The organism is Haematobacter genomosp. 1 (assembly GCF_002196855.1).
GTDB lineage: Bacteria > Pseudomonadota > Alphaproteobacteria > Rhodobacterales > Rhodobacteraceae > Haematobacter.
The window spans coordinates 1-55,096 of record NZ_NIPW01000006.1; the positions used below are offsets into that span (position 1 = coordinate 1).

55 protein-coding genes and 3 tRNA genes are annotated in these 55,096 nt (G+C 65.5%); 30 read left to right on the forward strand and 28 right to left on the reverse strand.

All coding sequences use genetic code 11. The annotated features are described in order from the left end of the window. The 3 genes from CDV49_RS20400 to CDV49_RS03510 all read left to right on the forward strand — a co-directional run. On the forward strand, window positions 1-364 hold a 364-nt coding region (locus CDV49_RS20400; RefSeq protein ID WP_179209110.1), incomplete at its 5' end, for a hypothetical protein. Next, window positions 361-588: a hypothetical protein gene (locus CDV49_RS03505; RefSeq protein WP_088214205.1), complete on the forward strand. Its 228-nt coding sequence runs from the start codon at window positions 361-363 to the stop codon at window positions 586-588. The genes CDV49_RS20400 and CDV49_RS03505, both read left to right, overlap by 4 nt. Then, window positions 585-779, forward strand: coding sequence for a hypothetical protein (locus CDV49_RS03510; RefSeq protein ID WP_088214206.1), 195 nt, complete (start codon window positions 585-587; stop codon window positions 777-779). Before CDV49_RS03505 ends, CDV49_RS03510 begins: the two co-directional genes overlap by 4 nt. A gap of 62 nt (window positions 780-841) precedes the next feature. Here CDV49_RS03510 and CDV49_RS21045 read toward each other — a convergent pair whose 3' ends face one another. The 3 genes from CDV49_RS21045 to CDV49_RS03525 all read right to left on the reverse strand — a co-directional run bounded on the left by CDV49_RS21045 (window position 842) and on the right by CDV49_RS03525 (window position 2,333). Next, a complete protein-coding gene (locus tag CDV49_RS21045; protein ID WP_088214207.1) occupies window positions 842-1,258 on the reverse strand; it encodes a thermonuclease family protein in 417 nt (138 codons plus the stop codon). A 564-nt stretch (window positions 1,259-1,822) separates the two neighbouring features. Continuing rightward, window positions 1,823-1,898: transfer RNA gene (locus CDV49_RS03520), tRNA-Ala, on the reverse strand. A 111-nt stretch (window positions 1,899-2,009) separates the two neighbouring features. Then, window positions 2,010-2,333 (reverse strand): TIGR02300 family protein, encoded by a 324-nt coding sequence (locus CDV49_RS03525; RefSeq protein ID WP_088214208.1) that lies wholly within the window; start codon window positions 2,331-2,333, stop codon window positions 2,010-2,012. Between the two features lie 191 nt (window positions 2,334-2,524). On the opposite strand from CDV49_RS03525, the gene CDV49_RS03530 reads away from it, so the two are divergent. After that, the gene (locus tag CDV49_RS03530; RefSeq protein WP_088214209.1) at window positions 2,525-3,226 is read left to right on the forward strand and encodes a M48 family metallopeptidase; all 702 of its coding nucleotides are present in this window, start codon (window positions 2,525-2,527) and stop codon (window positions 3,224-3,226) included. A 33-nt stretch (window positions 3,227-3,259) separates the two neighbouring features. Continuing rightward, window positions 3,260-3,910, forward strand: coding sequence for a GntR family transcriptional regulator (locus tag CDV49_RS03535; protein WP_035707924.1), 651 nt, complete (start codon window positions 3,260-3,262; stop codon window positions 3,908-3,910). A gap of 509 nt (window positions 3,911-4,419) precedes the next feature. Here the strand turns inward: CDV49_RS03535 and lpdA are convergent. From lpdA to mdh, 9 genes are all read right to left on the reverse strand, one after another. Next, window positions 4,420-5,808, reverse strand: coding sequence for a dihydrolipoyl dehydrogenase (gene lpdA, locus CDV49_RS03545; RefSeq protein ID WP_088214211.1), 1,389 nt, complete (start codon window positions 5,806-5,808; stop codon window positions 4,420-4,422). A gap of 42 nt (window positions 5,809-5,850) precedes the next feature. Further along, window positions 5,851-6,240, reverse strand: coding sequence for an MAPEG family protein (locus CDV49_RS03550; RefSeq protein WP_088214212.1), 390 nt, complete (start codon window positions 6,238-6,240; stop codon window positions 5,851-5,853). A gap of 7 nt (window positions 6,241-6,247) precedes the next feature. Next, complete coding sequence (locus CDV49_RS03555; RefSeq protein ID WP_088214213.1) at window positions 6,248-6,493, reverse strand: hypothetical protein; 246 nt, start codon at window positions 6,491-6,493, stop codon at window positions 6,248-6,250. A gap of 57 nt (window positions 6,494-6,550) precedes the next feature. Next, on the reverse strand, window positions 6,551-8,095 hold the full coding sequence (gene odhB / locus CDV49_RS03560; RefSeq protein ID WP_088214214.1) for a 2-oxoglutarate dehydrogenase complex dihydrolipoyllysine-residue succinyltransferase: 1,545 nt from the start codon (window positions 8,093-8,095) through the stop codon (window positions 6,551-6,553). A gap of 6 nt (window positions 8,096-8,101) precedes the next feature. Then, on the reverse strand, window positions 8,102-11,071 hold the full coding sequence (locus CDV49_RS03565) for a 2-oxoglutarate dehydrogenase E1 component (protein ID WP_088214215.1): 2,970 nt from the start codon (window positions 11,069-11,071) through the stop codon (window positions 8,102-8,104). Continuing rightward, window positions 11,068-11,595 carry a DUF805 domain-containing protein gene (locus tag CDV49_RS03570; RefSeq protein ID WP_088214216.1) on the reverse strand — a complete coding sequence of 176 codons (528 nt, stop codon included), beginning with the start codon at window positions 11,593-11,595 and terminating at the stop codon, window positions 11,068-11,070. The genes CDV49_RS03565 and CDV49_RS03570 overlap by 4 nt, the downstream gene beginning before the upstream one ends. A gap of 92 nt (window positions 11,596-11,687) precedes the next feature. Next, on the reverse strand, window positions 11,688-12,572 hold the full coding sequence (gene sucD, locus CDV49_RS03575; RefSeq protein ID WP_088214217.1) for a succinate--CoA ligase subunit alpha: 885 nt from the start codon (window positions 12,570-12,572) through the stop codon (window positions 11,688-11,690). A 3-nt stretch (window positions 12,573-12,575) separates the two neighbouring features. Next, window positions 12,576-13,769 carry an ADP-forming succinate--CoA ligase subunit beta gene (gene sucC / locus CDV49_RS03580; RefSeq protein ID WP_088214218.1) on the reverse strand — a complete coding sequence of 398 codons (1,194 nt, stop codon included), beginning with the start codon at window positions 13,767-13,769 and terminating at the stop codon, window positions 12,576-12,578. Window positions 13,770-14,003: 234 nt separating this feature from the next. After that, window positions 14,004-14,966, reverse strand: a complete 963-nt coding sequence (gene mdh / locus CDV49_RS03585; protein WP_088214219.1) for a malate dehydrogenase — start codon at window positions 14,964-14,966, stop codon at window positions 14,004-14,006. 169 nt (window positions 14,967-15,135) lie between these two features. Here mdh and CDV49_RS03590 point away from each other — a divergent pair, with 169 nt between their 5' ends. From CDV49_RS03590 to CDV49_RS03625, 8 genes are all read left to right on the forward strand, one after another. After that, entirely contained in the window at window positions 15,136-15,837 is a 702-nt protein-coding gene (locus CDV49_RS03590; RefSeq protein WP_088214364.1) for a sulfite exporter TauE/SafE family protein, read from the forward strand. A 61-nt stretch (window positions 15,838-15,898) separates the two neighbouring features. Continuing rightward, window positions 15,899-16,738, forward strand: a complete 840-nt coding sequence (locus CDV49_RS03595; RefSeq protein WP_088214220.1) for an HpcH/HpaI aldolase/citrate lyase family protein — start codon at window positions 15,899-15,901, stop codon at window positions 16,736-16,738. A gap of 12 nt (window positions 16,739-16,750) precedes the next feature. After that, window positions 16,751-16,954: a DUF1737 domain-containing protein gene (locus tag CDV49_RS03600; protein WP_088214221.1), complete on the forward strand. Its 204-nt coding sequence runs from the start codon at window positions 16,751-16,753 to the stop codon at window positions 16,952-16,954. Between the two features lie 233 nt (window positions 16,955-17,187). Further along, a complete protein-coding gene (gene sdhC, locus CDV49_RS03605; RefSeq protein ID WP_035744652.1) occupies window positions 17,188-17,574 on the forward strand; it encodes a succinate dehydrogenase, cytochrome b556 subunit in 387 nt (128 codons plus the stop codon). A gap of 8 nt (window positions 17,575-17,582) precedes the next feature. Beyond that, complete coding sequence (locus CDV49_RS03610; protein WP_088214222.1) at window positions 17,583-17,954, forward strand: succinate dehydrogenase, hydrophobic membrane anchor protein; 372 nt, start codon at window positions 17,583-17,585, stop codon at window positions 17,952-17,954. Window positions 17,955-17,970: 16 nt separating this feature from the next. Continuing rightward, window positions 17,971-19,779, forward strand: coding sequence for a succinate dehydrogenase flavoprotein subunit (sdhA, locus tag CDV49_RS03615; protein WP_088214223.1), 1,809 nt, complete (start codon window positions 17,971-17,973; stop codon window positions 19,777-19,779). A gap of 29 nt (window positions 19,780-19,808) precedes the next feature. Then, a complete protein-coding gene (locus tag CDV49_RS03620) occupies window positions 19,809-20,093 on the forward strand; it encodes a hypothetical protein (protein ID WP_035708403.1) in 285 nt (94 codons plus the stop codon). 77 nt (window positions 20,094-20,170) lie between these two features. Continuing rightward, on the forward strand, window positions 20,171-20,953 hold the full coding sequence (locus CDV49_RS03625; RefSeq protein WP_088214224.1) for a succinate dehydrogenase iron-sulfur subunit: 783 nt from the start codon (window positions 20,171-20,173) through the stop codon (window positions 20,951-20,953). Window positions 20,954-21,252: 299 nt separating this feature from the next. Here the strand turns inward: CDV49_RS03625 and CDV49_RS03630 are convergent, their stop codons facing one another. Genes CDV49_RS03630 through CDV49_RS03640 form a run of 3 tightly spaced genes read right to left on the reverse strand, consistent with a single transcriptional unit; the run spans window position 21,253 to window position 23,212 of the window. Further along, on the reverse strand, window positions 21,253-21,729 hold the full coding sequence (locus CDV49_RS03630; protein WP_088214225.1) for a DUF2948 family protein: 477 nt from the start codon (window positions 21,727-21,729) through the stop codon (window positions 21,253-21,255). After that, the gene (gene murA / locus CDV49_RS03635) at window positions 21,726-23,018 is read right to left on the reverse strand and encodes a UDP-N-acetylglucosamine 1-carboxyvinyltransferase (RefSeq protein ID WP_088214226.1); all 1,293 of its coding nucleotides are present in this window, start codon (window positions 23,016-23,018) and stop codon (window positions 21,726-21,728) included. Before murA ends, CDV49_RS03630 begins: the two co-directional genes overlap by 4 nt. Window positions 23,019-23,026: 8 nt before the next feature. Continuing rightward, complete coding sequence (locus CDV49_RS03640; protein ID WP_088214227.1) at window positions 23,027-23,212, reverse strand: hypothetical protein; 186 nt, start codon at window positions 23,210-23,212, stop codon at window positions 23,027-23,029. 118 nt (window positions 23,213-23,330) lie between these two features. Here CDV49_RS03640 and CDV49_RS03645 point away from each other — a divergent pair. Further along, a tRNA-Thr gene (locus CDV49_RS03645) sits at window positions 23,331-23,405 on the forward strand. Here the strand turns inward: CDV49_RS03645 and CDV49_RS20075 are convergent. The 3 genes from CDV49_RS20075 to CDV49_RS03655 form a co-directional block, all read right to left on the reverse strand. Then, the gene (locus tag CDV49_RS20075) at window positions 23,395-23,577 is read right to left on the reverse strand and encodes a hypothetical protein (protein ID WP_143413113.1); all 183 of its coding nucleotides are present in this window, start codon (window positions 23,575-23,577) and stop codon (window positions 23,395-23,397) included. The genes CDV49_RS03645 and CDV49_RS20075 overlap by 11 nt on opposite strands. A 46-nt stretch (window positions 23,578-23,623) precedes the next feature. Then, window positions 23,624-23,699: transfer RNA gene (locus tag CDV49_RS03650), tRNA-Ile, on the reverse strand. Between the two features lie 73 nt (window positions 23,700-23,772). Continuing rightward, window positions 23,773-24,135 carry a hypothetical protein gene (locus tag CDV49_RS03655; protein WP_088214228.1) on the reverse strand — a complete coding sequence of 121 codons (363 nt, stop codon included), beginning with the start codon at window positions 24,133-24,135 and terminating at the stop codon, window positions 23,773-23,775. Window positions 24,136-24,273: 138 nt separating this feature from the next. On the opposite strand from CDV49_RS03655, the gene purM reads away from it, so the two are divergent. The 4 genes from purM (at window position 24,274) to CDV49_RS03675 (ending at window position 28,100) form a co-directional block, all read left to right on the forward strand. Continuing rightward, window positions 24,274-25,329 carry a phosphoribosylformylglycinamidine cyclo-ligase gene (purM, locus tag CDV49_RS03660; protein WP_088214229.1) on the forward strand — a complete coding sequence of 352 codons (1,056 nt, stop codon included), beginning with the start codon at window positions 24,274-24,276 and terminating at the stop codon, window positions 25,327-25,329. Then, window positions 25,326-25,934 carry a phosphoribosylglycinamide formyltransferase gene (purN, locus tag CDV49_RS03665; RefSeq protein ID WP_088214230.1) on the forward strand — a complete coding sequence of 203 codons (609 nt, stop codon included), beginning with the start codon at window positions 25,326-25,328 and terminating at the stop codon, window positions 25,932-25,934. Before purM ends, purN begins: the two co-directional genes overlap by 4 nt. Before the next feature lie 94 nt (window positions 25,935-26,028). Continuing rightward, window positions 26,029-27,204, forward strand: a complete 1,176-nt coding sequence (gene rnd, locus CDV49_RS03670) for a ribonuclease D (protein ID WP_256947226.1) — start codon at window positions 26,029-26,031, stop codon at window positions 27,202-27,204. Between the two features lie 287 nt (window positions 27,205-27,491). Further along, entirely contained in the window at window positions 27,492-28,100 is a 609-nt protein-coding gene (locus CDV49_RS03675) for an outer membrane protein (protein ID WP_179209111.1), read from the forward strand. Window positions 28,101-28,156: 56 nt separating this feature from the next. On the opposite strand, the gene CDV49_RS03680 is transcribed toward CDV49_RS03675, so the two are convergent. Both CDV49_RS03680 and CDV49_RS03685 read right to left on the reverse strand, forming a co-directional pair. Further along, on the reverse strand, window positions 28,157-29,227 hold the full coding sequence (locus tag CDV49_RS03680; RefSeq protein WP_306424930.1) for a pyridoxal phosphate-dependent aminotransferase: 1,071 nt from the start codon (window positions 29,225-29,227) through the stop codon (window positions 28,157-28,159). A 102-nt stretch (window positions 29,228-29,329) separates the two neighbouring features. Then, a complete protein-coding gene (locus CDV49_RS03685; RefSeq protein ID WP_035744680.1) occupies window positions 29,330-29,737 on the reverse strand; it encodes a universal stress protein in 408 nt (135 codons plus the stop codon). Between the two features lie 126 nt (window positions 29,738-29,863). On the opposite strand from CDV49_RS03685, the gene CDV49_RS03690 reads away from it, so the two are divergent. The 5 genes from CDV49_RS03690 (at window position 29,864) to adhP (ending at window position 35,781) form a co-directional block, all read left to right on the forward strand. Next, on the forward strand, window positions 29,864-30,970 hold the full coding sequence (locus CDV49_RS03690) for a Ppx/GppA phosphatase family protein (RefSeq protein WP_035707995.1): 1,107 nt from the start codon (window positions 29,864-29,866) through the stop codon (window positions 30,968-30,970). Between the two features lie 11 nt (window positions 30,971-30,981). Further along, a complete protein-coding gene (locus tag CDV49_RS03695) occupies window positions 30,982-31,791 on the forward strand; it encodes an RlmE family RNA methyltransferase (protein ID WP_088214233.1) in 810 nt (269 codons plus the stop codon). Between the two features lie 114 nt (window positions 31,792-31,905). Beyond that, on the forward strand, window positions 31,906-32,865 hold the full coding sequence (locus tag CDV49_RS03700; RefSeq protein WP_088214234.1) for a GAF domain-containing protein: 960 nt from the start codon (window positions 31,906-31,908) through the stop codon (window positions 32,863-32,865). Window positions 32,866-33,002: 137 nt separating this feature from the next. After that, a complete protein-coding gene (adh, locus tag CDV49_RS03705; protein ID WP_088214235.1) occupies window positions 33,003-34,526 on the forward strand; it encodes an aldehyde dehydrogenase in 1,524 nt (507 codons plus the stop codon). Window positions 34,527-34,755: 229 nt separating this feature from the next. Then, the gene (adhP, locus tag CDV49_RS03710; protein ID WP_088214236.1) at window positions 34,756-35,781 is read left to right on the forward strand and encodes an alcohol dehydrogenase AdhP; all 1,026 of its coding nucleotides are present in this window, start codon (window positions 34,756-34,758) and stop codon (window positions 35,779-35,781) included. A 24-nt stretch (window positions 35,782-35,805) separates the two neighbouring features. On the opposite strand, the gene CDV49_RS03715 is transcribed toward adhP, so the two are convergent. From CDV49_RS03715 to hemB, 3 genes are all read right to left on the reverse strand, one after another. Continuing rightward, window positions 35,806-36,309 carry a TIGR00645 family protein gene (locus CDV49_RS03715; RefSeq protein WP_088214237.1) on the reverse strand — a complete coding sequence of 168 codons (504 nt, stop codon included), beginning with the start codon at window positions 36,307-36,309 and terminating at the stop codon, window positions 35,806-35,808. 78 nt (window positions 36,310-36,387) lie between these two features. Next, a complete protein-coding gene (locus CDV49_RS03720) occupies window positions 36,388-36,951 on the reverse strand; it encodes a lipid-binding SYLF domain-containing protein (RefSeq protein WP_035744697.1) in 564 nt (187 codons plus the stop codon). Between the two features lie 190 nt (window positions 36,952-37,141). Then, entirely contained in the window at window positions 37,142-38,146 is a 1,005-nt protein-coding gene (gene hemB, locus CDV49_RS03725; RefSeq protein WP_088214238.1) for a porphobilinogen synthase, read from the reverse strand. Between hemB and CDV49_RS03730 the strand changes: the two genes are divergently transcribed. The 3 genes from CDV49_RS03730 to CDV49_RS03740 all read left to right on the forward strand — a co-directional run bounded on the left by CDV49_RS03730 (window position 38,145) and on the right by CDV49_RS03740 (window position 42,769). Continuing rightward, the gene (locus tag CDV49_RS03730) at window positions 38,145-38,795 is read left to right on the forward strand and encodes a component of SufBCD complex (protein WP_179209112.1); all 651 of its coding nucleotides are present in this window, start codon (window positions 38,145-38,147) and stop codon (window positions 38,793-38,795) included. The two genes, hemB and CDV49_RS03730, sit on opposite strands and share 2 nt — an antisense overlap. A gap of 41 nt (window positions 38,796-38,836) precedes the next feature. Continuing rightward, a complete protein-coding gene (gene mfd, locus CDV49_RS03735) occupies window positions 38,837-42,367 on the forward strand; it encodes a transcription-repair coupling factor (RefSeq protein ID WP_088214240.1) in 3,531 nt (1,176 codons plus the stop codon). A gap of 204 nt (window positions 42,368-42,571) precedes the next feature. Further along, window positions 42,572-42,769 carry a hypothetical protein gene (locus CDV49_RS03740; RefSeq protein WP_143413114.1) on the forward strand — a complete coding sequence of 66 codons (198 nt, stop codon included), beginning with the start codon at window positions 42,572-42,574 and terminating at the stop codon, window positions 42,767-42,769. A 158-nt stretch (window positions 42,770-42,927) separates the two neighbouring features. Here CDV49_RS03740 and CDV49_RS03745 read toward each other — a convergent pair whose 3' ends face one another. From CDV49_RS03745 to CDV49_RS03760, 4 genes are all read right to left on the reverse strand, one after another. Next, window positions 42,928-43,878, reverse strand: a complete 951-nt coding sequence (locus CDV49_RS03745) for an aldo/keto reductase (protein ID WP_088214242.1) — start codon at window positions 43,876-43,878, stop codon at window positions 42,928-42,930. A gap of 557 nt (window positions 43,879-44,435) precedes the next feature. Continuing rightward, window positions 44,436-45,947 carry an anthranilate synthase component I gene (gene trpE, locus CDV49_RS03750; RefSeq protein ID WP_088214243.1) on the reverse strand — a complete coding sequence of 504 codons (1,512 nt, stop codon included), beginning with the start codon at window positions 45,945-45,947 and terminating at the stop codon, window positions 44,436-44,438. A gap of 7 nt (window positions 45,948-45,954) precedes the next feature. After that, complete coding sequence (locus tag CDV49_RS03755) at window positions 45,955-47,802, reverse strand: SurA N-terminal domain-containing protein (protein ID WP_088214244.1); 1,848 nt, start codon at window positions 47,800-47,802, stop codon at window positions 45,955-45,957. A 59-nt stretch (window positions 47,803-47,861) separates the two neighbouring features. Continuing rightward, window positions 47,862-49,040 carry an aminotransferase gene (locus CDV49_RS03760; protein ID WP_088214245.1) on the reverse strand — a complete coding sequence of 393 codons (1,179 nt, stop codon included), beginning with the start codon at window positions 49,038-49,040 and terminating at the stop codon, window positions 47,862-47,864. Between the two features lie 520 nt (window positions 49,041-49,560). On the opposite strand from CDV49_RS03760, the gene CDV49_RS03765 reads away from it, so the two are divergent. The 4 genes from CDV49_RS03765 to polA all read left to right on the forward strand — a co-directional run bounded on the left by CDV49_RS03765 (window position 49,561) and on the right by polA (window position 53,874). Next, complete coding sequence (locus CDV49_RS03765; RefSeq protein WP_088214246.1) at window positions 49,561-49,941, forward strand: HIT domain-containing protein; 381 nt, start codon at window positions 49,561-49,563, stop codon at window positions 49,939-49,941. 124 nt (window positions 49,942-50,065) lie between these two features. Beyond that, complete coding sequence (locus CDV49_RS03770; protein WP_088214365.1) at window positions 50,066-50,563, forward strand: DUF1203 domain-containing protein; 498 nt, start codon at window positions 50,066-50,068, stop codon at window positions 50,561-50,563. A 195-nt stretch (window positions 50,564-50,758) separates the two neighbouring features. Continuing rightward, window positions 50,759-50,944, forward strand: coding sequence for a zinc-finger domain-containing protein (locus CDV49_RS03775; RefSeq protein WP_035708036.1), 186 nt, complete (start codon window positions 50,759-50,761; stop codon window positions 50,942-50,944). A gap of 128 nt (window positions 50,945-51,072) precedes the next feature. Then, window positions 51,073-53,874: a DNA polymerase I gene (polA, locus tag CDV49_RS03780; RefSeq protein ID WP_088214366.1), complete on the forward strand. Its 2,802-nt coding sequence runs from the start codon at window positions 51,073-51,075 to the stop codon at window positions 53,872-53,874. A 420-nt stretch (window positions 53,875-54,294) separates the two neighbouring features. Here the strand turns inward: polA and CDV49_RS03785 are convergent, their stop codons facing one another. Beyond that, window positions 54,295-54,951: a TerC family protein gene (locus CDV49_RS03785; protein WP_088214247.1), complete on the reverse strand. Its 657-nt coding sequence runs from the start codon at window positions 54,949-54,951 to the stop codon at window positions 54,295-54,297. Between the last annotated feature and the right edge of the window lie 145 nt (window positions 54,952-55,096).

Consider the following 55,096-nt stretch of genomic DNA (forward strand, 5'->3'; position numbering starts at 1 on the left):
GTTCTCTGGCGATGTGGACGGTGTGACGGCGGCGGTGATGACGGATCGGGACGACACGCCTGTCATGCAGTGGTTTGGGCGCTGGCTGGAGGTGACCGCCCGCATGCGCGCGCTTCCAGCCGGGTCGCCCGCTTTCGACGGGCTTCTTGATGAGCAGACCTCAATCGAGGACAGCCTGCTCACCCTCCCGGCGGAGAACGCCCGTGACTTCGTGGCGAAGGTCTATGCCTACACGAACCGTGGGGAGGGCGGGTTGCCCAGCCACAACGAGCTACCGGCGCTCTGGGCCGAGGCCCGCGCCCTGGTGTTCCACACCGGCTGCATCGTTCACGCCCAAGCCCATCCACAGGAGGACAGGACATGATTACCGACAGCGACATTGCCCATATCGACAAGATCGAACGGGCCGTCAGCTTCGCCTATACCGCCTCCGGCCTCGTCACGGCCGCCCGGCTGGCTCTGGAGAGCAACACGGGTGCCAGTCAGGGGGAAGGCGCGGAATGGGCCGTCGCCCTCACCCTGGAACTCGCGGAGGTGTTCATGGGCGCCAGCATCGATGGCATGGAACTGGCCGGGATGAAGCCATGAGCGATGAAACCCCAGAGGATTTCCGACCAGAGCGCGCAGCGCTCGCCGGGCTGGATGCCGTCGAAAGACTAATGCTGATGCACTCGCTTCGCCTGACAGTGGAAGCCAAAAGCAGGAGCTGGGAGACGCGCCGTCTCAACCAGTTCATGGCAGCTATCCAATCCTACCGCGCCACCAAGACGGCTCCGTGATTGCCCTGCCACAGACTGACGGCCCCGCCCAGCGCGGGGCTTTGTCCATTGTGGACAGCCCGCTAGGTTCCCCGCGACATATGAGGAACCGAATTGATTCGATCTGTTTTTGCATGCGCGTTGGCGCTGGTTTTCGCCATTGGAGTTTTCACCCCGGTTTCCGCCCATGGCGGCGGGTGCAGGAAGTCATCCCCACCGGGCAAATGCTGCCATATGGACAAGAAGCGCGGCGAGGTGCACTGCCATTGAGGCAGAGGCAGGGAGCCTATCGTCTCCGTGCCTTGCGCCAATCCCACGGCCCAGCCGTTCGCGACCATCCAGCGATTCACGTCGATCCCCCGCACAGCGCACACCGCGACGACGCGACCGTATTGGTCAACGTCCCTCTCGACACAGGTCACAGGAGAGCGGGCAATAAGGGCTGCCAGCGCATTCGCGGCCTCTGTCCCGCATCGCCTTCCTTGCCTCCGCGCTCGCACCGCTGCCGCCCCTCCGGGCTGTCAATACCATGCAGTCGGATGCGCTGGCCGTGAATCTCGATTGTGTCGCCGTCAATGACGCTAGCGGTCCCTGCAATGTTGGCAGGTGCTGCGTTCGCAACGGGCGCGGCAAGTAGTGCGATGAGGGCAAGGGCGTATTTCATGCCGCCACATAGGATGCTGGGTATCGCTCCCGCAAGCGACGGCGGAGGGGGGTGGTTAAGGTCGGTCGCCAGTGCGGCCCGTCACACCCGCGCCCCGCTTCTCGCGTGCACCCGCGATTCAGAAAAAGGCAGTGTGAGATGTGGGGGGGGTAGTCAGCATTCCGGCGGCAGGTCTGCATGCCACACCCGCGCCCCTCCCACGCGCAGATTTTTTCGTGCGGTTGAGACTGCGGACTTCGGACTTCGGGATAGCTATCCCGAGGTTGCTGGCATGGGCCGGAGTCTCACACGGTATCGTGAAATGTCAGATCATCTCGCGCGTGATGTGGGGTAAAGTGTGGGAGGCGTCGAAGGCAACGGCAAAAAATGCCAATATTATCAAACGTCTAGGTGGTAGATTTGGTGGAGCCAAGGGGAGTCGAACCCCTGACCTCTTGAATGCCATTCAAGCGCTCTCCCAACTGAGCTATGGCCCCACCGGAGGTCCGGGCGTCGCCGCCCGTGTGCGGTGCTTCTAGGCAGCTGCGGGGGGAAGCGCAAGGGGAAAAATCCGCCCTGCTGTCATTTCCCCCGCGCACCCCGAAGGATCAGTTGTCCTCGTCGTCCCCTGCCACGTCAGCAAGATCGTCGAGCGAGACGTTGTCGTCCTCGTCATCCTCAAGAAGATCGTCGTCGATATCGGCTTCGGGGGTGTCTTCTTCGAGAACCTCTTCATCCGCGTCGATATTGTTGTCATTGATGGTCGACTTGCTCTTATCGGCGGCCATCACGCGGCCACGCCCTGCAAGCAGGCTCTCGAGCGAGAACGTATGGCCGCATTCGGGGCAGGTCATCGGATCGCGCTGAAGGTCGTAGAAACGGCTCCCGCAGTGCGGGCAAAGGCGTTTGACGCCCCATTCGTCCTTGGGCATGGGAACCCCTTTCATGTCAGGTCGTCGAGTGAATCGGGGCCAACTGCCACAGCTGGCGAAGGCTGTCAAAGCCTTTCCATGTAAGGGCAGCGGGCACAAGGCTTCGCATATGGGAAACGCTGCAGGGGAATGCCAGAGGGCCGTTGCGGGAGGGCTTTTGCGGGGACGCGGCCAAGGCTAATCTCCGTCGCATGACATCCCTTGTGCTGCCGGGCAGCCCGCCCATCGACATATCGCTCCGCCGCTCTGCCCGTGCGCGCCGATTCTCCCTCCGGGTGTCCCGGCTGGATGGGCGTGTCACGCTCTCCCTGCCGGAGCGGGCGCGGGTTTCCGATGCAATGGCCTTTGCCCGTGATCGCGAAGGGTGGATCCGCGACGTTCTCTCCGTCCGTCCGCAGGAGGTGCGAATCGCTCCGGGCGCCGTGCTTCCGGTGGAGGGCAGGATGCGCCACGTGCGGCTGGCCCGCGTGCCAAGGATCATGGAGGATGGGGCGGGGGGGCTTCTGGTGCCGGAGGCGGCCGCGGCGCGGACGGCGGCACGGGTGGAGGCCTTCCTGAAGCGCCTGGCCCATGAGCGGCTGGAGGTGGCATGCAGCCGTCATGCGCGTGCCGCGGGTCGCGGCTATGCGAAACTGACGCTGCGTGACACGCGGTCCCGGTGGGGGTCATGCACTTCGGATGGTCGGCTCATGTTCTCCTGGCGGCTGATTCTCGCGCCGCCGGAAGTGCTGGACTATGTCGCGGCGCATGAAGTGGCGCATCTTGTCCATATGGACCATTCACCGGCGTTCTGGGCGGAGGTGGCGCGGCTGATGCCGGGCTATGCGGCCCCCCGCCGCTGGCTCCGCGATCACGGGCAGGAACTGCACCGATACATCTTTCGAGGGGATTGACGGCGGCTCCCTCCGGGTGGGATCACTGGCGCCATGCTGCCCCAGATCCGCCCCTCAGACACCACGCCCGCCGCGCATGAGCGGCTCTATCGCACTTTACGCCAGCAGGTCATGCACGGCGAGCTTGCGCCCGGCCAGTCGCTCACGCTCCGTGGTCTGGGGCGGACATTCGGCGTCTCCATGACCCCTGCGCGGGAGGCCGTGCGGCGGCTGGTGGCGGAGGGTGCGCTGACGCTCTCCTCCTCCGGGCGGGTCTCCACGCCGGAACTGTCGAACGAGCGGATCGAGGAGCTTGCGGCCATCCGTGCCCTGCTGGAGCCGGAGCTTGGCACACGCGCCCTGCCGCGCGCCCACATGGCGCTGATAGAGCGGCTCCAGACCATCAACGCCGCCAATGCGGAGGCGGTCGCCAAGCATGACGCCGTGGCCTATATCCGCACCAACCTGGAGTTCCACCGGACCCTCTATCTCCGTGCGCAGGCCCCCGCGATGCTTGCCATGGTGGAGACGGTCTGGCTGCAACTCGGCCCGACGATGCGGGCGCTCTATGGTCGGCTCCGGCGGAATGAGGCGCCGCCCTATCACCGCCATATCATCGCCGCGCTGAAGGCGGGGGACGATCCCGGACTGCGGCTCGCGATCCGCACGGATGTCACGCAGGGCTTGCGCCATCTGACGGCATGACGGGCGCGCAGGAAAGCGGGGCTGACCGGATTTTTACCCTTAACAACCCGCGGAGAAAGGTCTTCGGGCCGGCGCTGGGGCGGAACCATTCGCGGTCTTAGCAGGCTGCTGAAAAAGTCCTGACCTGTCATGCCTATGCGCCGGAATAGGAAAATCGGCCCGGAAACGCCCGGAAATCTATGGATTTCCGGCTGAATTTCGTCAGATGGCGAACGATTTCCGCTCCAACACAGGCCAAAAGCCTTTTTCAGCAGCCTGTTAGGAAAGCCAGCCGAAAACCTCCATATTTCGGATCATTCGCGGACCGATTTTTCCGATTTCCGAAGCAGAACACGAGGCCCGAGGATTTTCCGCGGCCTGTTGATCGCCGCGTGCGATGGCATGAAAAGACTCCCACGCGGCGACCGGCTTCGGCGCCGCGGCAGAGAAGGGGCGGACCTGCGGTAGCCGCCGAAGCATGAAAAAGGGCGGCGCCCGTGACGCCGCCCTTTTCACCGTGAAGCCGGTTCTTACGAGTGGATCGGGCCGTCGCCACAGGCGAGCGCCGCCTCCCGCACTGCTTCCGAATAGGTCGGGTGGGCATGGCAGGTGCGGGCCAGATCTTCTGCCGCAGCGCCGAACTCCATCGCCACACAGGCTTCATGGATGATCTCGCCCGCCGACGGGCCGATGATATGAACCCCGAGGATCCGGTCCGTTTCCTTGTCGGCGAGGATCTTGACGAAGCCTTCCGCCGCCAGCGTCGCCTTGGCCCGGCCATTGCCCATGAAGGAGAACTTGCCGACCTTGTAGGCCCGGCCCTCCTTCTTCAGTGCTTCCTCCGTCGCACCGACGGAAGCCACTTCCGGCGTGGTGTAGATCACGCCCGGAATGACCTCGTAGTTCACGTGGCCATGCTTCCCGGCGATCGTTTCCGCCACGGCCATGCCCTCATCCTCCGCCTTGTGGGCGAGCATCGGGCCCTGGATCGCATCGCCGATGGCGTAGATGCCGGGGACGGTGGTCTGCCAGTGGCCGTTCGTGACGATCTGGCCGCGCGGGGTCAGCTCGACACCCAGCGCGTCAAGGCCAAGGCCCTCCGTGTAAGGCTTGCGTCCGGTGGCGACGAGCACGACATCGGCTTCCACCGTCGCCTCGCTGTCGTCCTTGCGGAGCTTGTAGGTCACGGTCGCGCCAGCCGCGCCCTTCTCCACCTTCTGGACGGCGGCGCCCAGCACGAATTTCAGCCCCTGCTTGGCGAGGATGCGCTGGAACTGCTTTTGCACCTCCGCATCCATGCCGGGGGTGATGGCGTCGAGATACTCGATCACCGTGACTTCCGCGCCGAGCCGCTTGTAGACCGAACCAAGCTCCAGACCGATCACCCCCGCGCCGATCACTGCAAGGCGCTTCGGGATGTCCTTCAACGCCAGCGCGCCGGTGGAGGTGACGACGGTTTCCTCATCGACATCCACGCCGGGCAGGCTGGAGGAGACGGAACCGGAGGCGATGACGATGTTCTTCGCCTCATGCACCTCGTCTCCGACCTTGACCTTGCCGGCCTCCGGGATGGAGGCCCAGCCCTTGATCCAGTCGATCTTGTTCTTCTTGAACAGGAACTCGATGCCCTTCGTGTTCTGCCCGATCACGTCTTCCTTGAAGGCGAGCATCTTCGGCCAGTCCACGGTGGGATGGGCGCCCATGAGGCCCATTTTCTCGAAATTCTCGTGGCTTTCGTGCAGCAGATGCGTCGCATGCAGCAGCGCCTTGGAGGGGATGCAGCCAACGTTGAGGCAGGTGCCTCCAAGCGCTTCCCGCCCCTCGACGCAGGCGGTCTTCAATCCCAGCTGGGCCGCGCGGATGGCGCAGACATAGCCGCCGGGGCCGCCGCCGATCACGATCACATCATAACTTGCCATAACTTGACTCCTTGCGGGCGCCGCTCTTGCCGTGCGCCCAGATCAGATAAGTGCCGCGAGGATCATCACAAAGGTGGCAAGAAATCCCACCCCGAAGATGACGGACCGCCAAGGCGACCAGCCAAAGGCATAAGCGGGAATGTAAAGCACCCGCGCCGCCAGATAAATCCAGGCACAGAGGGCGGTGAGTGACGTGGCCGCGCCGGACAGCGTGACGACGACCACCGCGATGGTGAAGAAGCAGAGCGCTTCGAAATGGTTGTTGACCGCGCGCCGGAGGCGACCGGTCAGGGGGGAGAAATCGGGCTGGGTGTCGCGTGGTCCCACGTTCCACTCAGGCCCGATATCGCGGTTCATCGCCACGGCGGCCAGCCCGATCTGAACTGCCTGCAACAGCGCCGCGAGCGCGAGGACCGTGAGTTCAGGGGTCATGTGAGGGTCACGCCGTTTCGACGAATTCTGTGCTGGTGAAGCCGGTGCCGAGCGCGTTTTGCTTGCTCAGCCACGTTTGCGCCCGCCCGCGGTCGTGCACCTCGAACAGCACGACGACCCGGGAGGGTTGATCGGCGCCGCGCCAGATCTGGAGCGTGGACAGGCCGGCTGCCTCGATGTTCTCGACCTCCGAGTCGAACGCGGCTTTCCAGGCGGTGTAGTCGGGAGCGTCGGCGTGACAGATGAGCTGCATCGAAGCCTCACAGGTTGAAGGAAGGCGCCCCCGACAGGACCGGAGGCGCCGGGGTCGTCAGAGATCCATCAGCAGGCGGCGCGGATCCTCCAGCGCTTCCTTGACGCGCACGAGGAACGTCACGGCGCCCTGACCGTCCACGATACGGTGATCGTAGGACAGTGCCAGATACATCATCGGACGGATGACGATCTGTCCCTTCACCACAACGGGGCGCTCCTGGATCTTGTGCATGCCGAGGATGCCCGACTGCGGCGGGTTCAGGATCGGCGAGGACAGCAGCGAGCCATAGACACCGCCGTTGGAGATCGTGAAGGTGCCGCCCTGCATGTCGTTCATGGAGAGCTTGCCGTCCCGCGCCTTGGCGCCAAGCTCGGCAATGGTCTTTTCGATCTGTGCAAACGACATCTGGTCGGCATTGCGCACGACCGGCACGACGAGCCCGTTCGGCGTGCCCACGGCCACGCCCATATGGACGAAGTGCTTGTAGACGATGTCCGTCCCGTCGATCTCGGCGTTGACTTCCGGCACTTCCTGAAGCGCATGGACGCAGGCCTTGGTGAAGAAGGACATGAAGCCGAGCTTCACCTTGTGCTTCTTCTCGAACTGCTCCTTGTATTCATTGCGCAGCGACATGACCGCCGACATGTCCACCTCGTTATAGGTGGTCAGCATGGCGGCGCTGTTCTGCGCATCCTTCAGGCGGCGGGCGATGGTCTGACGCAGGCGCGTCATCTTCACCCGTTCCTCGCGGCCCACGTCATCCGCAGCGACCGGCGCGCGGGCGACAGGGGCGGCGGCAGGCGCGGCGGAGGCGGCGGGCGGGTTGGCCAGCGCCTTCAGCACGTCTTCCTTCATGATGCGGCCATCGCGCCCGGTGCCGGTCACGGCGTCACGGGACAGGCCCGCGTCCGCCATGGCGACCTTGGCGGAGGGTGCATCCTCCACATCCCTCCGACCGGAGGCAGGCGCGGCCGTGGTGGCGGGTGCGGCAGCCGCAGCGGGCGCGGCGGCAGCGGCGCCCGCACCGGAGGCGATCACGGCGAGCTTGCCCGCGGCCTCGACCGTGGTGCCTTCAGCGGCGAGGATCTCGACCAGCACGCCCGAAGCCGGGGCAGGAACCTCGACGGAGACCTTGTCGGTTTCCAGTTCGCACAGCATCTCGTCGGCGGAGACCTTGTCGCCCACCTGCTTGAACCAGGTCGCGACGGTCGCCTCCGTCACGCTTTCGCCCAGAGCGGGGACCTTGACTTCGACACGCTCGCCGCCGGTGCTGGCCGGCTTGGCCTCGGCAGCCTTCGCTTCCGCAGCCTTCGCTTCTGCAGGCCTGGCGGCGGGCGCGGGCGTGGATGCGGCGGCGCCGGCACCCTCGCTGATCGTCGCCAGCAGCGCGTCAACTCCGACGGTTTCGCCTTCCTTCGCCACGATCTCACCCAGTGTCCCGGCGGCGGGGGCCGGAACCTCCACCGTCACCTTGTCGGTCTCCAGTTCGCAGAGCATCTCGTCAGCCGCGACCCTGTCGCCCGGTTTCTTGAACCAGGTCGCCACGGTCGCTTCGGTGACGCTTTCCCCCAGCGTGGGGACGCGGACTTCAACGGTCATTAGTCTTTATCCTTCGATCGTGAGCGCTTCATTCACGAGCGCTTCCTGCTGTGCCTTGTGCTGGCTGGAAAGGCCCGTCGCCACCGAGGCGGAGGCCGCACGGCCGACATAGCGCGGCCGCTGATGAGTAGAGCCGAGGCGGGTCAGAACCCATTCGATATTCGGCTCGACAAAGGTCCAGGCGCCCTGGTTCTTCGGTTCCTCCTGGCACCAGACGATTTCCGCATCCTTGAACCGGCCCAGTTCACGGACGAGCGTGAGCGCCGGGAACGGATAGAGCTGTTCGAGCCGCAGGATGTAAACGTCGGTGATGCCCCGCGCATCCCGCTCCTCCAGCAGATCGTAATAGACCTTGCCGGAGCAGAGCACGACACGCCGGATTTGCTCGTCCGCCACCAGTTCCGTGGTGGAGTTGCCTTTCTGCGCATCGTCCCAAAGCACCCGGTGGAAGTTGGACCCGGTGGTGAAATCCTCCGCCGTGGAGACGGCGAGCTTGTGCCGGAGCAGCGACTTCGGCGTCATCATCACCAGCGGCTTGCGGAAGGTGCGGTGCAGCTGGCGGCGCAGGATGTGGAAATAGTTGGCGGGGGTGGTGCAGTTCGCGACGATCCAGTTCTCCTGCGCGGAAAGCTGAAGATACCGCTCCAGACGTGCGGAGGAGTGCTCCGGGCCCTGACCCTCGTAGCCATGCGGCAGCAGCATCACGAGCCCGGACATCCGCAGCCATTTCGATTCGCCCGACGAGATGAACTGGTCGAACATGATCTGCGCGCCGTTGGCGAAGTCGCCGAACTGCGCCTCCCACAGGGTCAGCGCGTTCGGCTCTGCGAGCGAGTAGCCGTATTCGAAGCCCAGCACCGCATATTCGGAGAGCATCGAATCGATGACCTCGTAACGGGATTGCCCCTCACGGATATGGTTGAGCGGATAGTAACGCTCCTCCGTCGCCTGGTCGATGAAGGCGGAGTGCCGCTGCGAGAAGGTGCCGCGCGTCGAATCCTGCCCCGACAGACGGACCGGAAAGCCTTCCGTCAGCAGGGAACCGAAGGCCAGCGCCTCGCCCGTCGCCCAGTCGAAGCCGGCGCCCGTCTCGAACATCTGCTTCTTGGCGTCGATCAGGCGGGTGACGGTCTTGTGGATCTCGAACCCGTCCGGTGCGGTGGTGAGCGCGTGGCCGATATCCTTCAGCGTCTCCGGCGTGATCGCGGTGTCGCCGGGCTGGTAGTCCTCCCCCTCGCGGTTGATGTTCTTCCACCGTCCGTCCAGCCAGTCGGCCTTGTTCGGCTTGTATTCCCGACCGGCTTCGAACTCTCCGTTCAGCATCGTCTGGAAGGCGGCCTTCATATCCTCGATCTCACCCTCGGGGATCAGGCCGTCGGCGACGAGCCGGTCGGTGTAGAGCTGAAGCGTGGTCTTGTGCTTCTTGATCTGGGTGTACATCACCGGGTTGGTGAACATCGGCTCGTCGCCTTCGTTGTGACCGAAGCGACGGTAGCAGAAGATGTCGATGACCGCGTCCTTGTGGAACTTCTGCCGGAACTCGGTCGCCACCTTGGCGGCATGAACGACCGCCTCCGGGTCATCGCCGTTCACATGGAAGATCGGCGCTTCCACCATCAGGGCGATGTCGGTCGGATAGGGCGAGGAGCGGGAGAAATGCGGCGCGGTGGTGAAGCCGATCTGGTTGTTCACCACGATATGGATGGTGCCGCCCGTCCGGTGGCCGCGAATGCCCGAAAGCTGGAAGCATTCCGCGACGATGCCCTGACCGGCAAAGGCCGCATCGCCATGCATCAGGATCGGCAGGACGGCCACGCGTTCCGCCTGATCGTGAAGCTGGTCCTGCTTGGCGCGCGCCTTGCCCAGCACGACCGGGTCCACCGCTTCGAGGTGCGAGGGGTTCGCGGTCAGGCTGAGGTGGACTGTGTTGTCGTCGAACGTCCGGTCGGAGGAGGCGCCGAGGTGATATTTCACGTCACCCGAGCCGTCCACGTCGTCAGGCTTGAAGCTGCCGCCCTGAAACTCGTTGAAGATCGCGCGGTAGGGCTTGCGCAGCACGTTGGCCAGAACGTTCAGCCGGCCGCGGTGCGGCATGCCGATCACCACCTCCCTCACGCCGAGCGCGCCGCCCCGCTTGATGATCTGCTCCATCGCCGGGATGAGCGCCTCGCCCCCGTCAAGGCCGAAGCGCTTGGTGCCCATGTATTTGACATGGAGGAATTTCTCGAAACCCTCCGCCTCGACCAGCTTGTTCAGGATCGCGCGACGGCCTTCGCGGGTAAAGGTGATTTCCTTGCCGTAGCCTTCGATCCGCTCCTTCAGCCAGGCGGATTGCTCCGGGTCGGAGATGTGCATGTATTGCAGCGCGAAAGTGCCGCAATAGGTCCGCTTCACGATATCGACGATCTGCCGCATCGTGGCGTGCTCCATCCCGAGCACGTTGTCGAGGAAGATCGGCCGGTCCATGTCGCCTTCGGTAAAACCGTAGGACGCGGGGTCGAGCTCCGGGTGATCCGCGCTTTGCCGCACGCCCAGCGGGTCGAGATCGGCGGCCAGATGCCCCCGGATGCGATAGGCGCGGATCAGCATGATCGCGCGGATCGAATCCAACACGGCGCGGCGGATCTGGGCATCCGACACCTCGACGTCGAGGGCCTTGGCCTTTTCGGCGATCTTCTGACCGGCGGCCTTTGCCTCCTTCGCGGGGGTGGCGACGGGCCATTCGCCGGTAAGCGCGGCGGTCAGGTCGTCATTGGGAAGCGGGGGCCAGTCGCTGCGGGTCCAGCTCGCGCCCTCCGCATTGCGCTGCGCATCCTGCTTGTCGTCACCCAGCGCCTTGAAGAATGCCTGCCAGCTCGCATCCACGGAATTCGGATCCGTGGCATAGCGCGCCTGCAGCTGCTCCACGTAATCCGCGTTCGCTCCCTGCAGGAAGGACGAGGCGTGGAACACGTCGTTCGGGGATTGGTCGGTCATTGTCTTACCTCAAGCGGGTCGGGGCCGAAGCGGTTCTGCCCGGCGGTGCCGCGCTGGATGAGCCAGTAGAGCGGCAGGAAAACGGCGGCGATGAACATCACGAACCAGGCCAGTCCGGCGAGCGTTGGCGCGATGTTGAACAGGGCGGCGATGGCAAGGAGGCCGATCACCACGATGGCGAACGGGGCAAGCACGTACCAGCCGGAGCGGTTCGTGTCATGCAGCCGTCGGATCATGACGGCGAGATGCGGCAGAAAGACGAGCAGCCCGAGCAGCGAAGAAACGGGCCCGTTCTCGGCCGTGGCCCAGGCGGAGGCACCATAGCCCTCGACCGGGGGAGGCGGCGTGGATGTGGCGACGCCGGTGGAAACGGTGGCTCCGAACAGCATCGCATCGATCAGGGATGCGACCATGCCCGCGATCGTCAGCGCAAGCACGAACCACCAGTATTCCGAGCGCGGTGCGCGACCCCGGAAACCGACATATTGCCTCAGGCATGAACGGACAGCTTCTGCGAAGCCCATGATGCTCACCTGTTTCGGAGGATGCGGCCTCCGGCGAATGGGCGCCCTTCCGGGGCGCAGGCGGGGCCGTGGGCCGGCCCCGCGAGGGGGCGTTACTTGCCCATGGCCTTCAGAACGGCCTCACCGAGACCGGCAGGGCTGTCGGCGACGATGACGCCCGCGGACTTCATCGCCTCGATCTTCGATTCCGCATCGCCCTTGCCGCCGGAGACGATGGCTCCGGCATGACCCATGCGGCGGCCTTTCGGAGCGGTGCGCCCGGCGATGAACCCGGCGGTCGGCTTCCAGCGGCCCCTTTTCTTCTCGTCGGCGAGGAACTGCGCGGCGTCCTCTTCCGCCGAACCACCGATCTCACCGATCATGATGATGGACTCGGTTTCCGGGTCGGCAAGGAACATTTCCAGCACGTCGATGTGCTCGAGCCCCTTGATCGGGTCGCCGCCGATGCCGACTGCGGAGGACTGGCCGAGACCCACGTCGGAGGTCTGCTTCACCGCCTCGTAGGTCAGCGTGCCGGAGCGGGAGACGACGCCCACTGAGCCGCGCTTGAAGATGTTGCCCGGCATGATGCCGATCTTGCACTCGCCCGGCGTCATGATGCCCGGGCAGTTCGGCCCGATGAGGCGCGACTTGCTGTTGGCGAGGGCGCGCTTCACCTTCATCATGTCGAGCACCGGGATACCCTCGGTGATCGCGACGATCAGCGGGATCTCCGCGTCGATGGCTTCGAGGATCGAATCGGCCGCGAAGGGCGGCGGAACGTAGATCACGGAGGCGTCTGCCCCGGTCTGTTCCCTCGCTTCCAGAACCGAGTTGTAGACCGGCAGGCCGAGATGCTCGGTGCCGCCCTTGCCCGGCGTCACGCCACCGACCATCTTTGTGCCGTAGGCGATGGCCTGTTCGGTGTGGAAGGTCCCCTGGGAACCGGTGATCCCCTGACAGATGACCTTGGTGTCTTTGTTGACGAGAACGGACATTCCTTACCCCTTCACCGCTTTCACGATCTTCTGAGCAGCGTCGCTCAGATCGTCGGCAGCGATCACGTTCAGGCCGGACTCGGCGATGATCTTCTTGCCGAGTTCGACGTTGGTGCCTTCAAGTCGCACGACCAGCGGAACCTGCAGACCCACTTCCCTCACCGCGGCGATGATGCCTTCCGCGATGATGTCGCACCGCATGATCCCGCCGAAGATGTTGACGAGAATGCCTTTGACGTTCGGGTCGGAGGTGATGATCTTGAAGGCTTCCGTCACCTTCTCCTTCGTCGCGCCGCCGCCCACGTCGAGGAAGTTGGCCGGTTCCGCGCCATAGAGCTTGATGATGTCCATCGTCGCCATGGCAAGGCCCGCGCCGTTGACCATGCAGCCGATCTCACCGTCGAGCGCGATGTAGTTCAGATCGTATTTGGAGGCGGCGAGTTCCTTCGGATCCTCCTCCGTCTCGTCGCGCAGCGCGAGAATGTCGGCGTGGCGGTAGAGGGCGTTGTTGTCGAAGCCCACTTTCGCGTCCAGCGCCTTCATGTCGCCGTCGGTGGTGACGATCAGCGGGTTGATCTCCACCATCTCCGCGTCTTTCTCGACGAAGAGTTTGTAGAGCTTGCCGATCAGGTCCACGCATTGCTTGACCTGCTTGCCTTCGAGACCCAGCGCGAAGGCCACCTTGCGGCCGTGGAACGGCTGGATGCCGGTCGCCGGATCGACGGAGAAGGACAGGATCTTCTCGGGGGTGGAGGCCGCCACTTCCTCGATGTCCATGCCGCCCTCGGTGGAGACGACGAAGGACACGCGGGAGGTCACCCGGTCCACCAGCAGCGCGAGGTAAAGCTCGCGGCTGATGTCGGAACCGTCCTCGATGTAGATGCGGTTGACCTGCTTGCCGGCCGGCCCGGTCTGGTGCGTGACCAGCGTGCGGCCCAGCATCTGCTTGGCGAGTTCGGCCGCTTCCTCGACCGACTTGGCCAGACGGACACCGCCCTTTTCGCCGGCTTCCGGCTCCTTGAACTTGCCCTTGCCGCGGCCGCCCGCGTGGATCTGCGCCTTGACGACCCAGAGCGGTCCGCCCAGTTCGCCTGCGGCGGTCTTCGCGTCTTCGGCCTTCAACACGGCGCGGCCATCGGAGACCGGCACGCCGTAGTCGCGCAGGAGCTTCTTGGCCTGATATTCGTGGATGTTCATTCTCTCACCGGTTCCTCTGCTGAGTTCGGTCCTCTCCCGTCCCGGTCGTCGAACCGGGCCGACTGGGCGGTCTTTTGGCACGATCCGCGGACAGGGGAAAGGGAAAGGCTGGGCAACCGCGAAGCAGCCAGCCAAAATCCGCCTTATGTGATCACAAGGAAAAATCGTGTGATCACAAAATGCAGATGGCCGCCTCCGAGGTGAGTCGGAAGCGGCCATCCGATGACAAGACGATCAGGCCAGCGAGCTGTCGATGTTCTTGCAGGCCGCCACGAGACCTTTCACCGCGTCCACCGACTTGTCGAACATCACCTGTTCGTCGGCGGTCAGCTTGATGTCCACGATCTTTTCGATCCCGTCCTTGCCGATCACCGTCGGCACGCCGACGTAGAAGCCGTCCAGACCGAAGGCGCCGTCGACATAGGCGGCGCAGGGCAGCAGGCGCTTCTGGTCTTTCAGATAGGCTTCCGCCATCTCGATCGCCGAGGTCGCGGGGGCGTAGAAGGCGGAGCCGGTTTTCAGCAGGCCCACGATTTCCGCGCCGCCGTCACGGGTGCGCTGGATGATGCTGTCGAGCCGCTCCTGCGTGGTCCAGCCCATTGCGACCAGGTCGGGCAGCGGGATACCGGCGACGGTGGAGTAGCGGGCGAGCGGAACCATCGTATCGCCGTGGCCGCCCAGAACGAAGGCCGTCACGTCGCGCATGGAGACATTGAACTCCAGCGACAGGAAGTGCCGGAAGCGGGCGGAATCGAGCACGCCCGCCATGCCCACGACTTTCTCGTGCGGCAGGCCGGAGAATTCGCGCAGCGCCCAGACCATCGCGTCGAGCGGGTTGGTGATGCAGATGACGAAGGCGTTCGGCGCATATTGCTTGATGCCTTCGCCGACCGATTTCATCACCTTCAGGTTGATGCCGAGAAGGTCGTCGCGGCTCATGCCCGGCTTGCGCGGCACGCCTGCGGTCACGATGCAGACATCGGCGCCTGCGATGTCCTCATAGGTGTTGGTACCTTTGAGCACCGCGTCGAACCCTTCGGAGGGGCCGGATTCCGCGATGTCGAGCGCCTTGCCCTGCGGGGTGCCTTCCGCGATGTCGAACAGGACGACGTCACCGAGTTCTTTCATCGCGGCGAGATGGGCGAGCGTTCCGCCGATCTGCCCCGCGCCGATGAGCGCGATCTTGGGTCTGGCCATGGAATTGTCTCCAAACGGTTGTTGACGGCGCGATGGGTAAGCCCTCCGGCCCCCTCGCGCAAGCTTGCGGCGCACACCGTTTGCGCTAAAGCGGAAGGAAAGAGGGCAGAGAGTGTCGATCATCGCGGAACACGGGGCTGGATTCTGGGCGCTGGCAGTGCTGGCGTCCATGCTCGTCGGCATGAGCAAGGGCGGGCTTCCGGTCGTCGGCATGCTCGGCGTTCCCATTCTGGCGCTGGTTCTGCCGCCCGTCATGGCGGCGGGGGTGCTGCTGCCGGTGTTCGTCGTCTCCGACATGTTCGGTCTCTGGGCCTATCGCCGCGCCTTCGACCGGCGCGTGGTCGCGATTCTGGCCGCCGGCGCCACGCTTGGCGTCGCGCTCGGCGGGGCCACGGCGAGCAGCGTACCGGAGTGGATCGTCACGCTGTTAATCGGGCTGATCGGAGCGGCCTTCGCGGCGTCGATGCTGCTGCGGCGGGCCGCGACTCCGGTGGCGCGGCCGGCGCGGACGGGCCCTGGCCTGTTCTGGGGGTTGCTTACCGGCTTCACCAGCTTCGTCAGCCATGCGGGCGCGCCCCCCTATCAGGTCTATGTCCAGCCGCTCGGCCTGCCGAAGGCGGTGTTTGCGGGCACGACGACGGTGCTTTTCGCCTATGTGAACGCGATCAAGCTCATCCCCTATTACCTGCTCGGCCAGCTTTCGGGAGAGAATCTGCATATCGCCGCCGTGCTCCTGCTGCCCGCGGCGGCGGCGGTTTTCCTTGGTGTGAAGCTCGTGAAGATCATCCCGACCGCGCTGTTCTACCGGCTGGTCACATGGGCGCTGCTGCTTATCTCGCTGCGGCTGATCTGGCAGGGGCTTCACGGCTGACGCGGGTTGCGGAGCGGCTGGTCTTCCCGCATCGTGGCGCCGATCTGCGAGGAGATGACCCATGGACCTGCTGACCCGCCCGTGGCGCTCGGCTCTCTATATGCCTGCAAGCCGTGCCCGCGCCGTTGAAAAAGCTCGCGAGCTTGAGGCCGATGCCCTGATCTTCGATCTGGAGGACGCGGTCGCCCCCTCGGACAAGGAGGCCGCGCGCACATCCATTGCCAATGCTCTGGAAATGGGCGGTTTCGGCGACCGGACGCGGCTCGTCCGAATCAACGGGCTGGATACGCCATGGGGGGCGGACGATCTCGCTGCACTGGAAGGCGTGCCGTTGGACGGTCTCGTCGTGCCGAAGGTTTCAGGCCCCGAGATGCTGGAGCGAATCGACCGCCCCCGGATCTTTGCGATGATCGAAACGCCTGCCGGTGTTCTGAATGCCGCCGCGATCGCGGCGCATCCCTCCACCGCCGGCCTGATCGCGGGGACGAACGATCTCGCACGGGAACTCCGCAGCAAGGACCGGCCGGACCGGCTCGCGCTGCTGCCGTCCCTCGGGGGCATCGTGCTCGCAGCACGCGCGGCGGGGGTGATCTGTCTGGACGGGGTCTATAATGCCTTCCGGGACGAGCAGGGCCTGACATGGGAATGCGAGCAGGGCAGGGACCTGGGCTTCGACGGCAAGACGCTGATCCACCCCGGCCAGCTCGCCATCGCCAACGCGATCTTCGCGCCTTCCGCAGAGGAAATCGACTTGGCCACCCGGCAGATCGCCGCCTGGGAGGAGGCCGAGTCGGAAGGGCGGGGCGTGGCCGTCGTGGACGGCAGGATCGTGGAAAATCTGCATGTTGCAACGGCGCGCGATCTGCTTGCACGCGCGGCTGTCATCGCCGCACGCGATTGAAACAGGGACACCATGAAACTCTACAGATTTCTGAGCGATGACGACACTTCTACCTTTTGCCACAAGGTGACGGCGGCTCTCAACGCAGGGTGGGAGCTGCATGGCGGGCCGACTTACGCTTTTGACGGGACCAACGGCATAATGCGTTGTGGTCAGGCGGTGGTGAAAGAGGTTGAGGGAACCTACACCCCCGAAATGAAGCTTGGCCAGTATTGACCGTCGGTTGTGACTCCAAATGTGATCACAGCAACTGCGCCGTGATCACATATCTGCGATTTTTCTGGCGCTTCGCTGCGTAATAGGGGAAACGGGGTCCAGCATGGGCGTGACATGGGCCGCAAATCGGCTATTCATGCCCGGATGAGGCCCGGTTGACCGGTCCGCACATCTTGGGAAAGCCAGACCCCGGGCGGCGCGGCCCGCGGGCCGCCAGTACGGAGAAGAACGTCATGGCCGATGTCGAGCGCGGTAATCGCCCGCTTTCGCCCCACCTCCAGATTTATCGCCCGCAGTTGACGGCATTCACCTCGATCATGACGCGGATCACGGGCAATGGCCTGATCGTCACCGCCGTTCTGATCGTGTGGTGGTTCGTCGCTCTTGCGTCCGGGCCGGAAGCCTATGACCGGGCGAACGGGTTCCTGACCTCATGGTTCGGCGACCTCATCATGACGCTGTCGGTGGCGGCGATGTGGTATCACCTCCTCGCAGGGTTGCGGCATGTGTGGTGGGACAACACCACACGCGGCATGGATATCCCGACCGCCTACAAAATCGGCTACGCGATGTTGGCGGGCACGGTTGTCCTCACCCTCCTTACCCTGATCATCGTCTGAGGCCCGACATGCGTTACCTGACGTCCCGCAAGCAGGCCGAAGGGCTCGGCTCCGCCAAGACCGGCACGCATCACCACTGGCAGATGCAGGTCAAGGGCATGGCGCTCGTGTTCCTCATCCCGCTTTTCATCTTCACCTTCGGCCCGATGCTCGGTCGCCCCTATGCGGAAGTCGCCGCCTATTACGCGCGCCCCTTCCCGGCGATCGTCGCGGGCCTGACCTTCATCGTGGGTCTGATCCACTTCAAGGAAGGCGCGCAGATCATGATCGAGGATTACACCGACGGCAACGCGCGGAAGATCCTGATCCTGCTCTCCACCTTCATCAGCTATGCCGCGGCGGCTGCGGGCGTTTACGCGCTGATCCGCCTCGCGCTTTGAGCCAACGGAGCTAAGAATGGCAGCCTATCCTTACGAGACCCATACCTATGACGTCGTTGTCGTGGGTGCGGGCGGCTCCGGGCTCCGCGCCACGCTCGGCATGGCCGAGCAGGGGCTCCGCACGGCTTGCATCACCAAGGTTTTCCCGACGCGGTCCCATACCGTCGCAGCACAGGGCGGCATCGCCGCCAGCCTTGCCAACATGGGGCCGGACAACTGGCAGTGGCACCTCTACGACACCGTGAAGGGGTCGGACTGGCTTGGCGACACCGATGCGATGGAATACCTCGCCCGGCAGGCGCCCAAGGCGGTTTACGAGCTTGAGCACTACGGCGTGCCCTTCTCCCGCACGGAAGAGGGCAAGATCTACCAGCGTCCCTTCGGCGGTCACACGACGGAATTCGGCGAAGGCCCGCCCGTGCAGCGCACCTGCGCCGCGGCAGACAGGACGGGGCACGCGATTCTGCACACGCTCTACGGCCAGTCGCTGAAGGAGAAGGCGGAATTCTTCATCGAATACTTCGCCATCGACCTCATCATGTCGGAAGACGGCAAGCAATGCGTCGGCGTCCTGGCATGGAAGCTCGATGACGGCACGATGCACGTCTTCTCCTCCAAGATGGTCGTGCTGGCGACGGGCGGCTACGGGCGCGCCTATTTCTCCGCCACCTCCGCGCATACCTGCACGGGTGACGGCGGCGGCATGGTGGCCCGTGCCGGGCTGCCGCTGCAGGACATGGAATTCGTGCAGTTTCACCCGACCGGTATCTACGGCTCCGGCTGCCTCATCACCGAGGGCGCGCGGGGCGAGGGTGGCTATCTCACCAACTCCGAGGGCGAGCGGTTCATGGAACGCTACGCGCCCACCTACAAGGACCTGGCGTCGCGCGACGTGGTATCGCGCTGCATGACGCTGGAGATCCGCGAGGGCCGCGGCGTGGGGGAGCACAAGGACCACATCTTCCTGCACCTGAACCACCTGCCGCCGGAGACGCTGCACGAGCGGCTTCCCGGCATCTCGGAATCGGCGCGCATCTTCGCCGGCGTGGACGTGACGAAGGAGCCGATCCCTGTTCTGCCGACCGTGCACTACAACATGGGCGGCATTCCGACGAACTACCACGGCGAGGTGCTCAACCCGACGGCGGACAATCCCGACGCGATCTTCCCCGGCCTGATGGCGGTGGGCGAGGCGGGCTGCGCCTCCGTCCACGGGGCGAACCGGCTGGGGTCCAACTCGCTGATCGACCTCGTGGTCTTCGGGCGCGCGGCGGCGATTCGGGCTGGCGAGCTGCTGAAGCCCGAGGACGCGAACCCGCCGCTCAACAAGGCCTCGATCGACAAGGCGCTCGACCGGTTCGACCATTTCCGCCACGCCAACGGTTCCGTCCCGACGGCGGAGCTGCGGCTTGAGATGCAGCGCACGATGCAGGCCGATGCCGCCGTGTTCCGTACCGACAAGACGCTCGCCGAAGGCGTGGAGAAGATGGACAGGGTCGCGGCCAAGATGGCCGACATCAAGGTGACGGACCGCAGCCTCGTGTGGAACTCCGACCTGATGGAGACGCTGGAGCTCACCAACCTGATGCCGAACGCGCTGGCCACCATCGTGGGGGCGGAAGCGCGCAAGGAATCGCGTGGCGCCCATGCCCATGAGGACTGGCCGAACCGGGACGATGCGAACTGGCGCAAGCACAGCCTTGCCTGGGTTGACGGCACGAAGGTGACGCTGGACTACCGTCCGGTCCACCTCGATCCGCTGACGCCGGAATCCGAAGGCGGCATCCCGCTGAAGAAGATCGCGCCGAAAGCGCGCGTCTATTGATGCGGTGCGGGATCTCCCCTCCGGTCGCCATGCTGCCGCTTCTGGCGGCGCTGGCAGCCTGCGGGCCGATCCCGCTCGACGCGGCCGAGCGGCAGTGTGCGGGCCAGGCCTATGATGCGGTCCGCCCGCGCGGGCATGTGGCCTTCGGTCTCGGCACGGATGGACGGCGGGTCTCGACCGGCACGAGCGTCGGTATAAGTGTGACCTCCGACTACCTCCGCGGACGCGATCCGAACGAGGTCTATACGAGCTGCGTCGTCCGGCGTTCGGGCGGCCTTTACCCGACCCGCCCCTATTATGAGCTTACGCCATGACCGGGGCGCCCGTGTCATCGTTCGAGCAAGCCCGGCCGCTTCACGGCGCCAGCAAGACAACGACAAGGTAGGACAGCATGGTCCAGTTCACACTTCCCAAGAACTCCAAGATCCGCACCGGCAAGACCTGGCCCAAGCCGGAAGGCGCGACGAACGTCCGCAAGTTCCAGATCTACCGCTGGAACCCGGACGACGGGCTGAACCCGTCCGTCGATACCTATTACCTCGACATGGACAAGTGCGGCCCGATGGTTCTGGACGCGCTCATCAAGATCAAGAACGAGGTCGATCCGACCCTCACCTTCCGCCGGTCCTGCCGCGAGGGGATCTGCGGCTCCTGCGCGATGAACATCGGCGGGATCAACACGCTGGCCTGCATCTACGGGCTGGACGAGGTGCATGGCGAAACGGTGAAGATCTATCCGCTGCCGCACATGCTGGTGGTGAAGGACCTGATCCCAGACCTCACCCTGTTCTACGCGCAGCACGCCTCCATCATGCCGTGGCTGGAAACCAAGACCAACCGCCCGCAGAAGGAATGGCGCCAGTCCATCGAGGATCGCAAGAAGCTCGACGGGCTCTATGAATGCGTGATGTGCGCCTCCTGCTCCACCTCCTGCCCGAGCTACTGGTGGAACGGCGACAAATACCTCGGTCCGGCAGCGCTGCTCCATGCCTACCGCTGGATCATCGACAGCCGTGACGAGGCGACGGGCGAGCGTCTGGACGGGCTGGAAGATCCGTTCAAACTCTATCGCTGCCACACGATCATGAACTGCACCAAGACCTGCCCGAAGGGCCTGAACCCGGCGAAAGCGATCGCCGAGATCAAGAAGATGATGGTCGAACGCGCGATCTGATCGCAGGTGCTTCGATGAAAAAGGGCGGCGCCGTCAGGGTCGCCCTTTTTCATGGCCTTGGAGCTTGGAGCGCCTTGCCCGGCAGACCTTCCTCCGGTGTCGAAACCGGACCGTCCGCCATGTCCCTCATGCGCTTCAGCCGGATACTTCCGGCGACAAAGTCCCGCGACCGGCAGGTTTGTTACAAACGCCTCCCCGCGTCTGACCCGGAGGCGCGCTTGACCGCGGGGCCTGCTGTCGCAGCGACAACGGCCCCCAAGGCGCTCGGCAAGGCAGGAGACGCGCGGTAATACAGCCTGTCAGTCGGCGTGGCGCGGCACTGTTCGGGACGGGGCGAGATAGGGTCGCGTCACATCGCGCAGGCGCAGATTGACACATTCCACATCGATCGCGATGGCTCCGTCGCCCGCGAAGGTCAGGGTGATCCGCCCCGCGCCATCCTCGGCCGGCTCGAACGCAAGCGTGAGAAGGGACAGGACGACATCCGTGTCCCCGCGATACAGCCCCTGTGTCGCCACCCGAAGCGCATCGTCGATGATGAGGAGGCTCTGCACCCGCTCGGGCGCGTTGCGCTGCTCCGCGGTCGCTGCATCTTCCCAGCGGAAACGATTGGCCAGCAGCGCGAAGCGGCGCTGAGCAGGCTGCCAGCGCATCTCCGTCACGGGCAGAACCGAATCCTGCAACAGCGCCGAGATGACCGTTACGTCATCGCCATCCACAGCGGCAAGGTTCAGCGGCTGGCGCGGCGCGCCGTCTTCAAACCGGGCGTCGGTCATTCCGCGGCCTCGTCACGACGGAGTTCTCCGGTAATGCGTTCGATACGGGCCCCGCAGGCGCGCAGTTTTTCTTCCACCCGCTCATACCCCCTGTCGAGATGATAGACCCGGCTGACCACCGTCTCCCCTTCCGCTCCGAGAGCGGCAAGGATCAGCGAGACGGAGGCGCGCAGATCGGTCGCCATCACCGGGGCGCCGCGCAGACGCTCGACCCCTGTAACCGTGGCGGTACCGCCATGGACGGAAATGCGCGCGCCCATCCGTGAAAGCTCGGGGGCATGCATGAACCGGTTCTCAAAGATCCGTTCCTCAAGCACGCTCGTTCCCTCGGCCGTGCAGAGGAGAGCCATCATCTGGGCCTGAAGGTCCGTCGGGAAACCGGGGAAGGGTTCTGTCGTGACATCCACGGCGCGGGCGCGGCCGTTCCTGCGAGACACCTTCAAACCGCGCTGGGTTTCCTGCACCTCGATCCCCGCCGCGTCCAGCTTCTCCGCGAAGGAGGCGACGAGGTCGAGCCGCCCGCCGATCAGTTCTACCGTGCCGCCGGTAATCGCCGGCGCGAGCATATAGGTGCCGAGTTCGATCCGGTCCGTCACCACGGGATGGGTCGCGCCCGAGAGGCGGTCCACACCCTCTATCGTCAGGGTCGATGTGCCCTCGCCCTCGATCCGTGCGCCCATGCGCCGCAGGCAATGGACGAGATCGACGATCTCCGGCTCGCGTGCCGCATTGGTGATGACTGTCGTGCCGCGCGCCAGGGTCGCCGCCAGCAGCGCATTCTCCGTAGCGCCCACGGAGACGAGCGGAAAATCTATCCGTGCGCCCTTCAGCCCGTTCCGTGCCTCGGCATGGACATAGCCGTCCCTCAGGTCGAGGCTCGCCCCAAGGGCCTCCAGTGCCTTCAGATGCAGATCGACAGGCCGCGCCCCGATCGCGCAGCCGCCTGGAAGGGACACAACGGCCTGCCCATACCTCGCCACCAGCGGCCCGAGCACGAGAATGGAGGCGCGCATCTTGCGCACGATCTCATAATCCGCGGTGAGGTTGGTGATGTCGTGGGAGGAGAGCGCCAGAACCTGCCCGCCCTGCAACTGGGTCACTTCCGCGCCCAGCGATTGCAGCAGCGTCGTCATCGTGTGTATGTCCGAGAGCCGCGGCGCATTGGTGAGCGTCAGCGGCTCATCCGACAGCAGCGTCGCCGGCATCAGCGTAAGACAAGCGTTCTTAGCCCCCGCGATCGGGATGGCGCCGTTCAGCGGTGTCCCGCCAGTGATCAGGATCGAATCCATTGCTCGCCTCATTCCTGCCGGTCTGTGCCGGTTTGGTCGCTGTCCGCGTCCTGCGGGTTTTCCGTTTCCGACACAGCGCGCGCGCGGGCCTGCGCCTTGCGCCGGGCAAGGTTCGCCCTGAGCGCCGCGCGCAACCGCTCCTCGCGTTCCGTAGCGGCTTTGCCACCGCTTTTGCCACTGTTTTGCCGGGTCATGTGCCGTCTCTATCGCAGGCGTCGCAATCCGTCCAGTTTGGCCTTGCACCCCTGCGGATTTCCGACTAATCAGCCGGCGTTCACTCCGGGAAGCACAATATCCCACCCGGACCGGTTTGCTGTGGTAGCTCAGTGGTAGAGCACTCCCTTGGTAAGGGAGAGGTCGAGAGTTCAATCCTCTCTCACAGCACCATTAAATTTACCTGAATTTTCATAGCGATCTTGAACCTCAGCGCAGGGCTGATGCGGCCGATGCCGGCGCTATCCCGCTCCTGCAAAATCATGGCCGTGGTCGAGCGGGTGGCAGGTTCTTTTTGCTCAGGCCATGACAGGTGGACTTTTGGCAGGGCGGCGGGAAGCGACATGTGACCGACAGGTCTGGTGACCAAGGATCGCAGGGACTGGAGCGGGTGGTAGGCCCGGAGGGACTCGAACCCCCAACCAAGGCGTTATGAGCGCCCTGCTCTAACCATTGAGCTACAGGCCCGCCACGCTCTGCCTAGGTGGCGGGCCCGTCCGGGTCAAGGGGGAAGGAGGGCTCCTGCGCGCCCTCCACCAGTTCATTGCACGACGATGTTGCGGAAGTTGTCGCTGGCGGAACTGTCGATCACCGCCTTGGAAATGGTCAGCACGATCGAATCCGGTCCAATCATTTCCACACCGTTGGTGACACGGAAGCTCGAGCCGTCTTCCCCATAGACCACGATGAAAGGAAGCTTGCCGTCCACCGCCTCGGGGGAATAGGTCACGCGACCGACCGGAATTCCTTCCTTTGAAAGAACCGGCCAACCCGCGTAGGGGCCGGGGGCCGCGCTGTCGGCGGCGGAAACGGCATTCTGGCTTGTGCCCTGCGCGAAGGCGGCACCACTCAGGCCGAGCGCCAGCAGGGCGCCAAAAACTGCGGATTTTCCATTCAGGATCATCTTATCCTCCGAAAAAAGTTGCTGCCGACAAACCCGCCCGGATGCTTCCCGGTTCCCGCAACCATCAACTGAGCCGAAAGCGTTGTGGAAAGCCCGCGTATCGTCTATCGGTCGCGCGGACGAATCTCGGAGGCGCAGATGACCACAGACCCGCAGAAGCGGAACGGTCTCACCTATGCTGAGGCAGGCGTGGATATCGCCGCTGGAAACGCGCTCGTCGAGCGGATCAAGCCCGCGGCGAAACGCACCAACAGGCCCGGCACCGTGGCGGGGCTGGGCGGGTTCGGCGCGCTGTTCGACCTGAAGGGCGCGGGCTACAGCGACCCCATTCTGGTCGCGGCGACGGATGGCGTGGGCACCAAGCTTCGCATCGCCATCGACACGGGCCGGGTGGATACCATCGGTATCGACCTCGTCGCCATGTGCGTGAACGACCTCGTCTGCCAGGGGGCGGAACCGTTGTTCTTCCTCGACTATTTCGCGACAGGAAAGCTGGAGCTGGACGCTGCGACCCGCATCATCGAAGGCATCGCCGAGGGCTGTGCCGCCTCCGGTTGTGCGCTGATCGGCGGAGAGACGGCGGAGATGCCGGGCATGTATCACGGCGGCGACTTTGATCTTGCCGGTTTCGCCGTGGGAGCGATGGAGCGGGGCGATGACCTGCCGCAGGGGGTGAGGGAGGGCGATGTCCTGCTCGGTCTCGCCTCCTCGGGCGTGCATTCGAACGGCTACTCGCTGGTCCGCCGGGTGGTGGAGATGTCCGGGCTGGGCTGGGATGCGCCGTCGCCGTTTGGCGAGGGCACGCTTGGGGATGCGTTGCTGACCCCGACGCGTCTCTATGTGAAGCAGGTTCTTGCTGCGCGGAAGGCGGGCGGTCTTCATGCCGCGGCGCATATCACCGGCGGCGGCATCACGGAAAACCTGCCCCGCGTGCTTCCCGAAGGTCTGGGCGCGGAGATCGATCTTGCCGCATGGACGCTGCCGCCGGTGTTCCGCTGGCTGTCGGACGTGTCCGGTATGGAGCGGGAGGAGCTTCTGCGCACCTTCAACAGCGGCATCGGCATGATCCTCGCCGTGGCCGCCGACCGGGCGGAGGCATTGACCGCGTTGCTGGAGGGAGAGGGCGAAGCCGTCTTCCGTCTCGGCACGGTCACCGCGGGCGAGGGCGTGAGCTACCGGGGCGCGCTGGCGTGAAACGGGTCGCGATCCTCGTCTCTGGCGGGGGGTCCAACATGGTGGCCCTTGTGCGCAGCATGACGGGGGATCACCCGGCGCGGCCCGTGCTGGTCGCGTCCAACGATCCGGGAGCACAGGGACTGCTGCGTGCGGCGGAGCTTGGCGTGCCCACGGCTGCCGTGGATCACCGGCCTTTCAAGGGAGATCGGTCGGCGTTCGAGGCGGAACTCCTCCGGCCTCTTCTCGCGACGGAGCCGGATATCCTGTGCCTTGCAGGTTTCATGCGGGTGCTGACGCCTGACTTCGTGGCGCGGTTCGAGGGGAGGATGCTCAACATCCATCCCTCGCTCCTGCCGAAGTATCCCGGCCTCCACACCCATGCGCGCGCCATTGCGGCGGGAGATCAGGAAGCAGGTTGCACCGTTCATGAAGTGACGGCTGTGCTGGATAACGGCCCGATACTTGGTCAGGCGCGCGTTCCCGTTCTGCCGGGCGATACGCCGGAGGCGCTGGCGGGCCGTGTCCTCGGTCAGGAGCATATTCTCTACCCGGCGGTGCTGCGGCGTTATGCGGCGGGCGACCGCTCTCCGATAATGCTGGCGGAGACGTCGGAAAGGCTCTGACCGCCGTCGCCCAAGCATAAATCTTTCCGGGACTTTTCTTTCCGCCGGCTTTTCCCTATGACGGGACAGTCAAATTTTCGCGATGGCAGAGTCCTTGCCCGAAACCACTGTAAAGACACTCACCACTTCCGAAGAACTGGCCGCTTTCTGCGACCGGGCGAAGGGGCAACCCTATATCGCCATCGATACGGAATTCCTGCGTGAGCGAACGTATTATTCGAAGCTCTGCCTCGTCCAGCTGGCGCTGCCCGGAAAGACCGGGGAGGCGGTGCTGGTAGACCCCATCGCGGGCGAAGTGTCGATGGAGCCGCTTTACGACCTTTTCCGTGACGAGAGCATCGTGAAGGTGTTTCACGCCGCGCGGCAGGATTTGGAGATATTCTTCGTTCAGGGCAATGTTCTGCCGAAACCCCTGTTCGATACCCAGGTCGCTGCGATGGTCTGCGGTTTCGGCGAGCAGGTCGCCTACGAGACGCTGGTGCGCAAGATCGCGCATGAGTCGCTCGACAAGACCTCCCGCTTCACCGACTGGTCCCGCCGCCCGCTGACGCCTGCGCAGAAGACCTATGCGATCGCGGATGTGACCCACCTCCGGGTCATTTACGAGGTGCTGGCGCAGCAGCTTGCCGATACCGGCCGGCAGAAATGGGTGGAGGAGGAGATCGCCGTTCTTCTTGACCCCGAAACCTATGTCGTACGGCCGGAGGAGGCTTGGCACCGGGTCAAGACGCGAACGAATTCGGGCCGTTTCCTTGCTGTCGTGCGCGAGCTTGCGCGATTCCGGGAGGAATATGCTCAGGGCCACAATGTTCCCAGATCGCGTGTTTACAAGGATGACGCGCTTCTGGAACTCGCCTCCACCAAACCGACGACTGCCGAAGAACTGGGCCGCTCCCGCCTGCTGCAGCGCGAAGCGCGGCGGGGCGAGGTGGCGGAGGGAATTCTGGCTTCGGTGCGTCAGGGGCTGACGCGAAAGCCCGAAGACCTTCCGCATGTCGAGGAGAGCCGGGAGCAGCTCAACGTCAATCCGGCGCTGGCCGATCTGCTTCGGGTTCTGGTGAAGGCCAAGGCAGAGGATGCCGGCGTCGCGCAGAAGCTCATTGCCACCGCGGCCGATCTCGATGCGATTGCGGCCGGGCGTCGCGATGTGCCGGCACTCAAGGGTTGGCGAAATGAAGTCTTCGGCGAAGATGCCCTTCGGCTATGCCGTGGAGAAATCGCGCTGACGGCTCGCGGCCAGAATGTCAGGGTAATTTCCTTGAAAGAGTGACGTCTTGCGCAAGATTTATTACGGTACGTCATTATAATTTCATGGAACTGTGACACATATACATCGGCCTGTCGCAGTTTATTACGAAAATCGGCAAAAGTGAGCGATTCTGGGCCAAAAACGGCCAAATAAACGTTTAGAAATCCGTCGCTTCATAGAAAATACTCACGCTCGCGTGAGCCCCCCTTTGAAACCGCTTTCTGCGGCGATAGATGGCACGGCAACGATCGGACATAAACCCGGTCGGACGCCGCCTCAGCGCGGTTCGAGGAGATGGAGTATATCTTATGAAAAAACTTGCTCTTGCAGCTCTGGTTAGCGCCGTCGCCGCCCCGGCGGCCTTCGCTGGCAACATGGTCGCCCCGGTTATCGAGCCGGCGCCGGCTCCCGTCACCTATGTGGCCCCCATTGCTTCCCCGTGGACCGGCTTCTACGGCGGTGCTCAGGTTGGCTACGGTGATTTCTCGGCCGGTCGCGGCTGGGGTGACTCCGACGGCGCGGTCTACGGTCTGCACGCCGGTTACAACTACGGCTTCACCAATGGCTGGGTCGTCGGCGGTGAACTCACCTATGACTTCTCCGACGTGAGCGGCACCAATGCCGACCGGAGCAGCATCGACCAGGGCGACAGCTATGCTGCCAAACTGAAAGTCGGTTACGCTCCCGCCAACTGGCTGTTCTACGGCACCGCCGGCTGGTCGCGCACTGAGTTCACGGTCGGCCGTGACGACTACAAGGACAACGGCTGGGTCGCCGGTGTGGGCGCGGACTACCTCTACGACACCAACTGGGTCGTCGGCGTGGAAGCTCTCTACCACGACTACAGCGACTTCGACGGCAGCCGCGTTGATATCGACGGCTACACGCTGAAAGCGAAGCTGTCCTACAAGTTCTGATCCTGACGGGTCGAACGGAAAAGGCGGGCTTTGTGCCCGCCTTTTTTATTGCCGGTTCACGCAGCGATACGCGCGGCAAACGTCAGAAGCCGCCCGAGGGCCTCCTCGAAAGCCGGGTCGGGAATCGTCATCGCCACCCGCAGATGCCCCGCCGCCGCCGCACCGAAGCTCTCCCCCGGCATGACGGCGATGCGCTCCTCGTCCAGAAGCCGCCCGGCAAAGTCGTTGCCCGAAAGCCCGGTCGCGCGGATGTCCAGCATCAGATACATCGCACCTGAGGAGGGGACGAGCCGCACTACGCTCTGACCCGCGATGAGGTGCGTGGCGATGTCCCTGCGTCTGCGGAACGGCTCCGCGATCCGCGATTCGAATTCCGGCCCGAGGCGCAGCGCGTGAAGCGCCGCATCCTGCACGAAGGGGGCAACGCCATAGGTCGTGTTGGTGGCGAGAACTGCCAGCGCCTCGATCACCTCCGGCTCTGCCACCACCCAACCCAGCCGCGAGCCGGTCATCGCATGGCTTTTCGACATGGAGCCGACCACCAGCACCCGCTCCCGAATCGCGGCAAGCGCGCGGGGCGAGAGATGCTCGCCCTCCCAGATCTGGGTGTCATAGACCTCGTCCGAGATCAGCCACAGATCGGCATCCGTGACCGCCTGCGCGATTCCTTCCAGCGTGGGCCGGTCATAGACGACACCGGTCGGGTTGTTCGGCGTGTTGATGAGCAGCGTCCTTGCGCCATCCGCCCGCGCAAGGATGTCCTCCGCTTTCGGCTGAAAGGCGTCGCTGGAGCGGGTCGGGACCGCCACCGGAACACCGCCTGCCGCCCGGATCGTGCCGGGGTAGGTGGCATAATAGGGATCGGCGTGCAACGCGCGATCCCCCTTGTCGAGCAGTGCCATATGCGCGGCAAAGAGCGCGGCCTGCCCGCCCGGCGTGATGATGACGTTCTCCGGCCCGGTCGGAACGCCCGTCCGCGCGGCGACCCGCGCCGCCACTTCCGCCCGCAGCTCGGGATTGCCCGGACCGAAGGCGTAGCCGGTGTTTCCGGCGCGCGTGCTCTGGTGCATCGCCTCCAGAATCACCGGGTCGGTCTTGGTGTCATGCTCTCCGATGGTGAGCGACAACACCCGCTCCCCGCGCGAGCAGCTCCCGTGTGCGGTAGTAGATCTCCCAGCCGTCGGCACCGGCGGCGGTGATCGCCTCAATCCTTGGGGAAATCCTCATGGTCAGCGGCTGACAAGCACCGAGCATTGTGCATGGCGGACGACGCGTGCCGCGGTCGAGCCGATGAAGTAGGTGCTGAACCCCGGCTTGTGGGATGCGATCATGATGAGGTCGGAGCCATGTTCCTCCGCCGCGGCCATGATCTCTGCCGCCGCGCCGCCCACGCGGATCTCCGGCACGACGCCTTCGTAGCCCGCAAGCAGGTCGTGCATGTCCTTCTCGGCGCGGCCGCTCTGGTTCATGAACAGATCGGGCGGGATTTCGGCCGTGACATAGGCGGGAATCGGCTCGACCACGTTCACCGCACGGATGGTGCCGCCGGGTTCCAGAAGCTGTTTCGCCCGGTCCAGCAGCGCCTTTGCGGCATCTCCGTGATCGAGGGCAATGGCGACGAGAATGGATTTATACATGTCTTCCTCCAACAGGATGACGGGATGCTAGCAGCGCCCCGGCGGACCCGCTAGCGGAAGCTCGTGCTTGCGGAGGGGGCTGCCAGTGATTAGCTTGGACGCAACACGTTACCCGGAGGGCGTAAAATGACGCCCATGCGTCCACAGGCTGCGGGCGCGATCCCTGTAGAGGTCGAACCGACCGCCGCCAAGACCCCCGAGACGGGCGAGCTTTATGCCGCGCTCGACCTTGGAACCAACAGCTGTCGGATGCTGGTGGCCGAACCGCGCGGCAACCAGTTCCATGTCATCGACAGCTTTTCGAAAGCGGTTCAGCTGGGCATGGGGCTTGAAGCCTCCGGCCGGTTGTCGCGTGCCTCGATGGCGCGCACCGTTCAGGCGATGCGCATCTGTCAGCGCAAGCTGGAGACGCACCGCGTCCGCAAGATGCGGCTGGTCGCGACCGAGGCTTGCCGGCGTGCCCGCAACGGGCGGGAACTTCTGCGGCAGATCCGGGCGGAAACGGGTCTCAGCCTCGAAATAATCCCGCCGGAGGAGGAGGCGCGGCTTGCCGTCATCTCCTGCGCGCCGCTCGTGTCACACCGGACGGAGCAGTTGCTGGTCGTGGATATCGGCGGCGGCTCGACGGAGCTTGTCTGGATCGACCTGTCGCAGGTGCCGCGGGCGGACAGGCCCGCCGCCATCATGCGGCTTCACCGGGGCTTCAATGCGCCGCAGCGCGGTCCGGCGGCCAAGGTGGTGGACTGGATTTCCGTGCCGCTCGGCGTGGCGACGCTCCGCGACCAGTTCGAGGATGTGGAAGACGATGCTGCCCGCTTCGCCTTGATGAGCTGGCATTTCGAGGAGAACCTGGCGAGCTTTTCTCCCTATAACGCGGAAAATCCGCGCGCGGGGTTCCAGATCATCGGCACGTCCGGGACGGTCACGACGGTTGCCGCTTCTTTCCTTGGACTGCGCCGGTATGACAGGAACAAGGTCGATGGGCTGAGGATGACCTCTGCCCAGATCGATTCGGTTATTCGCAACTACCTGACGCTCGGCCCCGAGGGGCGGCGGGCGGATCCGCGCATCGGGCGCGACCGCCACGCGCTCATCATGTCCGGCTCCGCCATCCTGCAGGCGCTGATGCGCGTCTGGCCGACGGACAGGCTGTCCGTCGCGGATCGCGGTCTGAGGGAGGGGTTGCTCTACGCCCAGATGTCGGCCGACGGCGTGCTGACGGACGGCTTCTGACGAGGAAGAACATGACGACGGAAAAGGGAACATCCGGCCGCGGCCAGCGCGAGCTTCGCGTTCGGGTCAAGACCGCCAAGGGGCGCAAGCTCTCCTCCACTCTCTGGCTGGAGCGGCAGTTGAACGACCCCTACGTGCAGCGCGCCCGGCGGGAAGGCTACCGCGGGCGCGCAGCGTTCAAGATTCTGGAGCTGGACGACAAGTTCCACTTCCTCGTGCCCGGTGCGCGGGTGGTGGACCTCGGCTGTGCGCCAGGCGGGTGGAGCCAGGTAGCGGTGACGCGGGTAAACGCGCTCGGCGATCGCGGGGGGAAGAAGCAGGGCACCGTCCTCGGCGTCGATCTGCAGGAGGTGGAACCCATTGCGGGGGCGGAGTTGCACCAGCTCGACTTCCTTTCCGATGGGGCGGACGATGTGGTGCGGAGCTGGCTCGGGGGCAAGGCGGATGTGGTCATGTCGGATATGGCGGCAGCCTCGTCTGGGCACAAGCAGACCGATCACCTGCGCATCATGGCGCTCTGCGAGGCCGCGGCCTATTTCGCCTTCGACGTGCTGGAGGAGGGCGGCACCTTCGTCGCCAAGGTTCTGGCTGGCGGGGCGGAGGCGGAATTGCAGCAATTGCTGAAGCAGAACTTCCGCAAGGTCGCCCATGTGAAGCCGCCGGCCAGCCGGTCGGACAGTTCGGAGAAGTTTGTCGTGGCGACGGGCTTCCGCGGCGCTTCACGGCGCACGGACGAGACTGGTACGGACGAGACTGGCACGGCGGAAAGGGACGTAGCGGAGAGGGACGTGACGGAGAGGGACACGGCGGGGGACGAGTAACCCCGGTCGGGACGAGCGCCTCCCGTTCACGTTTCGGTTGACGACAAGTTTATTGCTACATGGTCCCGACTGAGCCATCCTCCCTTGTGGAGACAGGACAGAGTGGAGGCTGGAATGTTCTCGCAATTCGAGAGGGGACATGTGGAGAACGTGATGGCGGTCGCCGCATCGGGCGAAGCCGCGCGATCTCCGGTTGCGGCTTCCTGGCGCCGCTCCCTCGTTCATCACAAGCTGGACCCGGCGGAAAGTCATGCTGTGGGCCGTCTGGAAAACGCGGCGCTCCGTTACCGGAGGGAGCGGGTCGGCCCGCTCCTGCGGATCGCCGCACCCGTGCTGGACCGTCTGGCGGGGGCCGCGCTCGATGCGGGCTGCGCCGTGTTGCTGACAGATGGCGACGGGCTGGTGATCGACGATCGAACCCGCAGTTCGGATCAGGCGTGGTTCTCCGGCGCAGGTCTCGTCGCTGGCGCCAACTGGAGCGAGTCGGAGGAGGGGACCAACGGGATCGGCACCTGCCTTGCGGAGCGCCGCCCCGTCATAATCCATCGCGCCCAGCATTTCCGCGCGACCCATACGCAGCTTTCCTGCATGGGCGCGCCCGTCTTCGGCCCGGAGGGGCAGCTTACCGCTGTGATCGACGTATCCTCCGTCCGGGGGGACCTGACGGAGGGCCATGCGCGGCTCGTCTCGCTGGCCGTCGTCGATGCCGCGCGACGGATAGAGCGCGAACTGTTCCGGGCAGCTTTCGTCACCGCCCGGATCCTGACGCTGGAGGGGCGTGACACCACCGGCCCGATCCTGTTCGCGGTTGATCGGGATGACCTGATCCTGGGTGCGACGCGCGCGGCACGGCGGAGCTTCGGCCTGACGGAGGAGGACATCCTTGCCCGGCGCCCCGCCAGCGACATTCTGGGGGAGGACAGCCCTGGCGGACTGGATGAGGCGGCCCGGTCGGAGATGCTGCGGGCATTGCACCGCGCCGGGGGCAATGTCTCTGCCGCAGCGCGGGAACTGGGTATCGGACGGGCGACCTTCTATCGCAAGATGAAGCAATTCGGCGTGCAGGTTTCCTGAGGACTTCGCCGCGCAACTGTATCGCGGGTGAGACAGTTGCAGGCGCAGCATGGCACGGCGGGGGCTTCATCGCGCATCCGAATGTCTAAACTCTCCTTTAGACGGCCCGAGGAGGGGCCGACGAACAGGAGGAAATCATGGCAGACACCCAGACCCATTCGGAGCAGCATCACAAGTCTCCGTTCAAGAAGCGCTATGAAAACTACATCGGTGGAGAGTGGGTCGCGCCGAAGTCGGGCCGCTACATGGAGAATATCTCGCCGATGACCGGCAAGGTCGTCTGCGAAGTTGCCCGGTCGGACGGCAAGGATATCGAAGCTGCCCTCGACGCCGCGCACAAGGCGAAGGATGCCTGGGGCCGCACCTCGCCCACCGAACGCTCCAACATCCTGCTGAAGATCGCCGACCGGATCGAGCAGAACCTTGAGACCATCGCCACGGCCGAGACCTGGGACAACGGCAAGCCGCTGCGCGAGACGATGGCTGCGGATATTCCGCTGACGGCGGATCACTTCCGCTATTTCGCGGGCTGCATCCGGGCGCAGGAAGGCACGATCTCCCAGATCGACAATGATACGGTCGCCTACCACTTCCACGAGCCGCTGGGCGTTGTCGGCCAGATCATCCCGTGGAACTTCCCGATCCTGATGGGTGCATGGAAGCTTGCCCCCGCGCTGGCCGCCGGGAACTGCGTGGTGCTGAAGCCGGCAGAGCAGACGCCGGCCTCCATCATGGTGCTGTTCGAGATCATCGGCGATCTGCTGCCTCCGGGCGTGGTCAACATCGTCAACGGGCTGGGGACGGAGGCGGGCAAGCCGCTCGCGGAAAACCCGCGCATCGCCAAGATCGCCTTCACCGGCTCCACCGAGGTCGGCAAGCTCATCATGGGCTATGCCGCGCAGAACGTGACCAACATCACGCTGGAGCTGGGGGGCAAGTCGCCCAACATCTTCTTTGCCGACGTAATGGACGAGGACGATGGTTTTCTTGACAAGGCGCTGGAGGGCTTTGCCTTCTTTGCGCTGAACCAGGGGGAGGTCTGCACCTGTCCGTCGCGCGCGCTGGTGCACGAGTCCATCTACGACCGCTTCATGGAGAAGGCGCTGAAGCGTGTTCAGGCGATCACGCAGGACGACCCGTTGAACCCCTCCACCATGATCGGGGCGCAGGCTTCGGCCGAGCAGTACGAGAAGATCATGGGCTATCTCGACATCGGCAAGCGCGAGGGCGCGAAGGTGCTGACGGGGGGCGACGCGGCCAAGCTCGGCGGTGATCTGTCCAGCGGCTACTACATCCAGCCGACGGTCTTTGAGGGCAACAACAAGATGCGGGTCTTCCAGGAGGAGATCTTCGGGCCCGTCGTGTCCGTCACCACGTTCAAGACCGCGGATGAGGCGATCGAGATCGCCAACGACACGGTCTATGGTCTGGGCGCGGGCGTATGGAGCCGCGACGGGAACACCGCCTATCGCATGGGGCGCGCGATCCAGGCGGGCAGGGTGTGGACAAACTGCTACCACGTCTATCCGGCGGGCGCGGCCTTTGGCGGCTACAAGCAGTCCGGCATCGGGCGCGAAACGCACAAGATGATGCTCGACCATTATCAGGAAACCAAGAACATGCTGGTGAGCTACAGCGCCAGCAAGCTCGGCTTCTTCTGATCCCCTCGGGGCTTCCGGCGCGGCCGGGAGCCTGTTCCTCCATTCGGCGCGGACCGGCTTGGCCCGCTGCCGCAAGAGGGTTCCGGTCCGGGTGCCTTCCCCTCCACACCTTGATCGGCGCTGCGGACGGGCCGCCTTCCATGCGCGCCCGTCCGCCCCCCATTTCCCAACCTGAGACGCCTCCGCGTCCCCCACGGCGTGGAGGTTTTTCATTGCCAAAGGAGACGTCATGCAGAAGACCATGAAAGCCGCCGTCGTGCGGGAGTTCGGCAAGCCGCTCGTCATCGAGGAAGCAAAGGTGCCGGACGTGGCGCCGGGCACCGTGCTCGTCAAGATAGAGGCCTGCGGCGTCTGCCATACCGATCTCCACGCCGCGCATGGCGACTGGCCGGTGAAACCCAAGCCGCCGTTCATCCCAGGGCATGAGGGCGTCGGTCACGTGGTTGGCGTCGGCAAGGGCGTGACGGCCGTGAAGGAGGGGGACCGGGTGGGCGTGCCGTGGCTCTACACCGCCTGCGGTCATTGCGAGCACTGTCTGGGCGGCTGGGAGACGCTGTGCGAGTTGCAGCAGAACACCGGTTACTCCGTGAACGGCGGCTTTGCGGAATATGTGCTGGCCGATCCGAACTATCTTGGCCATCTGCCGAAGGAGGTGGGCTTCGTGGAGATCGCGCCCGTGCTCTGCGCCGGGGTGACCGTCTATAAGGGCCTGAAGATGACGGACACGCGCCCGGGCGAATGGGTGGTGATCTCCGGCATCGGCGGGCTGGGCCATATGGCTGTGCAATATGCCAAGGCGATGGGGCTGCATGTCGCCGCCGTCGATATCGACGACTCCAAGCTGAAACTCGCCCGCGAACTGGGGGCGGAGGTGACGGTCAACGCAAAGACCACCGATCCCGTGGCCACCATCAAGAAGGAAATCGGCGGCGCGCATGGCGTTCTGGTGACGGCCGTGTCGCCCAAGGCGTTCGAGCAGGCGCTGAAATTCGCGCGCCGGGGCGGCACCATCGCGCTGAACGGCCTGCCGCCGGGGGATTTCCCGCTGCCGATCTTCGACATGGTGCTGGAGGGGATCACCGTACGCGGCTCGATCGTAGGCACCCGGCTCGATCTGGCGGAGTCGCTGGATTTCGCGGGGCGCGGGCTTGTGCACGCCCATACCTCCACCGCGAAGCTGGAAGAGGTGAACGACGTCTTTTCCCGGATGGAAAAGGGGCAGATCGACGGCCGCGTGGTGCTCGACTTCGCGTGAGGGGGAGGGGGCCGGCAGGCCCCTTCACTTCTTCGGCTTGGCCTTTACGGTGATCCAGTCCATCAGCGCCAGCAGAACGCCGGAAATCACGAAGACGAGGTGGATGATGACCATCCAGCGGATCTGCTCGGGCGAGGTCGAGGTGACATCCATGAACACCTTGAGCAGATGGATGCCGGAGATCGCCACGATGGAGGCTATGAGCTTCAGCTTGAGGCCAGAGAAATCGACCGTCCCCTGCCATTCGGGGCGGTCCTCATGTCCGTCCATGTTCATCTTGGAGACGAAGTTCTCGTAGCCCGAGAAGATCACGATCAGGACGAGGTTCCCGGCCAGCGTCAGGTCTATCAGCGCCAGCGTCCCGAGGATCACGTCATACTGCGTGATATGGCCGATATCCGAGAACAGGTGGATGAGTTCCTTCACGAACCCCCACAGGAGCAGCAGCAGGGCACCGACCAGACCGATATACATCGGCGCCATCAGCCAGCGGCTGGCGAACAGACCGCGTTCGATAAGCTTTTCCATGCCTCACGGGCCTCCGGGTTGGGACTGGCTCCTGTCCGATGCCCGAGCCGCCCCGTCGCCGTCAAGAGATCCGAAGGGTCAGGGGATGATGCGGGTGTATTTCGTGCCCGCGAGGGTCGCGCCGACCAGCAGCCCCGCCTGTCCGAAGACCAGCGCGATGACCGGCGCCAGCGCCGTTGTCGTGTCGAGACCGAGGTTGCCGCCCTGATCGAAAACCGCGTATTTGAGGTCCGCGCCCGCGGCCCAGCCCTCTCCCGCGCGGAACTGGCCGAGCGACTGCTCCGTCATGAAGAACAGGGCGTGGGCATATTGCTGTGCGCCGATCTGCAACCCGGCCGACACCTTGGTGGCGGAGTAGTAGTCCACCGTCACGTCGTTGATGCGAAGCGCGCCCTGACCGTAGGCACCGCCGAAGCCGAAGCCCGCCTCTGTCATCAGGGGGATGTAGAGCACACCTTGCGCCTTGGCGGCGAGATCGACCGTGCCGGGATAGCGGCTGAACAGGAAGTCGCGTGTCGCGTCCACGCGGGCATCGATGCGTTGGGCATTGGCCGTGCCCACCCCGTTCCCGCAGGCCGCCGTGAGGCCAAGCGCCGCGCCGCCCGTCGCGATGAAGAAGCCCCTGCGGGAAATCTGGACCATCTGCTGCCCCTTTCGAGAACCGTTGACCGGCGTTGGTTGTCTCGGCCCGCCGCAAATGCGGCGCTCCGGTTGGGCCGGAAGGCTATCCTGCGAGACAGGGCTTGTCACCCCTGCCGCCGCATCGGCCGCGATCGGGAGGAATCACAACCCCGTCAGGCGGCAGGATTGCCCGGTTGCGCCCCTTCCCCGGTCAGAAGCTCGGGGCAAGCAGGCGCGCGACGCGCGGGGCGAAATAGGTCAGGATGCCGTGGCAACCCGCGCGCTTGAAGGCCATCAGGCTCTCCACCATCACCTTGTCGCCGTCCAGCCAGCCGTTGCGGATCGCGCCCTCCAGCATCGCGTATTCGCCCGACACCTGATAGGCGAAGGTCGGCACGCCGAAACGGTCGCGGACGCGGCGGCAGATATCGAGATAGGGCATCCCCGGCTTCACCATCACCATGTCCGCGCCCTCCGCCAGGTCGCGTTCGACAAGGCGGAGGGCCTCCTCCGCATTGGCGGGGTTCATCTGGTAGGTCTTCTTGTCGCCCACCAGCCGCCCCGAGGCGCCCACCGCATCGCGGAACGGGCCATAGAAGGCCGAGGCGTATTTCGCGGAATAGGACAGGATCGCCACGTCCTGATGGCCCGCGGTCTCCAGCGCCGCCCGCATCGCCCCGATCCGGCCATCCATCATGTCGGAAGGGCCGAGGATATCCGCCCCGGCATCCGCCTGCGCCAGCGCCATCTTCACCAGCGCCTCGACCGTCTCGTCGTTGACGATGATACCGTCCTTCACGAAGCCATCGTGCCCGTTGGCATTGTAGGGGTCGAGCGCGATATCCGTCATGATGGCGATTTCCGGCACCTCCGCCTTGATCGCCCGGATCGCGCGGTTGACGAGGTTCTCGTCGCTCCACGCTTCCTCGCAGGTTTCCGTGCGGCGATCGGCATCGGTGTAGGGAAAGAGGCACAGCGCCGGGATGCCGAGCGTTGCCGCCTCCTCCGCCGCCCGCACGGCGCGGTCGATGGAGAGCCGCTCCACCCCCGGCATGGAGGCGATGGGCTCCGCCACGTCGTAGCCGTCACGCAAAAAGATCGGCCAGATCAGGTCGCCGACCGCGAGCGTATTCTCCTGCGCCAGAGACCGGATCTGCGCGGAGCGCCGAAGCCGGCGCAGGCGCGTGGCGGGATAGGCGGCGAGGGTGGCTGGCATGACGGCTCTCCTTCTGGCTGCGCCTTGCCTGCCACGGAGAACCGTCCATCTCAAGGGTAGGATTCGCGGCAACGCAGCGATACGGTGCGGCAACAGGCGAGAGGCGAGACCAAGCGACGTGCTGAACTGGTATTCCATGCTGGCCGGACTGATAGACGTCCGGTCGTTCTCCAGCCTGTGGTTCTGGGTGATGCTCGCCGTGATGTGGTTTCTCCTCGGGCAGCGGGTGGCCGGGGTGCCGGTGGATGTCATCGCTGCCGCCCATGCCGACCGGCCGGGCAGCATGGCGGAGCTGGAGGAGGCCTCGCGGCTCTCCGCCCTGCGGCTTGTGCGGCGCCATGCGGCCCTCGGGCTGCTGACCGTCGCGACCGCGTTCTTCCTGCTTTCCTCGCTGCTGATCGCGGGCTGGGGCTACGGGATCGAGCTGGGGCAGGCCTTGTTCCTGCTCATCCTGCCGCTGACGCTGGTGCGCGGGCTGGACCTTTGGACGGCGCAGCAAATCCTGTCTCGCGGGCTGGCGGGGGAGAATCTGCGCTCCGCCTTGTTCTGGCAGCGCTTCCGCGTCCAGTGCTTCGGGATCGTGTTCATTCTTGCCACGGCGCTCTGGGGAATGTGGCGGAACCTGACGGTCTCGGCCCTTGGCAGTTGACTTCGCCGCATGCGTGATTACCTCACCCGAAAATGGATGACATGACCCGCCCCAAAGGCCAGACAGTCACCCTCGGCGGCGCGCCGGAGGGGTTTGACGCACGCCTGCTCGCCCGTGAAGTCGAAAAGCAGAACCGTCCGGTGATCCATGTCGCCCGCGACGGCCGGCGGATGGAGGAGATGCGCCGCGCGCTGGCCTTCTTCGCCCCCGGTCTGCCGGTGCTCGACCTGCCCGCATGGGACTGCCTGCCTTATGACCGCGTTTCCCCCAACCCGGAGGTGACGGCGGCGCGCATGGCGACGCTGGCGGCGCTGGCGCGGGGCGTTCCGGGCAACTTCGTCTTGCTCACCACGCTCAACGCGGCGACGCAGCGGTTGCCGATGCGCGATCTGCTGCGCGATGCCTCCTTCAGCGCCAAGGTAGGGCAGCGGGTGGATGAGATGGCCTTGCGGGCCTACCTCGCCCGCATGGGGTTCACCCAAAGTCCCACGGTGACGGAGCCTGGGGATTTCGCGGTGCGGGGCGGCATCGTCGACATCTTCCCACCGGGGGACACCGGGCCGATACGGCTCGATTTCTTCGGCGACGTTCTGGAAAGCGCGCGGCGCTTCGACCCCGCGACCCAGCGGACCACCGACAAGCTCGACCGGATCGCGCTTGCCCCCATGTCGGAAGTGGTGCTGGACGATGCCTCCATCACCCGGTTCCGCCAGAACTATCGGCTGGAATTCGGTGCGGGCGGGTCCGACGATCCGCTTTATGAGGCGGTGAGCGCCGGGCGGCGGCATCAGGGGATGGAACACTGGCTGCCGTTCTTCCACGAGCGGCTGGAAACGCTCTTCGACTACCTGCCGGATGCGGGCGTGATGCTCGACGACCAGGCGACGCCTACGCGGCTCGCCCGGTGGGAAGCGGTGGACGACGCCTATGATGCCCGTCGCGAGGCGATGGTGCAGAAGGGGCGGACGGACTCGGTCTACAAGCCCTGTCCGCCCGGCCTGCTCTATCTGGACGATGCCGCATGGGAGGCGGCGGTGGCGGGCCACCGCGTCGTGCAGCTCTCGCCGCTGCCGCAGGCGCCGGGGCCGGGCGTGGTGGATGCGGGCGGGCGCGTGGGCCGGAACTTCGCCCCCGAACGGCAACAGGAAAGCGTGAGCCTGTTCGGCGCGCTGGCCGATCACGTGCGGGCGCGGCGCAAGGACGGTCAGGTCATCATCGCCTCCTTCTCCGAAGGCCCGCGGGAGCGGCTGAAGGGGCTGCTGGAGGATCAGGGCCTGACCGCTTCCCGCGATGTGGAGGACATCCGCGACGTGCCGGAGGGCAAGGGCGGGCTGTTCCTTGCCGTCTGGCCGCTGGCGCAGGGGTTCGAGGCCCCGGGTCTCACCGTCATCTCCGAACAGGACGTGCTGGGCGACCGCATGGTGGGCCGCCCGAAGCGCAAGCGGAAGGCGGAGAACTTCCTGTCGGAGGCGCAGTCGCTCTCACCCGGCGATCTGGTCGTGCATGTGGAGCACGGCGTGGGCCGCTATACCGGGCTGGAGACCATCACCGCGATGGGGGCGCCGCATGAATGCATCGCGCTCGAATATGCGGGCGGCGACCGGCTGTTCCTGCCGGTGGAAAACATCGAACTCCTCTCCCGCTACGGGCACGAGGACGGTTTGCTCGACAAGCTGGGCGGCGGCGCCTGGCAGGCCAAGAAGGCGAAGCTAAAGGAGCGTATCCGCCAGATCGCCGAAAAGCTCATGCGCATCGCCGCCGAGCGCCACCTGCGTTCCGCCCCCGTCTATGACCCGCCGCATGGCATCTGGGAAAGCTTCGAGGCGCGCTTCCCCTATCAGGAGACGGAGGATCAGCTCTCCGCCATCGCCGATGTGATGCACGATCTGGAGGCCGGGGTGCCGATGGACCGGCTGGTGGTGGGCGATGTGGGCTTCGGCAAGACGGAGGTGGCGATCCGCGCGGCCTTTGCCGCGGTGCTGGGCGGTGGTCAGGTCGCGGTGATCTGCCCGACCACGCTGCTCGCCCGTCAGCATTACCGCAGCTTCGCCGACCGCTTCCGCGGCTTCCCCGTCACGGTGCGGCAACTGTCGCGGTTCGTCCCGGCCAAGGAAGCGGCGAAAACGCGGGAGGGGATGGCAGACGGGACGATCGACATCGTCGTCGGCACCCATGCGCTGCTTGCCAAGGGGGTCCGGTTCAAGAACCTCGGCCTTATGGTCATCGATGAGGAGCAGCATTTCGGCGTCTCCCACAAGGAGCGGCTGAAGGAGATGCGGACGGATGTCCACGTCCTGACGCTCACCGCGACGCCGATCCCGCGCACGCTGCAACTGTCGCTCACGGGGGTGCGCGACCTGTCGATCATCGGCACCCCGCCGGTGGACCGGCTGGCCATCCGCACCTATGTGTCGGAGTTCGACGGGGTGACGATCCGGGAGGCGCTGCTGCGCGAACGCTATCGCGGCGGGCAGTCCTTCATCGTGGTTCCCCGCATCGCCGACCTGCCGGATATGGAGACGTTCCTGAAGGAGCACGTGCCGGAGGTGAGTTATATCGTCGCCCACGGGCAGCTTGCGGCGGGCGATCTCGACCAGCGGATGAACGATTTCTACGACGGCAAGGCGGATGTGCTGCTGGCTACCACCATTGTCGAATCAGGCCTGGATATTCCGACCGCCAACACGATGGTCGTGCATCGGGCGGACATGTTCGGGCTGGCCCAGCTTTACCAGATCCGCGGACGGGTCGGCCGCTCCAAGACGCGAGCCTATTGCTTCCTGACGACGAAACCCCGCGCGCCGCTGACGCCGGCCGCGCAGAAGCGGCTGCGGCTGCTCGGGTCGCTGGACAGCCTCGGCGCGGGCTTCACGCTGGCGAGCCAGGATCTGGACCTGCGGGGGGCGGGCAACCTGCTGGGAGAGGAGCAGTCGGGCCACATCAAGGAAGTGGGCTATGAACTCTACCAGTCCATGCTTGAGGAAACGATCCAGAAGCTCCGCTCCGGCGAGATCGACGGGCTGACAGACGACGGCGACTGGTCGCCGCAGATCAACCTTGGCGTGCCCGTACTGATCCCGGAGGACTATGTGCCGGATCTCGACGTGCGGCTGGGCCTCTACCGGCGGCTCTCCACGCTGACGACCAAGGTGGAACTGGAAGGCTTCGCAGCCGAGCTGATCGACCGGTTCGGTCCGCTGCCGAAGGAGGTGAACACACTCCTGCTCATCGTGCGGATCAAGGCGCTCTGCAAGCGTGCGGGAATCGCACGGCTGGACGGCGGGCCCAAGGGATGCACGGTGCAGTTCCACAAGGACAAGTTCGCCAATCCCGCCGGGCTGGTGGAATTCCTGCATGCCGAGGGAAATACCGCCCGGATCAAGGACAACAAGGTGGTCATCCTGCGCGACTGGGCGAAGGAGGGCGACAAGATCAAGGGCGCTTTCGCCATCGCCCGCGACCTTGCCCAGAAGGTCGTCGATGGGGAGAAGTCGCGCAAGCGTCCCGATACCCTCCCGGCGCCGGACGGCAAATCCCCCGGGAAGACCATCCCGGCACAACGCCGCCGGTGAGGCGGGCCTCCCCGCACCACCGGTGAGGGGAGGGCTGGTCTCGGGGGCATCGAGCCCCCTCGGCCAGCGCTGCCGCGGAAGAACCCTGCGGACCGTTACAGATGTCGGGGGAGGCCCCGGGGTGGGTGAGCCGCTCACGGGAACGGGTCGAGGCTGGCGCGTGGTTGCGCCGCCTCAGATCCATGTGCCGCCCGTAAATCAGACATGCCCACGATACACCCGATGCGGTTCTCCGGCGTCGCGCCGAATGCGTCGGCGCGGGTCGCCATTGGCCGCGCCCCCGCCTGTTCTCCGGGCGTTCAGCGCCCTGAAAGCTGCAACGACGCGCTTCCGCTCCGCAAGGCGCTCTCTCGCCTGCCGGAGCGCGAACTCAATGATATCGGCGCCGCTCTGGCGATATAGGCGCGCTCGGGCCGCCAGCCAACCCGCAACCCCTGCGGGCTTGACGATTGCAGGCCCCTCCCCGAACAGGAAGCGCGCCTTGCGCATTCAGGTGAACACGCCACCCGCCGCTGCCTCGGCCATGCGCAGCAACGGCAGGCGCGGGAGGGATGCGAGGCTCACTCCCCCGCGCGGGTGAGCAGATCGACTTCCTCGGGCTTCAGGTCGATCATCACCGCGCGGGCGAAGCTGGTGACCTGTTCCTCACGCGTTGCGGAGGCGATGGGCGCGGTGACGCCTTTCCGGGCGATCAGCCAGGCGAGCGCGACCTCCGCCGGCTGCGCGCCATGGGCCTCCGCAACGCGATCAAGGGCGTCGAGAATACGCAGCCCCTTGGGCGTCAGGTAGGCCTTGGCCTTGCCGCCGCGCGCGCTCTGCCCAAGGTCGGCCTCGCTGCGATACTTGCCGCTGAGGAAACCGGAGGCCAGCGCATAGTAGCAGACCACGCCGATATCCTCCGCGATGCACAGATCGCGGAGCGGGCCGTCGAACTTCTCCCGGTCGTAAAGGTTGTATTCCGGCTGGAGCACGCCGTAACGCGGCAAACCTTCCGCCGCCGCCACGTCCAGCGCGGCCCGCAGTTGACCTGCGTCGAAGTTGGAACAGCCGATGGCGCCGATCTTGCCCGCTTTCAGCAGGCGGGAATAAGCCTCCAGCGTCTCTTCATGCGGGGTCGAATCGGGAAAGTGGGAGAAGTAGAGGTCGATGCGCTCCACCTGCAACCGGCGGAGCGAATCCTCCACGGCCTCCATGATCCAGGCCGCGCCAAGCCCCTTGTGGCCCGGCTTTCCCATGTCGGAGCCGACCTTGGTGAAGATCTTCACCCTGTCACGCAGGCCGGGGCGGGTCTGAAGCCAGCGTCCGAAGATCGTCTCCGATTCGCCGCCCTGATTGCCCTCGGCCCAGCGGGAATAGACATCGGCTGTGTCGATGGCGTTGAAACCATGATCCACGAAGGCATCGAGAACGCGGAAGCTCTGCGCCTCGTCGATGGTCCAGCCGAAAACGTTGCCACCGAAAACGAGCGGCGCGATGTCGATGCCGGTCCGGCCGAGCGGTCTGGTCTGCATGGTATGTCCTTTCCTTGGTCCATCGCAGCAGACACGCAAGGCGGGCGGAGATCCACCCCTAACAGGCTGCTGAAAAAGTCCCGAAGTGTCGGGCCTATGTGCCGGAAATCGGAAAATCGGCCCGGAAACGCCCGGAAATATAAAGATTTCCGGCTGCATTTCGTCAGATGGCGAACGATTTCCGCTCCAGCACAGGCCAAAAAGCATTCCGCGGTTGCCCTGGAGCGGTGATCCTTCCCGCATTGTTGAGGAACGCCCCGGGAACTGCCAGCTTTGGCGTGGCCGGGCAGAATGTTCTGGATTTCCAATGCAAGCCCGGGGATATGCCTGATTTTTTCAGCAGCCTGCCAGAGGCGAGTTGCGCCGGGAGGGGGCTCCCCCGCTATCATGCGATGAGCGCGGGATGGCCGGAGGGAGAGGCCCCCCTCGCTCCTGCCCGCTCATCTGCGGTCATCCCTGCGGGAGACAGTTATCCGGGAGCACCCCAGGTGCGCCGCGGCAGCGTGATCCCGCAGGATTCCAGCCGACCCGTCGTCTTCGCACCCGCGACCGCGGTGTCAGCCGTTGCCGCGGCGCACGAAAAGCCCCGCATCCTCCGCCGCGCGACGGAGCGCGCGCGATTTGTTCACCGTCTCCATCCATTCGGACTCAGGGTCGCTGTCGAAGACCACGCCGCCCCCCGCCTGAACATAGAGCTTCTGGTCCTTCAGCACCCCGGTGCGGAGCGCGATGCACATATCCATCTCGCCATTGGCGGAGAAATAGCCGACACCGCCGCCATAGACGCCGCGTTTCTCCGGCTCCAGCTCATCGATGATCTGCATCGCCCGCACCTTCGGCGCGCCGGAGACGGTGCCTGCGGGCAGCCCCGCCAGAAGGGCGGAAAGCGCATCCTGACCCTCCGCCAGCTGACCAACCACGTTGGAGACGATGTGCATGACGTGGCTGTAGCGCTCGATGGTGAATTTCTCCGTCGGATGGACGGTGCCCACCCGCGCCACGCGGCCCACGTCGTTCCGGCCAAGATCGAGCAGCATCAGATGCTCCGCCCGCTCCTTCGGGTCGGCGAGCAGATCGGCTTCGAGCGCGCGGTCCTCCTCCGGCGTGGCACCACGGGGGCGGGTGCCGGCGATGGGGCGGACGGTCACCTCCCCATCCCGGAGACGGACGAGAATCTCCGGGCTGGCCCCGATGATCTGGAAACCGCCGAAGTTGAAGAAGAACATGAAGGGCGAGGGGTTGGTGCGCCGCAGGCTCCGGTAAAGCGCAAAGGGCGGCAGGCGGAAATCCTGCGTCCAGCGCTGCGCCGGCACCACCTGAAAGATGTCGCCCGCACGGATGTATTCCTTGGCCTTCTCCACGGCGGCCTTGTAGCCCTCCTTGGTGAAGTTGGAGCGGGGTTCGCCCACGGGGGCGGTCTCGTGCAACACCCGGTTGTCACCCTCCACGCTGCGGTCGAGGTCGCGGAGCGCGTCCATCACCCGCTCCGCCGCCTGCGCATAGGCGGCCCGCGCGCTCAGCCCGGAGGAGACCCATGCCGGCGAGACGAGCGTCACCTCCCCCTTCACCCCGTCCAGAACGGCAATGACGGAGGGGCGGATCATCACCGCATCCGGGGCGCCGATCGGGTCGGGGCCCGGGGTGCCGAGTTTCTCCACCAGCCGGATCATGTCGTAGCCCAGATAGCCGAACAGGCCGCAGGCGATCGCGGGGAGGTCGGCGGGCATCTCCACCCGCGATTCCTCGATAAGCGTGCGCAGCGTTTCCAGGGGGGAGCCGGGCAGATCCTCGAAGGCGGCCGGGTCGAAGCGCGCCTGCCGGTTGATGCGGCTTTCCTCTCCCCGGCAATCCCAGATCAGGTCAGGCTTCATCCCGATGACGGAGAACCGGCCACGGACCTCTCCTCCAGTCACGGATTCCAGCAGGAAGCTGTCGGCCCGCGCCTCGGCGAGCTTCAGCATCAACGAGACGGGCGTGTCCAGATCCGCGGCGAGCCGGGTATAGACGAGCTGGTTGCGGCCGGCGTTCCAGCCGGCCTCGAAAGCGTCGAAGGAGGGGATAAGCGCCACGTCTGCCTCACGGGAAGCGGGAATGCACGGAATTGATGACAGCCTGATTGAAGCTGATCTTCGCGTCCGAGTGCAATGCGGTGGAGAAATAGTCGAACATGTCCTGCGCCAGCGCCTGTCCGCCCTGCTGGGCCAGACCGTCATGCAGGGCGAGCACATCGGGATCGCTCGCATCCGGGGAATTCACGCTGTCGAGCTGTACAAGGGAGATCATCCCGTCGCCCTTCACCGTCTGCCGGGCGCCCGGTTGCAGGGCAAAGACCGCCTCCGTGAAGCCGGGGGGAGTGCCCTCCACCACGGAGTCGCGGCGGAGCGCCTCCACCTTCGCGGCGGGGTGGCCAAGCGCGGTGATCGCCTCGCCAGCCGCGAGACGGCTCTCCAGCGTCGCGGCCTCCGCCTCCAACGCCTTCTGAACGGCATCGTGACGCCAGTCTGCCGCCACACGATCCCGAACTTCGGCAAAGGGGATCGCCTGCGGGGGCAGGATCTCATCCATCCGCAGCACGGCGAGACCGCCATCGGAAAGCTGGATCAGGCGGGGGAAGTCGTTCTTCTGCACGGTGCGGGCCGCGTCACGGAACTCCGGATAGGCGGCGGGGCCGTCCTCCGAATCGGGGCGGAAGTCGATACGCCCTTCCTCCATGATCGTGTCGCGGGACAGCTCCTCCACCGTCGCGCCGCCGGCAATCAGGTCGTCGAACTTCGGGGTGTCTGCCGTGATCTGGCGGCGGGCCTCCTCCACGGCGACTTCGCCGCGAAGCTGGTCCCGCGCCTCGTCGAAGGTGATGTTCTGGGCTTCGAGGATGCCGTTCATCCAGTAGAGCGCCGGGCCGAAATCCGAGGGCAGCGGTCCGACCACGCCGGGAGCCGACAGCGCGAACACCTCGGCCCCCGCAGCGCCCAGTTCGGCCTCCGCCACATCGCCAAGGTCGATGTCCGCCGCCGTGATGCGGCGTTCCGCGAGCAGGCCGTCCCGCGTGATCTGTCCGGCGTCGAGGCGCGCCTTTGCATCCTGAGCCTCAGCGTCCGAGCCGAAGACCATGCGCTCGACCAGCCGCCGTTCGGGCTGGACGAACTCCTCCTGCCGCTGGTCATAGGCGCTCCGCAGCGCGGCATCGCTCACCTCGACCGTCGGGGCGAGTGTATCGGGCGTTACCCAGGCGTAGCTGATGCGCCGCGCTTCGGGCAGCGTGTAGAGATCCTTGTGCGCGTCATACCATGCGGTGAGCTCGGCCTCTCCCGGCTCAGGCACCGGCGTGGAAAGGTTCGCGTCGGTCAGCGTGATATGCGTGGCGGAGCGCGTCTCCGCCAGATAACGCACGAGGGTGTCGGCAAAGGTGCCCGGCTCGGCCACGCCGCTGGCGATCGCCGTCTGCAGTACACCGCGGGCGGCGTCGTCGCGGAGTGTGCGCTCGAACTCGGCCTCCGTGTAGCCGGCACGGCGCAGACCGTCGGCATAGGCACGGCGGTCGAACTTGCCGTCCAGACCATGGAAGGCGGAGATGGCGAGCACCTGCCGCTGGACTTCCTGATCTCCGGCGGAAAGGCCGATCCGTTCCAGCTCCGCATCGATGAGCGCCCGCCCGACGAGCTGGTTGCGCACTGCCGCGTCCAGACCCATGGCCTGCGCGTCCCGCAGGGTGAGCGCCCGGCCCGACTGGGCGGAGAAGGTGCGGAGTTGCTGCTCCAGCGCGCGGGCATAGTCGTTGGCGGTCACGTCACGCCCGTTCACCGTGGCGACAGCCGTCGCCCCGCCGCCGAAATTGGTGACGCCGAACCCGCCCAGACCGAAGATGAGCAGCCCCATCAGCACCCAGATGGTGACGTTTGCCCCCTTGCTCCGAAACTTGGCCATGCGCGGATCCCTCTGCTGGTCCGGGGCTTCCTACGGCACGGAACGGGGCCGGGCAAGCATCACATGGCAACCTGCGACAACCGTCCGAACAACTCGCCGATACCCGCGCGGTCGATATTGGCGAAGGCGATGCGGAAGGCGCGTGCGCCGGAGGCATCGCCTTCGGGCATGAACATCGTGCCCGGCAGCAGCAATACGCCCGCCTCCCGCACCAGCCGCTGGGCCGCCTGATCGGAGGGGAGGGTGAAGGGATGCTCCACATAGGCGAAATAGGCACCGCAGCCGAGAAGCTTCCATCCCTCCAGCCGCGGGAAGCCTTCCACGATGGCGGCGCGACGGTCGAGGATCTCCGCCCGTTCGCCCGCAACCCATTGTGCGAGGTTCCGCATGCCCCAGAGCGCGCCGCGCTGCCCGAGCTGGCCCGCGCAGATCGCCACGGTGTCGAGAAACTTCTCCGCCTCCGCCAACTGCCGCTCCGACGCGACGATGGCGCCGACGCGGTGGCCGGTCAGCCGGTATGCCTTGGAGAAGGAGTAGAGGTGGATGAGCGTGTCGTGCCAGTCGGGATCGGCGAACAGGTCGTGCGGCGCGCCGGAGCGGGCGTCGAAATCCCGGTAGGTCTCGTCCAGCACCAGCGCGATGCCCCGCGCCCGGGCAAGCTCGAAGAAGGCGCGGACGGTTTCGGGCGGATATTCCGCCCCGCCCGGATTGTTGGGCGAGACGAGCACGATGGCGCGCGTCCGGGGGGTGATGAGCCGCGCCGCGGCTTCGGCTTCCGGGATCAGCCCCGGGCCGGTCGCGAGCGGCACGGCAGCGACGCCCTGCATGTCGAGCCACATCTTGTGGTTGAAATACCATGGTGTCGGCAGGATCACCTCGTCCCCTTCGCCCGCGAGCGTGGACATGATGGCGGTGAACGCCTGATTGCAGCCCTGCGTGATGGCGACCTGCGCGGCCCGGATCTCTCCGCCATAGGCAGCGGACCATTGCGTCGCGATCTCCTCACGCAACTCCGGCATGCCGAGCACGGGGCCGTAGAGATGGGCTGCGGGGTCGTTCAGCGAGGCCTCTGCGATGGCGCGGCGGAGCGGCTCCGGCGGCGGCTCCACCGGGGCTGCCTGGCTCACGTTGATGAGCGGACGGTCCGGCGGGAACTCCACGCCGGAGAGCCAGCGCCGGGCCTCCATCACCGGGGGAGGGAAGGTGGCGGCCATGCGGGGGTTCAGGGGGAGGGACATAGGGGCTCCGTCAGATGCGCGGTCAGATGTAGCGCCCGATGCGCCCTGCACGCAAGCGCGGCTGTCCGGCAGGGCCGCAACCGGACAATGCACGGGTCCTACGGCTGGAATGCACCCCGTGAGCGGCTGACATGTCCGCGAGCGGACCATATGCGAGCCGTTCGGTTGCCGGATGACGCACGCCCCGGGGCGGCGAGGTCAAGGCACTCTCATGTGCCATGTCGCGGAGCTGCGCGGCTCCCGGCAATCACGCAGGCCCGGATGTTCTCGCTTCGGATTGTGGCCGGATGGCTGTGACCCCGGGGCACGGGTCCGCCTCTGCCTGATCGGCGCGCAGCTTCGGCGGCGCGGGGGACGCCCCCCGCGACCCCCGGTGTCGAGCGCGCGCCGAACATCCGTGCGTCTGCTCCAGCGGAGGGATCGCCATGCGACTCCTGTCAGTTCGATCGACCGGGCTGACTTCCCCGCGCGGGCCATGCTAGGCAGACGGCGAGTCGCGACACCAGGGCAGGAGACGGCAGTGGGCTACGCTTACGACGACCAGAACATCTTTGCGAAGATCCTTCGGGGAGAGATCCCGAACAAGACGGTGCTCGAAACCGAACACACGCTCGCCTTTGCGGATATCCAGCCGCAGGCTCCGGTGCATGTGCTGGTGATCCCGAAAGGGCCGTACGCGAGCCTCGATCATTTCACGCAGGAAGCTTCCGATGCGGAGATCCTCGATTTCAACCGCACCATCGGCAAGGTCTGCGAGATGACGAAGGTCGAGACGAAGGACGGCGGCATGGGCTTTCGCGCGATCACCAACGCTGGTGTGCATGGCCATCAGGAAGTGCCCCATCTCCACGTGCATATTCTGGGCGGGCGGCAACTGGGCCGGATGCTGCCCCGGGACTGAACCCGCCGGCGGGGCGGCGGCGCGTTGAGGTCTGTGCGGCCTCGGGGCCGGACGGTCCTTTGCGCAGGATCCGGGTGGCGGGTCTGTGCCCCGACAGGCGATGGTGCGGAAAAAGGAGCCTGCCATGGTCCTGTTCTCCGCGCTTCCCGGCCCCCACGTCGCTCGCCTGCGCGAGGGCGGGCGGGATGCCTACGACCTGCCGCCCGAGCTTCGCCGCGCGGCGGAAGGCTCGTTGCCCTGCCGCCACTGCCTGCGCCACATTCCGGTGGGGCGCGACTACCTCACGCTCGCATGGCGGCCGTTTCCGGCGCTGCAACCCTATGCGGAAACCGGGCCGATCTTCCTTTGTTCCGCTTGCGAGCGGGCACCGGACAGCGGGGCGCTGCCGGATATCCTCTCCTCCCCCGACTATATCCTGCGCGGCTACAGCGCCGATCATCGCATCGTTTACGGGACGGGGCAGGTCGTCGCCACGTCCGGCCTGACCCAGCGGGCGGCAGAGCTTCTCTCAGACGCGGCGGTGGCTTATCTGCACGTGCGTTCGGCGCGCAACACCTGCTACCAGCTTCGGATCGACCGGGCAGGGCAGCCATTGTCGCGGGAGGCAGGCCGTCGTCCCTGATGCGCCGGCCCTGCGGAAAGAGGCCCGAGCACCCCGGCAAGCGACGTGGCGCAAGAGATGCGCCGCTTGCCCGCAGGCGGGATGCGCGGCTATCCTGAACCGCAACCCTGCGGCGCCCCCCTTGCTGGGCGGGGGTGAGGCAGATAAGCAGCACCTGCTGAGCCGACCAGTTTGAGCCACGAGCGGAGCCAAGGCATGACCATCGAAGCCCCCGAAACGGAAATCGTCCATTCCCGCCGCATCGCCTGCGACGGTGGCGAAGGCGCGCTCGGCCATCCGCGGGTATGGCTGACGATCCCGGAGGAGCCGGGCTGGGTCGAATGCGGCTACTGCGACAAGCGCTTCGTGCTCGACCCGAACGCGGTGCCCGACGCGCACTGACCGGCCCGGAAGGCACGACGCTGGTTCCGCCGGCCCTCGCATCCCGCCGCCCGCCGGAGTAAAAGGACGGCCTGACGGCGATGGAGGCGGATATGGCGAAGGACGATACGGCAGGCGGCACGGGGGCGATGCCCTTCGGCAAGGGGCATCACCTGCACCTGATCGACGGCTCCGCCTTCATCTTCCGCGCCTATCATGCCCTGCCGCCGCTGACCCGGAAGTCGGACGGCCTGCCGATCGGTGCGGTCGCGGGGTTCTGCAACATGCTGTTCAAATATGTGGACGGCAACAGCAGCTCCGCCGATGCGGCAACGCATCTGGCGGTGATCTTCGACTATTCCTCCAAGACCTTCCGCAACGACATCTACCCGCTCTACAAGGCGAACCGCCCGGAGCTCCCGGAGGATCTGCGCCCGCAGTTCCCGCTCACCCGCGAAGCGGTCCGCGCCTTCGGCATTCCCTGCATCGAGATCGAGGAATACGAGGCCGACGACATCATCGCCACGCTGGCCTGCCGGGCGCGCGATGCGGGCGGACGGGTCACCATCATCTCCTCCGACAAGGATCTGATGCAGCTCGTCGGCGACGGGGTGGAGATGCTCGACGCGATGAAGAACCGCCGCATCGGCCCGGAGGAGGTCGAGGAGAAATTCGGCGTGCCGCCCGCCAAGGTGGTGGATGTGCAGGCGCTGGCGGGCGACTCGGTGGACAACATCCCCGGCGCGCCCGGCATCGGCATCAAGACCGCGGCGATGCTCATCCAGGAATATGGCGATGTGGAGACGCTGCTGGAGCGGGCGGGCGAGATCAAGCAGCCGAAGCGGCGCGAGACGCTGTTGAACAACGCGGAGCAGATCCGCATCTCCCGCAGGCTGGTGGAGCTGCATTGCGACATGCCGCTCGACTGCGATCTGGCGACGCTGGAAGTGCAGGAGCCGGAGGCGGAGGTTCTGATGGACTTCCTCGCCCGCATGGAGCTTCGCACGCTGACGAAGCGCATTGCCGACCGGAAGGGCATCCTGCCGCCCGCGGTCTCCGATGTGCCGCCCGCCGATGAGGAGCCGGCGGAGGCGATGGAGGAGCCGCCCTTCACGCCCGCGGATTACACATGGATCCGGGACATGGACACGCTGGAGGCGTGGATCGCCGAGATTCGCGACACGGGGCTTGTGGCCTTCGACACGGAAACCACCTCGCTTGACGAGATGCGGGCCGATCTGGTCGGCATATCGCTGGCCACCGCGCCGGGCCGCGCGGCCTATATCCCGCTGTCGCACCGGGTGGGGGAGGGCGACCTGTTCGGCGGTTCCGATCTGGCGGAGGGGCAACTGCCGCTGGACATGGTGATCGATGCGCTCCGGCCCGTGCTGGAGGATGCCGCGATCCTCAAGATCGGCCAGAACGTGAAATACGACCTGAAGATCCTGCGCCGCTACGGCATCGATGTCGCCCCCATCGATGACACGATGCTGATGTCCTACGCGATGAATTCCGGGTTGCACAATCACGGCATGGATGTGCTGGCGGACACCTATCTTCAGCACCAGTGCATCCCGATCAAGTCGCTGATCGGTTCGGGCAAGAGTCAGATCACCTTTGACCGCGTGCCGGTCGCGGAGGCGGTGAAATATGCCGCCGAGGATGCGGATGTCACCTTCCGGCTCTGGCGGCGGTTCAAGCCGCAGTTGCACAGGGCGCGGGTGACCACGGTCTATGAGACGCTGGAGCGCCCGCTCGTCCCGGTCCTGGCGGGGATGGAAATGGCGGGGATCCTCGTCAACCGCGACGCGCTCTCGCGCATGTCCAACGCTTTCGCGCAGAAGATGGCGGGGCTGGAAGCGGAGATCCATGAACTTGCGGGGGAGCCGTTCAATGTCGGGTCTCCGAAGCAGCTCGGCGAGATCCTGTTCGAGCGCATGAGCCTTGCCGGCGGTTCCAAGGGCAAGAACGGCGCCTATGGAACGGGGGCGGACATCCTTGAGGATCTGGCCGCGGAAGGCCATGACCTGCCCGCCCGGGTGCTGGACTGGCGCCAGCTCTCCAAGCTGAAATCAACCTATACGGACGCGCTTCAGACCCATATCCACCCGGAGACGGGCCGTGTGCACACCAGCTATTCCATCGCCGGAGCGAACACCGGGCGGCTCGCCTCCACCGATCCGAACCTTCAGAACATCCCCGTGCGGACGGAGGAGGGGCGGCGCATCCGCGAGGCCTTCGTGGCCCAGCCGGGCTGCAAGCTCGTCTCCCTCGACTACAGCCAGATCGAGCTTCGCATTCTTGCCCACGTGGCGGAGATCCCGGAACTGCGCAGCGCCTTCGATGAAGGGCTGGACATTCACGCGATGACCGCCTCCGAAATGTTCGGGGTGCCGATCGAAGGCATGGACCCGATGGTTCGGCGGCAGGCGAAGGCCATCAACTTCGGGGTGATCTACGGGATTTCGGGATTCGGCCTCGCCCGGAACCTGCGCATTCCGCGCGATCAGGCGCAGCGCTTCATCGACACTTATTTCGAGCGGTTTCCCGGCATCCGGGGGTATATGAACGGCACGATCGAATTCGCGAAGAAGCACGGATTCGTCCGCACGCTCTTCGGCCGCAAGATCCACACGCCGGAGATCAACGCCAAGGGGCCGACGGCAGGTTTCGCCCGCCGCGCGGCGATCAACGCGCCCATTCAGGGCACCGCCGCCGATGTGATCCGCCGCGCCATGATCCGCGTGCCGCAGACCATCGCCGATCTGCCCGCGAAGATGCTTCTGCAGGTGCATGACGAACTGGTGTTCGAGGTGGAGGATCGCGCCGTGGAGGAACTGATCGGGCGCGTTCGTGCCGTGATGGAGGAGGCAGCGCTTCCTGCCGTCGAGCTTTCCGTGCCGCTGGTGGTGGATGCGGGCTGGGGCGACAACTGGGCGGAGGCGCACTGAACGCGGAGCGCGGGGGGGCAGGCGCTCCCGCCCTCCCATGCCCGGATTTGTCCAGCAGGCTGCGGAAAAGCCGGGCATCTATCCCCGGCTTACGCCGAACGTCGGAAAATCGGTTCGGTCATGAGCCAGAACTTGCGGTTTCCGGGGCGCTCTTCAACGATGGGGGAAAGATCCCCGCCCAAGGGCAACCCCGGAATGTTGCTTTCCGCGGCATGCCAGGGATCGCCTCCGGTCATCGCCGAATTATGGTGCCATCAGGGCGCTCCTGCCCTCCGGCGGTACGCGCTTGAGAGGCTGCTGCGCCGGAGCGGAAATCATGCGCGATCCGCCGAATCCAGCCGGAAATCCACACAGTTCCGGAGGGCGATTTCCCGGAGTTCAGAGCGGGAACATGGCACTTCAGGGCATTTCAACAGCCTGTCAGACACCCGTCGCTTCAGCCACGGCCCAGACATCCATCGCCCCGCGATAGATCATGTCGAGCGCGATGTAGAGGATGATGAGCAGCCCGACATAGCCGATCCAGCGGTAGCGATGCAGCAGCCGCGCCACCAGCGAGGCCGCAAATCCCATCAGCGCCACCGAAAACACCAGCCCGAGGGCAAGCAGCCCCGGATGTTCCCGCGCGGCGCCCGCGACCGCCAGCACATTGTCGAGCGACATGGAAACGTCGGCGATCACGATCTGCCGGACGGCCTGCCCCAGCGTCTTGCGCGGAGCACGCTCGCCCACCTGACCCTCGCCCGTCAGGTCCGCATCGCCGAGCGCCTCATGCGCGGCGATCTCGTGCTCCTCCGGCGTGCGGAGTTCGCGATACATCTTCCAGCAGACCCAGAGGAGCAGGAGCCCCCCGACGAGGATCAGCCCCACCACTTCCAGAAGTTGCGTCGTCACCGTCGCGAGGATCACCCGGAGTACCGTGGCCGCGATGATGCCGATGAAGATGGCCTTGCGCCGCTGATCGGGAGGAAGACCGGCGGCGGCCAGCCCGATGACCACCGCGTTGTCCCCGGCGAGCACGAGGTCGATGGCGATCACCTGAAACAGCACTGCGAGGCTGGAGGAGAGAAAGTCCATTGCACCCCCTTCATGACGCGCGGCGGACGATGACCTGCGACATTTCATCCCATAGGCCGCGTCCCTCCGTTCCGCAATCCCTTCGCGCCTGACCGCTGGCGGAGGCCGGGAGCCTGCGGTAAAGGGGGCGCAGACCGGCAAGCAA

What these genes read in the sequence shown, in the direction of transcription:
- adhP (WP_088214236.1), top strand. Translation starts at nt 34,756, where the DNA reads ATGCAGAAGACCATGAAAGCCGCCGTCGTGCGGGAGTTCGGCAAGCCG.
- CDV49_RS03770 (WP_088214365.1), top strand. Translation starts at nt 50,066, where the DNA reads ATGGTCCTGTTCTCCGCGCTTCCCGGCCCCCACGTCGCTCGCCTGCGC.
- CDV49_RS03570 (WP_088214216.1), bottom strand. Translation starts at nt 11,595, where the DNA reads ATGGGCTTCGCAGAAGCTGTCCGTTCATGCCTGAGGCAATATGTCGGT.
- CDV49_RS03720 (WP_035744697.1), bottom strand. Translation starts at nt 36,951, where the DNA reads ATGGTCCAGATTTCCCGCAGGGGCTTCTTCATCGCGACGGGCGGCGCG.
- sucD (WP_088214217.1), bottom strand. Translation starts at nt 12,572, where the DNA reads ATGTCCGTTCTCGTCAACAAAGACACCAAGGTCATCTGTCAGGGGATC.
- CDV49_RS03630 (WP_088214225.1), bottom strand. Translation starts at nt 21,729, where the DNA reads ATGACCGACGCCCGGTTTGAAGACGGCGCGCCGCGCCAGCCGCTGAAC.
- CDV49_RS03655 (WP_088214228.1), bottom strand. Translation starts at nt 24,135, where the DNA reads ATGATCCTGAATGGAAAATCCGCAGTTTTTGGCGCCCTGCTGGCGCTC.
- hemB (WP_088214238.1), bottom strand. Translation starts at nt 38,146, where the DNA reads ATGCCAGCCACCCTCGCCGCCTATCCCGCCACGCGCCTGCGCCGGCTT.
- CDV49_RS03510 (WP_088214206.1), top strand. Translation starts at nt 585, where the DNA reads ATGAGCGATGAAACCCCAGAGGATTTCCGACCAGAGCGCGCAGCGCTC.
- CDV49_RS03610 (WP_088214222.1), top strand. Translation starts at nt 17,583, where the DNA reads ATGCGTTACCTGACGTCCCGCAAGCAGGCCGAAGGGCTCGGCTCCGCC.
- adh (WP_088214235.1), top strand. Translation starts at nt 33,003, where the DNA reads ATGGCAGACACCCAGACCCATTCGGAGCAGCATCACAAGTCTCCGTTC.
- CDV49_RS03690 (WP_035707995.1), top strand. Translation starts at nt 29,864, where the DNA reads ATGACGCCCATGCGTCCACAGGCTGCGGGCGCGATCCCTGTAGAGGTC.
- polA (WP_088214366.1), top strand. Translation starts at nt 51,073, where the DNA reads ATGCCCTTCGGCAAGGGGCATCACCTGCACCTGATCGACGGCTCCGCC.
- CDV49_RS03625 (WP_088214224.1), top strand. Translation starts at nt 20,171, where the DNA reads ATGGTCCAGTTCACACTTCCCAAGAACTCCAAGATCCGCACCGGCAAG.
- CDV49_RS03785 (WP_088214247.1), bottom strand. Translation starts at nt 54,951, where the DNA reads ATGGACTTTCTCTCCTCCAGCCTCGCAGTGCTGTTTCAGGTGATCGCC.
- CDV49_RS03745 (WP_088214242.1), bottom strand. Translation starts at nt 43,878, where the DNA reads ATGCAGACCAGACCGCTCGGCCGGACCGGCATCGACATCGCGCCGCTC.
- CDV49_RS03565 (WP_088214215.1), bottom strand. Translation starts at nt 11,071, where the DNA reads ATGACCGACCAATCCCCGAACGACGTGTTCCACGCCTCGTCCTTCCTG.
- purM (WP_088214229.1), top strand. Translation starts at nt 24,274, where the DNA reads ATGACCACAGACCCGCAGAAGCGGAACGGTCTCACCTATGCTGAGGCA.
- CDV49_RS03640 (WP_088214227.1), bottom strand. Translation starts at nt 23,212, where the DNA reads ATGACCCGGCAAAACAGTGGCAAAAGCGGTGGCAAAGCCGCTACGGAA.
- CDV49_RS03590 (WP_088214364.1), top strand. Translation starts at nt 15,136, where the DNA reads ATGCTCGTCGGCATGAGCAAGGGCGGGCTTCCGGTCGTCGGCATGCTC.
- CDV49_RS03600 (WP_088214221.1), top strand. Translation starts at nt 16,751, where the DNA reads ATGAAACTCTACAGATTTCTGAGCGATGACGACACTTCTACCTTTTGC.
- CDV49_RS03595 (WP_088214220.1), top strand. Translation starts at nt 15,899, where the DNA reads ATGGACCTGCTGACCCGCCCGTGGCGCTCGGCTCTCTATATGCCTGCA.
- CDV49_RS03555 (WP_088214213.1), bottom strand. Translation starts at nt 6,493, where the DNA reads ATGCAGCTCATCTGTCACGCCGACGCTCCCGACTACACCGCCTGGAAA.
- CDV49_RS03525 (WP_088214208.1), bottom strand. Translation starts at nt 2,333, where the DNA reads ATGCCCAAGGACGAATGGGGCGTCAAACGCCTTTGCCCGCACTGCGGG.
- sdhC (WP_035744652.1), top strand. Translation starts at nt 17,188, where the DNA reads ATGGCCGATGTCGAGCGCGGTAATCGCCCGCTTTCGCCCCACCTCCAG.
- CDV49_RS03760 (WP_088214245.1), bottom strand. Translation starts at nt 49,040, where the DNA reads ATGTCCCTCCCCCTGAACCCCCGCATGGCCGCCACCTTCCCTCCCCCG.
- CDV49_RS03505 (WP_088214205.1), top strand. Translation starts at nt 361, where the DNA reads ATGATTACCGACAGCGACATTGCCCATATCGACAAGATCGAACGGGCC.
- CDV49_RS03685 (WP_035744680.1), bottom strand. Translation starts at nt 29,737, where the DNA reads ATGTATAAATCCATTCTCGTCGCCATTGCCCTCGATCACGGAGATGCC.
- CDV49_RS03535 (WP_035707924.1), top strand. Translation starts at nt 3,260, where the DNA reads ATGCTGCCCCAGATCCGCCCCTCAGACACCACGCCCGCCGCGCATGAG.
- murA (WP_088214226.1), bottom strand. Translation starts at nt 23,018, where the DNA reads ATGGATTCGATCCTGATCACTGGCGGGACACCGCTGAACGGCGCCATC.
- CDV49_RS03775 (WP_035708036.1), top strand. Translation starts at nt 50,759, where the DNA reads ATGACCATCGAAGCCCCCGAAACGGAAATCGTCCATTCCCGCCGCATC.
- CDV49_RS03675 (WP_179209111.1), top strand. Translation starts at nt 27,492, where the DNA reads ATGAAAAAACTTGCTCTTGCAGCTCTGGTTAGCGCCGTCGCCGCCCCG.
- CDV49_RS03730 (WP_179209112.1), top strand. Translation starts at nt 38,145, where the DNA reads ATGACGGCTCTCCTTCTGGCTGCGCCTTGCCTGCCACGGAGAACCGTC.
- CDV49_RS03740 (WP_143413114.1), top strand. Translation starts at nt 42,572, where the DNA reads ATGCCCACGATACACCCGATGCGGTTCTCCGGCGTCGCGCCGAATGCG.
- CDV49_RS03550 (WP_088214212.1), bottom strand. Translation starts at nt 6,240, where the DNA reads ATGACCCCTGAACTCACGGTCCTCGCGCTCGCGGCGCTGTTGCAGGCA.
- CDV49_RS03715 (WP_088214237.1), bottom strand. Translation starts at nt 36,309, where the DNA reads ATGGAAAAGCTTATCGAACGCGGTCTGTTCGCCAGCCGCTGGCTGATG.
- CDV49_RS03695 (WP_088214233.1), top strand. Translation starts at nt 30,982, where the DNA reads ATGACGACGGAAAAGGGAACATCCGGCCGCGGCCAGCGCGAGCTTCGC.
- mfd (WP_088214240.1), top strand. Translation starts at nt 38,837, where the DNA reads ATGACCCGCCCCAAAGGCCAGACAGTCACCCTCGGCGGCGCGCCGGAG.
- CDV49_RS03530 (WP_088214209.1), top strand. Translation starts at nt 2,525, where the DNA reads ATGACATCCCTTGTGCTGCCGGGCAGCCCGCCCATCGACATATCGCTC.
- CDV49_RS03620 (WP_035708403.1), top strand. Translation starts at nt 19,809, where the DNA reads ATGCTGCCGCTTCTGGCGGCGCTGGCAGCCTGCGGGCCGATCCCGCTC.
- odhB (WP_088214214.1), bottom strand. Translation starts at nt 8,095, where the DNA reads ATGACCGTTGAAGTCCGCGTCCCCACGCTGGGGGAAAGCGTCACCGAA.
- mdh (WP_088214219.1), bottom strand. Translation starts at nt 14,966, where the DNA reads ATGGCCAGACCCAAGATCGCGCTCATCGGCGCGGGGCAGATCGGCGGA.
- CDV49_RS03755 (WP_088214244.1), bottom strand. Translation starts at nt 47,802, where the DNA reads ATGGCCAAGTTTCGGAGCAAGGGGGCAAACGTCACCATCTGGGTGCTG.
- CDV49_RS03700 (WP_088214234.1), top strand. Translation starts at nt 31,906, where the DNA reads ATGTTCTCGCAATTCGAGAGGGGACATGTGGAGAACGTGATGGCGGTC.
- CDV49_RS20075 (WP_143413113.1), bottom strand. Translation starts at nt 23,577, where the DNA reads ATGTCGCTTCCCGCCGCCCTGCCAAAAGTCCACCTGTCATGGCCTGAG.
- sucC (WP_088214218.1), bottom strand. Translation starts at nt 13,769, where the DNA reads ATGAACATCCACGAATATCAGGCCAAGAAGCTCCTGCGCGACTACGGC.
- sdhA (WP_088214223.1), top strand. Translation starts at nt 17,971, where the DNA reads ATGGCAGCCTATCCTTACGAGACCCATACCTATGACGTCGTTGTCGTG.
- lpdA (WP_088214211.1), bottom strand. Translation starts at nt 5,808, where the DNA reads ATGGCAAGTTATGATGTGATCGTGATCGGCGGCGGCCCCGGCGGCTAT.